Below are 57482 nucleotides of genomic sequence, written 5' to 3' on the forward strand. Positions count from 1 at the left end.
CGAAGCCTGCAATAACCTTGGGCGCAGCATCCGTCGGCAGGGACGGCTTGACGAAGCGCGCGAATGCTTCGATGTGGCGATGACCATCGATCCGGACACCATCGAAACCTATTTCAACCTGGCCTCGCTGCGCACGTTCACCACGGAACATCCCGAACCGGAGCGGCTCGAAAAACTGGCGCACAAGCTACCGTCGCTCAATGAAAACTCGCGCATCCGTTATTGGTTCGCATTGGGCAAGATGCGCGAAGACCTGGGCCGTTACGAGGGCGCGTTTTTCGCCTATGCCGAGGGCAATCGCCTCAAGCACGCGCAAATCTCACCCGACGAGACCGGAAAAATTGCCTTGATCGACAACGTGCGCGCGGTCTTCGACGAACGATTCTTCGCCAGCCGGTCGGTGTCCGGGATATTGAATCGGACACCGGTGTTTATCGTGGGCATGCCACGCTCCGGAACCTCGCTGATCGAGCAGATTCTTTCCACCCATCCGGATGTGCACGGCGCGGGCGAACTGTCCGAGCTGGAAAACGTCGTGTTCGCGCTGGCCACCGGAAGCGGAAAGCCGGCGGAGTGCTATCCGGACGTGGCGGCAAGCCTTTCAACCGAAGCGCTGCTGCGACTGGGCGATACCTATATCGACCGCGTGTGGAAACTGGCGCCGCAAGCGACGCACATCACCGACAAGATGATGTCCAATTTCGCGCACGTCGGCATGATCCGGGTGATGTTTCCGAACGCGAAAATCATCCATGCGATGCGCGACCCGATGGATTCGTGCTTCTCTTGTTATGCCACGCTGTTCGCCAAGAACAATCTTGAATTCGCCTACGACCTGGCCGGCCTTGGCCGGTATTACCGGCGCTATATCGAGCTGATGCGGCATTGGCAGCGCGTATTGCCCGCGGACTCGATACTCGAACTGCGTTACGAAGACATGGTGGCGGACACCGAAGGACAGGCACGCCGATTGCTCGATTACCTCGGCCTGCCCTGGGATCCGCGCTGCCTGAACTTCCATGAGAACAAGCGCGTGGTCAGGACCGCCAGCGCGGCGCAGGTGCGCCGACCGGTATACAAGTCTTCGGTAGCGCGCTGGAGGCATTTCGAGCCGCAGTTGGCGACCTTGCTGGAAGCGGTGAAGGATTATCGCTAGCGCTCCATAAAAGTCATCCGCAACGTTTCAAGCCACCTCACCGTCGCCCCGGCGTACGCGGGGAGGGCACCATGGATGTGCCCGGCATTGAGGAGCGAGGAAGGCCGGGGCCCAGCGTCTTTGCTACATCCAAGTCACCAGGCCCCGGCCTTCGCCGGGGCGACGGACAAAAACATGGGGATACCTCGGGCTTCACGTCCTTTTGCTTTTACGCGCCTTCACTTGAGCGGCGGCTGCAGCTTTCTTCTTCAATTTGCTTTGGTTGTATTCAATCGCCGCACGAACGAGATTTTTCAGCGCACGCTTGTCGACCTTGTCGCCCTCGAAAAAATCGATAGCGCGTCGCGCATTACCTTCAAAACCGGCATTGAACAGCTTGTCAGGATCCGGAATGCTCGCCCCGTAAGCGAAGGTGAGCTTCACCTTGCCTTTGTGGGCATTGGCAACCGCGATCAATCCATCGCGCGACCACACCGGGCTACCCATCCATTTCCATTCCTCGATGATTTCCGGATCGGCACTGAGGATCGCCGCACGAACGCTGGCGAACGTTTTGCCACGCCAGTCGGTGATACCGGCAATCAGCTGGTCAATGCGTTCGGATGGATTCATGGGACCTTCGTGCCTCGCCTGTGGATCCGTTTTCATGCGCCAGGCATCGAATTCAATCCACCCGCGCCAAGACCTGCTCCAGCGCCGCAAAGAACCGCTGCCAGCCGCCCTGCGCGCCATGGTAAGCCTGCTGCTGATCCGGCCGGAATCCCGACTGCTCCATGCGCAAATGCGTGCCTGTGTGCGTCGGCGTGAGCGTCCAGACAATCACGCTCTCCAGGCCATAGGCCGCCCAGGTGTAAGACAGCGTTTTGTTCGGCTCGACAACCAGCACCTGACCATCGACTGCGCCCCAGTCGGCGCTGAATTTGAACCGATGATCCACCAACGGCTTGAAGTCATTCTTCATCAGCCACTCCTGGATCAGGTGCGGCTGGGTCAGCGCGCGCCAGATTTTTTCAGGCGGAAAAGGCAGGTCGCGTTCGACAATGACGGAAAGCGTTTCGGTCGCGGGATTGTTCATTGGTCCATCCTTTTGAGCAGATCTTCGAGATGATCGAACCGGCTTTGCCAGAAACTGGCCATCTGGCTGGTCCAGTCGACCAGTGGCGCCAGCGCGCCGAGCTGTGCGCTGTAGTGGGTCTGGCGACCGGCATGACGATCGCGCACCAGCCCGGCCTGTTTCAGAACCCCGAGATGCTTGGACACCGCCGGTTGCGATATGCCGGCCCGCGCGGTCAGCGCGCCGACCGTCTGCTCACCTTCGCGGCACAGCCGCTCGAAGATGACCCGCCGGGTCGGATCGGCGAGCGTCCTGAACAGCACATCGTGGGCGTTCGACATCGGGGATCGATAACCTGCTGGTGATGCGTCAACATATTACTCATTGGTTATGAGTCATGCAAGAAGACGCAAAAAAGGCACCAATCCACGACTGGCGCCTCGCATTCAACATATCCTGTGGGTTATGCATCACGCATGATCATGCGTATTTTTGCGACCGGCCTGAAGCTGCCGCAACTTGATGTTTCTAAACCAGATACGTATTGGCAATTGGCCTTTGTCTTCGGTGCCCTGCAAGGAAATATGGCCGGTGTGAAACGTGCCGAAATCCGGCCACTGGGTAAACTTGGTGTGCGCGATCAGCTTTCGCCACTCATCATTCCAGAAATAAGTGTCGACCACCTTGTGACCGTTCTGGAAAAACTGGATATGCCCGTGATCGGCGATGATCTCGAACTGGTTCCAGTTGCCGGCTTCGTGCACGCGCTCGACGTCCGATGAAATGAGATCGAACAGATCGCCGGAACGCTCGTAAAGCACCTGGCTGTCGGGCTGGGTGCAGACCAGATCGGCGATCTGCATTTCCGGTCCGATTTCGTAGGTCTCCGAATACTTGGGCGATTCGTGCACATAGAACATCACGCCGCTGTCCGCACACGGCGTCATCTTCCACTCCAGCTTCAGATCGAAATTGCTGTATTCGGCGTTGGTGACCAGGTCGGCGAAATCTTTTTCGTCGCCCGTGCGGGAGCGCTCGAGCATGATCGCGCCGTTATCGACCTTCCAATCCTTGGCCGGCGCGCTCTGCAGGTATGAGTGCCAGCCGTCGAGGTTCTTGCCGTTGAACAGCAGTTGCCAGCCTTGCGCTTTTTCCTGCGGCGTGAGCGTATTGGCTTGCTGGGCAGCAGCGATGGAAGGCGCAAGACAAGCCACGAAAACGGCGGTGATCGCAGCCAGGGATGGCGGTTTGAACATGGCTATGCTCTTTGGCAAAGGTCGGATACGTGTGCTCTAGCGTAAAAATTCGGACAAAGTGCTAAACGGCACCGCGCTGTCGGCAAAGCCATGACGGTGATGTTGACCGCCGGCCAAAGGATCCGGCGCAGCATCCTGCGGTGTCGTGACTGCACTCGCCAACATCGACATGAAGGCGCAAAAAAGCACGAGATACAGTTTGAACTTGAGCCCCTGGTACTGCCGCGAAAAATCCATGCACTTCAACGCTCTATGACTTAAAAGAAGAAAAAGCCTGTTTATATCGATCTAAATTGCGAGACAAAAAAATTTGCCGCACTGCCAAGCGAATAAATACACAAGCATCGTGCATGGCACAAGCATGCCTTTCAGCACGGCATGCTGATACTGGCGCAATTCACCGGAATGACGAGCTGAGGCGAGGCGTGTCTCGACGTCAGCGTGCTCTTTTAAGCGCAGCCGCATCCACGCAAGGCATCACCACACGCTTGAACACACTGTTGTCCACCGGCCAACGGAATTCCGCCGTCATCGGCGCGCCAGCTTTTGCCGCAGGTACCAGCACACGCAAGGATTGGCCCCGCACCGTGTCAGCTGTCCACGGAAGCACTTGCGCCGTCGTTGGCCGGAAAGCAAATACAAACGGTGTGCCGGTATCAAAAGAACCGCCGTCACCGTAGAAGCCGCTTACGCGCAGTTGAACGCCCCGCGCTTTGCCGCTGATCACTGTTACCGGTCCATTCGTGGTGGCATCCGGTCCTTCATAAGGATCGGTATCGAATCCCAATGCCTGCGCACCAACCGCAAGTTCGACACCGATGCCGGCACCATCGGGCCGGCAACTGAAGGCCAGCGTGGCGCCTGACTGGAAATGCTGGTAGCTGGCGACGCCGGCGATGCGTGCGGTCAACAGCGGTGCCGCGGGCACGGGTTTTTCCAGCAGCCAGATGTTGTAGTCGTTCTCCGGTATGGCGCGTTGCGCCATGGCACAAGCAGGCAACAGGCACAGCACCAGCGCGGTTTTTCGCCGATCCATTGTGACTCCCCTCCCCTAGCGAACCGCAACAAAGCACCAGACTCGTTGGCGCCCGAATCATCCATGAACAGGGACGGACGGCCAACGGTTCACGCCACTGACTTGCTGCTGCGCTTGAGCTCGGTCCTGGTCGGTGAAAGTACCGGCACCGTGCTGATCGCAAATTGCGCGGCCTCTTCAAACGAGTTCGCCACCCGATCGATGCAGGGGCCAGTCGTTATCGGCTCTGGCGTTTCCAGCAATTGCGGCAAAAGCACGGCAACAATGTTGGCATTCGGCAAGCGGCGGCGCATGTCCTTGGCCATGGCATTGATCTGCTCTTCTTCCTTGGCAGGCGTGCTGCCGACGATGTAGACCATGGAGACGGCATCCGGCGTCGCCTCGGGATGTTTCTCCGACTCGAACGCCTTGATGTCTTCAATGGTGAAGTGGCGTGCATCGATATTCAGATCACGCAGCACCCGCACCAGGATCTCGGTGACCAATTCATCATCCTGCGTGCACGCTTCCACGCACAGGGCAATCGACTTAGGCGCGACGGCCAAGGGCCCCTGCCAGCGGCCGCTCACATTCTCGCGCCGTTGCCGCAGGCTGAAGGCGAGACTGCCGTCGCTGAGCACGGAGGTGCTACGCCACCAGCCGAAGCGTGCGCGCGATTCGCCCGTCAGCGTCTCGATTGCGCGCACGATGGCTCGCCTCGCCTTGAGCCGCTGCTCCGGACCAATCGCGCCATGCGCAAGATCGACCAGCGCCAGTTGCAGGGCTGGCAGCAGCACCACATCACAGTATTTGGCAAAGGATTTGCGCTTCAAAAACTCGCGTCCCGAGGTGATGACTTCCTGTGCATCGCCCGAAAGCGCGCGTTGATAGAACCGCTCCGGCAAGGTGAGCGCCGGCCGGTCACCCAGCAGGACTTCCAGCAGGGCAAGCGCCTTCACATGGCGTCCCGCCACCACCAGGCACAAGGTCAGCGGTGTCGACAGGATCAATCCGGCCGCGCCCCACAACCAGCTCCAGAAGATCGCCGCCACCACCACGGCAAGCGGCGACAGACCGGTGGTGTGTCCATACAAGTTCGGCTCGACCAGCTGACTCACGATAACCTCGACCACCACGAACAGGCCCAACGTCAGCAGCAGCATCGACCAACCGGGATCAACCGCTGCCGCCAGCAGGCTCGCCAGAATCATCGCCAGCCACACGCCCACATAGGGCACGAAACGCAGTACCGCCGTACAAGCGCCCCAGAGCAACGCGTTCGGCAAGCCGATGATCATCAGGCCCAGCCAGATCACCACGCCCACGCCGAAGTTGACTGAAAACTGCGAAACGAAAAAGCGCGACAGGCGCTCGCCCGCATCGTTGATTGCCGCCGTGGTGGCACGCAGATCCTTGCCGCCGATGAGGCGGATAAAACGATCGCGTAATGATTCGTGCTCCAGCAGCACGAAAATCAGCACCACCAACACAATGCCGCCGGTTTCCAGCGGCCCCCAGATCGAGGACAGCACCTTGGAGACGGCCTTGAGGGAGTTGTTGGTGTTGTTGACCATCGGTGGTGCGGCGGCGGTGGATACGGCCATGACGCCTTCAGGAGTAGGCGCACCGGCATATTCGTCGTCCAGACCGATCACTTTGCCCGCCTCGCCCGATACCGCCTCGACCCGCCCCAGGGTGGCGTCATGCAGCACCTGCAGCTTGGTGTGAATGGTCGCCTCGTACTGCGGCAGGCTTCTGGCCAGATGCACTACCTGCGAACCGATCACCGTCATCAGCCCGCCGAGCAGAAGCGTCAGCAGCAGTACGGCGACCAATACGGCGGGTGTGTGGCTGAAGCCAACGCGCTGCAATCCGCGCACTACCGGCACCATCAGCAGGCCGAGTATCAATGCAAGTGTGACCGGGACCAGCACATCCTTGCCGAAATAGAGCAAGGCCAGAATCACCGCGGTGGCGATGATGGTCATCGCACGTTGACTCGCAACGGTCAGCGGTGGCTGTGCAGGTTCCAGGGCCATAGGCGTATCCGCATTGGTGACATTGACGACTACCGTCGTTGTATTGCCTAAATTACGCTTTCCTGCGGTCGAAAGACATGTTTAATGTCTTTGGAAGCGTCGCTTTAATGCAACTCACGGCAAGCCTTGCCCCCTCACCCCAACCGTCTCCTCGCTCCTCAAAGCCGGCGCCATCCCTGACGCCTTCCCGCGTACCCCGGAAGGGAGAGGGAGCCATAGGCTTGGGGTGGCCGGCATCGGCTTGACAAGCCACGCCCCGACCGGCACTTTGCGGCATTCACCCGGGGTGCCTCGACAAGAGGCTGAGATGCTGCTGGCGTGTTATTCAGCGCAGCGACCCGTTGAACCTGATCCAGTTCATGCTGGCGTAGGGATGGTGCGGACACCTGCCGTATCGTTGATCCCATCGCGCCTGCCTGAACCGGATTTTCTCGCAGCAAGTCCAGGATCGCGTCATGGCCACCGATACACCTACGAAAGCTTCCGTCACCCCCGCGCTTTGCGGCGATCTGCTTGAACGGATGCGCCACGCCTCGCCGCTGGTCCAATGCATCACCAACTACGTGGCGATGAACTATGCGGCGAATGTGATGCTGGCTGCCGGCGCCTCGCCGGCGATGGTGCACGCGCCGGAAGAAGCGGGCGAGTTTGCCCGGCTCGCGAGTGCGGTCACGATCAATATCGGCACGCTGTCCTCGCCCTGGCTGGACGGCATGCGCAACGCCGCCAGGACGGCGAATAACATCGGAAGGCCGTGGGTACTCGATCCGGTTGCGCATTTCGCGACCGCGTTTCGCCGCCAGGCCGTCGAAGAACTGGTTGCACTTCGCCCGGCGGTGATTCGCGGCAACGCCTCGGAGATCATGGCGCTGGCCGGTACCGTGAGCTCGGGGCGTGGCGTGGATGCCGGCGATAGCGTCGAGCAAGCCGAAGCCTCGGCGCTGGCGCTCTCACGCCGCGCGCAGTGCGTGGTTGCCGTGACCGGCGCGGTGGACTTTGTGACTGATGGGCAGCAGAGCGTGCGCATCAGTGGCGGCTCGCCGTTGATGCCGCACGTGACGGCCATGGGCTGCGCACTCACCTGCCTGGTCGGTGCGTTTGCAGCGATGGCCCCGCAGGATCCCTTCCTCGCCAGCGTAACCGCCCTCGCCTGCTTCAGTGCCGCCGGCACACAGGCCGCGCAGGAATCATCCGGGCCTGGCTCGTTCGCATGGCGCTTTATCGATGCACTGGCCGCACTCGATACACATCACCTTCAAACTCAAGCGCGCATAGTGGCTGCATGAAACATTTCGATTTATCGCTTTACCTGGTGCTGGATCCTGACCTTTGCCAGCAACACTCGATGATCGAAACCGCCTGCGAGGCCGTGGCAGGCGGCGTAACGATGGTGCAACTGCGCCACAAGCACGCCTCCACCGACGAACGCATTGTCTTGGGCCGCGCCCTGATGGAAGCGTTGCGCGACACCGGTGCCATCGTGGTGATGAATGACGACGTTGCAGCCGCCATCGAAGCTGGCGTTGACGCCTTGCATATCGGCCAGGGCGATATGACACCCGCGCTGGCGCGCGCCCGCATCGGGCCGGAGATGATCCTGGGCTTATCGGTGAACAGCGAGGGCGGCGCCCGGCTGGTCGATCCGGCAATTGTCGATTACGCGGGCGTCGGCCCGGTGTTTGCGACGCCAACCAAGCCGGATCACGAAAAGCCGCTGGGTTTTAAAGGCCTGGGCCAGGTGGTCGCTGCCTGCCCGGTGCCTACGGTGGCGATCGGCGGATTGAAGAAAGAACACGTCCAGCAAGTCTTTGCGGCCGGCGCACATGGCGTGGCGGTGGTGTCGGCCATTTGCGGCATGCCCGATCCTCGGCAGGCGGCGCGTGACTTGCGTGAGCGAATTCCCAGTCGGTGATGCGCGGAAAAAGATCGAAACGATAAAAAACCCCGCGCCAGGCGGGGTTTTGTGTAGGGGCGCTAAGCCGGCAGGGCTTCAGCGATACGCAGTCGGTCGCGGTAGGTGGATTCGGTTTCCTGATACAACCCGGACCACGGGTCGAGAACGTAACCATCAAGCGGATCCGGCGACGTACGCCGAACATCCTGACGGGATTCCACACTATCCAATAGCGCATCAAGGCTGGTGGGTTTCATAAGCAAGCCCTCGGTCTTCGTCGCGGAGATCCAGACTATCGGGGCGGATGTTCGTGGATAGTTAAGCAGACTGTCGGTTTGGGCGAACGCGAACTTTATGAAGTTGCAGTGATTTGACATGCACATCGTGCATTCATGACATGACGCCATAAAAATGTGGACGCAGTCCCGAAGATTGCTCCCTCTCCCCTTCGGGGCACGCGGAGAGAGCACATCGATGTGCTCGGCTTTGAGGAGCGAGGAGAGGGTTGGGGTGAGGGGTCACTCTTGCGAGGAAGCTGCTTGAAACATCTAGGCGAAGATGTTTCGTTACGACGGCGTGTATGGCAAGCGCGGCCCCTCACCCCGACCCTCTCCCCGAAGGGGAGAGGGAGAGAGCTGTAGCGGGTCACTTCCTAGATATGTAAGCGTTGTCACCCACATACCACCGCCACGGATACTCCGCGGCCTTGCTGATACCAATACGCGTCGTCTGCACCGGCCGATCCGGCGGCGGCATGCCATCATCAACCAGCGCATAGGTTTCACCCGCAACCAGGTCCACACCATCCTGCAACTTGGTGATGCTCATCGCCTGGGTAAGACAAGCGGGGCCGTTGCATAACTGCCGGTCGTTTTTCGCCAACGGACGCGCGGCATACATCAGATCGAGGCCGGTAATCGGTTGCAAAGCGCGAATAAGTACTGCGTCGCCCTCGCCTTCTGTACCGCAGACCACATTGCTGCACCAATGCATGCCATACGTGAAGTAGACATACATATGCCCGGCGGGCCCAAACATCACGGCATTGCGCGGTGTCTTGCCACGATAGGAATGCGCGGCAGGATCGTCTGCGCCTCGATAAGCCTCCACCTCCACAATGCGGCCGGCACGGCCGTCATGGCAACGCAGCACCTTGTTCAACAGTTCCGGCGCAAGCACCAGCGGGTCACGGCGGTAGAACGATCGGGGCAGCGGGCGCGTGCTTTTTCTGGAAGCCTTCATGGCCTCATTATGCGGGCTGGTGAAAGTTGGCGCGGTATCTAAGCACCGACATCGATGCCATGTATCAACCGCTTGGCAAGCCGTGGTAGCCGCAATTGATCCAGCCACCACTTCAGCGCGCGCCCTTGATGATCGCTGCGCCATGCCACGTAAAGCACGTTCGGCTCACGCGCATCGGCAACGCGTTTCTCCACCAGCTCACCACGTTTCAGTAGCGATGTGATGCGTTGCCTGGGCAGCCAGCCGATACCCAGGCCATCGCATTGCGCAAGGATCTTGGCGCGCATGCTCGGCACCGCCAGGGTCGGCTGCCCGCTGGATACGCCATAACCATGCGCCTGCATGGTGCGCGCGGTGTCGGCGACAACTACCGCCCGGTAGGGCGCGAGCTGTTCCTGCTGCAACGGTTCCTTGGCCTTGGCCAGTGCATGTCGAGGCGAGATGGCAAACGCCCACTCCATCGTACCCAGTTCAAACCATTGCAAGCGGGGCATGGCCGGCGGTGCATTGGTGGCGCCGATGATCAGATCGGCCCGGCCATCGTGCAGTGCTTCCCAGGTACCGCTCAACACCTCGTGGGTGATTCGCAAGGTCACGCCCGATTGCAAGGCATCGAAGGATCGAATCAAGGGCATCAAGGTTTCGAATTCCATCACTTCATCGGTGACGATCCACAAGCGATCCTCCCACCCCCCCGCCACCTGTTTGACTCGGCGAGTCAAGCGCGACACATCCTGCATAAGGCGTGCGGCCTCCTCCGCCAGCAACTGGCCGGCTGGCGTGAGTTGCAGTCGGTAACGGCGGCGGTCGAACAGCAAGGCGTCGAAACGCGCCTCCAACTGGCGAGCGGCGTGTGAAACGGTTGATGGCGCCTTGCCCAGCCGGCTGGCCGCTCTGGTCAGGCTTCCACTAGCGTTTATGGCCTGAAGCAGGGCCAATTCGTCCTCGGACAACATGTTCGACCTCTTCGAACGAGTACGTCGAAACGATGATACGGCAAGCGGGTCGCGGACGCTCAAGATCACACCCATCGCAAACACCCTCGACACTCGCGGAGCACACCATGAATCGTTTTACCAACAAAACCGTACTCGTCACCGGCGGCAACAGCGGTATTGGCCTGGGCGCCGCCAAAGCCTTTGCTGCAGAAGGCGCGCGCGTGGTCATCACCGGACGCGATGCCGTCACGCTGGAGCAAGCCCGGCAGATGCTGGGGCCGCAGGCCCTGGTGTTGCGCAACGACGCCGGCTCGGTTGCGGCCGCCAGGCAGCTGGCCGGCGAATTGGCCCAACGCCAGATCAAGCTTGATGCGTTGTTCATCAACGCAGGCATCGCCAAGTTCGCGCCGCTGGCCGACGTGGACGAAGCACTTTGGGACCAGACCTTCGACATCAACGTCAAAGGCGCGTATTTCCAGATCCAGGCGCTGTTGCCACAGCTCAATACCGGCGCATCGATTGTCTTGAACGGCTCCATCAATGCGCGTATCGGCATGGCCAGTTCGTCGGTTTATGCCGCAAGCAAGGCGGCGCTTATTTCACTTGCCAAGACGCTTTCCGCCGAATTACTGCCGCTCGGCATTCGCGTGAATGTGGTCAGCCCCGGACCGATCAGCACGCCGATCTACGGCAAGCTGGGCATGGATGCGGCCACGCTTGAAACGACTGCGGCGCAGATCCAATCCCAGATTCCACTGGGTCGATTCGGTACCGCCGAGGAGCTTGCCGCTACCGTGCTGCATCTTTCCGCTCCGGAATCGGCCTTTATCGTCGGCACGGAAATCATCGTCGACGGCGGCATGAGCCAGCTCTGATTTTGTTCTACGCCTTCGCCCCGCCAAACCGGCGGGGCGACTTCCGAGGACATCACCATGAATAGCTTCAGCACGCTGCTGCGCCAGGCGGTTTTCGCGCTTGGCATCGTGGCCGCACTACCTGCCGGCGCGCACAGCGCCGCGCCTGTGACAAGCCATGACCTGTCCGTCAACGGCGTGACACTGCATTACCTGCAATCCGGTGACGGCCACGGCACCCCGATCATTCTGTTGCATGGCTACACCCAGACCAGTCACATGTGGCTGCCGTTGATGGCCAAACTGGATGGCCGCACGGTGATCGCCGTGGATCTCCCCGGCGCCGGCGATTCGTCCATCCCGGCCTCTGGCTATGACAAGAAAACCATGGCGCAGGACGTCCACGCGCTCGCCCAGTCGCTGGGTTATCGGAAGGTACAACTGGTCGGCCACGATATCGGCTTGATGGTGGCGTATGCCTACGCAGCGCAATACCCGCAGGAAGTCCAAAGCCTGACCTTGATGGATGCTTTCCTGCCTGGCGTCGGCGATTGGCAGAAAGTGTGGCTGCTGCGCGACAAGTGGCACTTCAACTTCTACGGTGATACACCGCTGAAGCTGGTGCAAGGGCGCGAGCGGATTTACTTCGAGCATTTCTGGAACGACTTCGCGGCCGATCCGAATCATTCGCTTTCCGAAGCGGACCGGGAATACTACACGGCGCAATACGCACGCCCCGGTCGCATGCGTGCTGGCTTCGAATATTTCCACGCGTTTTCGCAAGACGCACAGGACTTCGCCGGATTTGCCAAGACACCGCTGACCATGCCGGTGCAAGTGCTAACCGGCGAGAAGGCTTCGGGCACATTCCTGATTGACCAGGCCAAGCTGATCGGCACCAACGTGCACGGCACCATCATCAAGGGTTCCGGCCATTGGCTGATGAGCGAGGCGCCTGGGCAAACCATCCCTGCGCTGGTGAACTTCCTCAATCAGCACGCAACATAAATTGCACGGCGGATCAGGCAGAATTTCTGCAGTATCTGACAAGCATGTCCGGTTGAACCACTGCTGCCGGTCACCACTTTCATTCACTTCGCTCATCTCTAGTTGTTGGAGCTCATCATGCACATCCATCTCAGAAACCGCCGCGCCATCGTCACCGGTTCGACGGCCGGCATTGGTCTGGCCATTGCCACCGGGCTTGCCGCCACCGGCGCACATGTCGTGGTTACCGGACGCAGCCAGGCTCGCGTCGACGAAGCCATGGCGTCCATCATCAAACAAGTACCGGGAGCCAGCCTGAGCGGCGTAGCCGGCGACCTTGGTTCCCGTGAAGGTGCCGAGCATCTGATCAGGCAAGTACCGGATGCCGACATCCTGATCAACAACCTCGGCATCTTCGAGCCGAAGGCGTTCTTCGATATTCCGGACGAAGACTGGCTGCGCTTTTTTGATGTCAACGTGATGAGCGGCGTGCGTCTTTCACGCCACTACGCGCAAGGCATGATCAAGCGTGGCTGGGGCCGCATCCAGTTCATTTCGAGCGAATCCGGCCTGCAGATTCCTGCGGAAATGGTTCAGTACGGCATGACCAAGACGGCGCAACTGGCCGTGTCGCGCGGCCTGGCTGAATCGCTGGCCGGTACGGGCGTCACGGTGAATGCCGTGCTGCCGGGGCCGACACGCTCCGAAGGCGTGGGCGATTTCTTCGGCAAGATTGCCGCCGAAAAAGGCGTGCCGCAGGAAGACGTGGAGCGCGATTTCATTGCCACGCATCGCCCGTCGTCGTTGATCAAGCGTCTGGCGACGGTGGAAGAAGTGGCCAACCTGTGCGTTTACCTGGCCTCGGAACAGGCCTCGGCCACCACCGGCGCGGCCATGCGCGTGGATGGCGGCGTGGTGCGCTCGATCGCCTGAGCTTGCGCGGTTTCCACCGCGCTTAGTGCGAGGTATCGTGTTGGCGAAGTATCGCCAACACGTGCGCAATGGTTTTTGGATCACGCGGCACTTCGTGATGCCGCGCGTTCACGACCAGCGTCGACGCCGAACCCGGCAACAAGGCGCTGCTCAAGGGCACCCAGCCGTCGCTCGGCGGCTGCCTGCCCGGCAATGAACCGGCAATGGAGTCGTAACGCACACCAGCGGCCGGCATCAATGTTTCATCGACTTCCGATACTGGCTCATCCGGCATCAGGCTCGCCACGCTGCTCAAGTGGCCGAGGCGGTACTCCCCGGACAAAAGGCTGGCCTGCACCGCACCGGGATTTTCGCTGCTGATGCGTTCCACATCGGACATCTCCGGTATGTTGCGCAGGGCCAGATCCTGCGCCAATCGTCCGAGCAAGTCGCCGGCGACGGGGCTACCGTGCTGGGGCGAGGCGATGAAGATGAGTTCGTCAACACCCGGATAAGGGCTGAATTGAAAAATCCCCTTGAGCACCGCAAGGTCGCTCTTATCTCCATGCAGGCTGTCGTAGGGCACGGTGAAGGCGGCGCTCCACAGCGCCGGCGTGCTTTGCGCGCACAGCAAGCGCGAAATCACGCCGCCCATGCTGTGGCCGATCAGGACCACGCCCTGCCTTGCCGGTGCATGCCCGCCGGGATCGACAATCTTCCATGTCGCATCGAGATAGGCTTGTGCGCGACGGCGTTCAATCAGCAACGGCGCGTTGGTCTGATACACCATGTGCCAGATCTGATAGCGACGGTGCAATTCGGGATCGCCGAGGATCGCGTTGGTCATCGGCGCCCAGATGATCGGGCTGCTGCCGAGACCGTGAATCATGATCACCGGGATTTTGCCGGGATCGTAATCGTCGATCAGGAACAAGCCCGAACGGCGGCCAACCGCCTGGCCACCGATCAGGCCCCACCAGCCAAGGCGCCGCAGCTTGCTGCGCTCCAGTAATTGCTCGTAAGGCGCGGAGAGATCCTCGGCCAGGCGATAGTTCGCCGCGCCCACCGCGTGCAGCGGTTGTGAGTCAGGACTTTGCACCACCAGCACCGGCGCCTTGCCGGTGCCTTGCTTACCGGGCTTTTCCTCAAGCCAGACAGTGGCCGGACGGAACACGCCTTCGGGCGGGTAAAGCGCGCAGATCGGACGATCCATGCACGGCGGCGCCCCAGCCACCACGGGAACCCCGAACCCCGGCTGCTGAAACCGCACGCCATTGAGCGCTTCCATCGACAGCTGATTGGCAAGCTCAAGGTGCAGGCGATTGCCGAGGCTGTCCGGCAGGCCGCGGAACTGCACATCGACCCGACGGCCGTTCAAGTCCATGCGGCCGGGATGCACATTCAGGGTGGTGCCCTGCACCAAAGTTTCGAGGTACGCACGGCTGCAGCGCGTGGCGAGCGCGGCGGCGGCGAGGTCCACCTCGGCTTGCGGACTGACCATCGCATCGTGGGCCAACATGGCGCACGTCATCCACGCATCGGCACGCGCGTCGTCGTTTTGCTGATGCGGCGCGTGCTCTTGCCACCACTGGGCCCTGGTCAAGGCCTCCTGGGCGGAAAGTTTGGTTGCCTGTTCCGATGGCGTGACGGCGCAGCCGTGCAAGAGCAGCAACCCCGCCATCGCCAGTAAACCCGGCACGGCGCGCAGGTGACGCATATGACTGGACATGCAGGTGGCCCTCATGCACCGGTAGCCGTCATTCGCCTTGGAGGTATTCATCATGGCACTTTTTGTGTGACTTGCATCCTCCGTTTGTGCCGTGGCCGAACGCCCCCGATGCGATCATCGAGGGCGTTCATAGTCGATTGTTCTGGCGGAACATTTATGCGAATGTCCGGCCTGCCGCAGTAACGACAGGACGCAGCACCGTGACTGATGCCGTACAGCCCCTGGACGCAAGCAGCCTGGTGCACCGGCGCACCGCCATGCCCATGCTGATGGCCGTGACGGTATGTGTCGGCGTCGGCGCCGGGCTCAGCGGCATGTGCCTGGGCCTGTTGCTGCACTTCATCCAGCACTGGGCCTACGGCTACAGCATGCACCGGCTGCTCAGCATGCAGAGCTTCCTGCAAGGCGTCGCCGAATCAACGCCCGAGCGGCGCGTGATCGTGCTGTTGATCTGCGGCTGCATCGCCGGCCTTGGCTGGTGGGCCATGTACCGTTTCGCCCGGCCGCTGGTCAACGTGCCCACGGCGCTCAAGTCGGATGATCCGCGCACACCGATCTTCTCCACCATCGCCAATGCCTTGCTGCAGATCATCACCGTAGGCCTGGGTTCGCCGCTTGGACGCGAAGGCGCACCGCGGGAAGTGGGCGCCACGTTTGCCGGCTGGCTTTCGCATCGCATCGGACTCACGCCACAGGAAAGCCGCGTGATGGTGGCCTGCGGTGCCGGCGCGGGACTCGCGGCCGTTTACAACGTGCCGTTGAGCGGCACGCTGTTTACGCTGGAAGTGCTGCTCGGCACCTTTGCCAGCCCGGCCGCCATCCCTGCCCTGCTCACCTCGGTGATTGCCGCCACCGTGGCATGGGTCGGCCTGGGCAACGACGCGCAATACAGCGTGCCGGTCTTCGAGCTCAGCGACTCGCTGATGGCCTGGTCGATCATGATTGGCCCGATCTTTGGGTTTGCCGCCTATGGGTTTTCGCGACTGGAGCAGTCCGCGCGCCGCCACGCGCCGCACGATTGGCGACTGCTTCCTGGCTGTCTGGCGGCGTTTCTGATCATCGGACTGGTGGCGATTTTCTATCCCGAACTGCTTGGCAACGGCAAAGGCCCAATCCAGCTCGGCTTCAATGACGATGTCAGCCTGCAACTGGCCGCCACGCTGCTGGTGTTGAAGGTGTTGGTGCTGCTGCTCAGCTTGCGCGCAGGTGCGAACGGCGGGCTGCTGACGCCCGGCATGTCGATCGGCGCCATGCTGGCGATCGTAGCTGGTGGACTATGGAATCATGCCTTTCCCGGCGTGCCGCTGAGCGCGTATGCCGTCGTCGGCGCAGCGGCGTTTCTTGCCGCCTCCATGCGCATGCCGATCACGGCCATCGTGATGGCGTTGGAACTGACGCGCGTGAATCACGATTACCTGTTCCCGGTGGTTTTCGCGGTAGCTGGATCCAGTGCGGCGTTGCGCATCTGCATTCGGCGCTTTGACAGGGTGCACTTGCCGTCCATTACGCTGCATAAGGAATAGCGCAAAGCCGTCATTCCCGCATGCACGGGAATGACGGAGGCATCATGTACGGAAAAACGGCCCTAGGCTTTCGCCAGCTCATAAGGCCGGTATTTCGGCTCCCACACCAGCGACTTCAACCATCGATCGAGCGTCGCTTCATCGCAGGCTTCCGCAACGCCATCCGCCTGTGCCTGGATGGCGACAGCCTTCGCGACCGCCAGCGATACCGCGCGCAACTGATCGACCGGCGGCAGCAAACGTGCCTTGCGGTCGGTGACCGTGGGCGACATCGAGGCAACGACTTTGCCTGCCACCATGAACATGGCATCGGTAACGCGCTTTGCATTGGCCGCCAGCACGCCAAGACCCACACCGGGAAAGATGTAGGAATTGTTGGTCTGATCGACCGGAATCTGCTTGCCTTGCCATTGCACCGGCGGAAACGGACTGCCCGTGCCGATCAAGGCGCGCCCGCCGGTCCACTCCATGATCTGCTGTGGCACCGCTTCGCTGCGCGAGGTCGGATTGGAAAGCGGGAAAATCACCGGGTGCGCCACGCCCTCGGCCATGGCGCGCACCACTTGTTCACTGAAGGCACCCGTCTGGCCCGACACGCCGATCAATACGGTCGGCTTGGCATTGCGAACCACTTCCAGCAAGCCGATATGACCGGACTCGTCGACCAGCCAATCGGCCACCGCATCGTGCTTCTGCACAAACGGCATCTGCGCCGGTGTAATACCTTCCATGCCTTCCACCAGCAAGCCATTGCGATCGACCAGATAGAACGCCCTGCGAGCTTCTTCCTCGGTAAGCCCCGCATCCACCATCGCCCGCAACAACAACGACGAGATACCGCAACCGGCCGAGCCCGCACCCAGCACCGCGATGCGCTGTTCGGTCAGCTTGACGCCGGTGACATTGACCGCTGCCAGCAAAGTGCCCGCGGCAATCGCCGCCGTACCCTGGATGTCGTCATTGAAGGTGCACAGGCGATCGCGGTATTTGGCCAGCAGGCGGCCCGCGTTCGAGCCGGCAAAATCCTCCCACTGCAGCAACACATCGGGCCAACGCTCGATCACGGCACTGATAAATTCTTCGACAAACGCATCGTATTCGGAACCGACGACGCGCTCGTGCCGCCAGCCGATGTACAGCGGATTGGTCAAACGTTCGCGATTATTGGTGCCGACATCCAGCAGCACCGGCAGCGTCAGATCCGGATGAATACCGGCACAGCCCGTATACAGCGACAACTTGCCGATCGGAATGCCCATGCCGCCTGCACCCAGGTCACCCAGGCCGAGAATGCGTTCGCCGTCGCTGACCACAATCACGCGCACCGAATCGAAGCGCGGGTCGGCAAGAATTTCGCGAATGCGATCTTTGTTCGGATAACTGATGAACACACCGCGCGGCTTGCGGTAGATCTCGCTGAAGTGCTGGCAGCCCTCACCCACGGTAGGGGTGTAAACCAGCGGCAACAGTTCCTCGATATGCCGCACCAGCACTGCATAGAACAAGGTTTCGTTGGTGTCCTGCAGATCGCGCAGGAAGGCGTAGCGCTCAAAATCCGTGCTATAGGAACGCAGCACCCGCAGGCGGCGTTCGGCCTGCTCGTCAATGGTGGCGACATGCGGAGGTAGCATGCCATTCAAGCGGAAAATGTCACGCTCTTGCTGGCTGAAAGCCAGGCCTTTGTTCAACATCGGCTTGGTGACGAGATCGTAGCCGGTCAGGCGGACTTTGAGGGGTGTTTCCCAGTCGGATGCAACCACTTCAGACATGACGCAGATTCTCCTTAGAAGCCTCCCCATCCGCCCATTAGACACCTTTTTGCGTTACGGGTCTGTATCACATGCAGGAGAACACGCCGCAGACAAAACGACGATGGCTCGTCACACCGGTAACCACCAGCGTGACGAGCAAGCACACATTACCCAACCACCACTACTGCTGCGCAGCAGCCGCCGCAGCCGCCGCTTTCTTCGCCGCGGCCTTGGCATCGTCGGCCGCCTCATCCGCTTCCTGTTTCAATTGCTTCGCATAGGCCTTCGCCTCATCCGCCTGGCAAGTAATCTGGATGCTTACCTCGTCGCTCACTTGCGGCACATACATGCCCAGGCCAAAGTCGGAACGCTTCAGCGTGGTGGTCGCCTCGAAACCTACGGAAGGCAAGTTGCTACGAATATTTGTACCGACCTTGTTGATCGTGACGTCCAGCGTGACCGGCCGGGTGACGCCGCGCAGGGTAAGGTTGCCGGTGACCTTGAGCATGTTCGGCGCACTGCCTTTCTCCACCCTGGTGCTCTTGAAGGTCGCAGTCGGGTACTTGGCGATGTCGAAGAAATCGACCGAGTGAAGGTTATCGTCCAGATCCGGCACGCCACTGCTGAGGTTGGCCAGCTTGATCGTCGCCATCACGCTGGAGCGGGTCGGATCGGCCTGATCGAAATCCAGCGTGCCCTCGACCAGGGTGAACTGCGCGGTGGGATGGGAGAAACCAAGATGGTCCCAGCGAATCACCCCTTCGGTATGTTGCGACTCCAGGATATAGGTGGTGGCACAGAGCGGGGTGCAGGCGACAGCCAGGGCGGCGGCCAGAACGATACGGCGAATCATGCGGACAACTCCTGTGGGGTGAACACCAGTCACCTTGCGCAGGCGCCGCGAGAAAGTCCTGAAAAAGCCCCTGAAACACTCTGAAGATCTCTGAATGACTTCTTGTGGTTGCCGCTCAGCGGGCTTGATGCGAAGATCCATCAGCTGATCGTTTGCCGTATAAACAAAGGCTTATATGTCATCAGGTGTGGAGCAATCGGCCAAGGGAACGTTGCGCATCGGTGACTGGATCGTCAGCCCGATGGCAGGCCATATGACCCGCGGCGATGAAACCGTGCGGCTGGAAGCGCGCACCATGCGGCTTTTACTATGCCTGGCCGAGAACGCCGGCCAGGTCGTCAGCATCGATGATCTGCTCAACCAGGTATGGCAAGGCGTCGTGGTGACGCCAGACTCCGTCTACCAGGCGGTGACTTCCCTGCGACGGCTGCTGGGCGATGACCCGAAGCAACCGGTTTATATCGCCACCGTGCCGCGACGCGGCTATCGAATGGTGGCCAAGGTCAGTCACGGCGACGAACACGCCCTGCCCGTGATCGCACAGACCGCGGCGAACGAAGCCTTCCATCCGCCAGGCCAGGCCATTAAGCCGCGCTCCGGCTCACGCCGCCTGTATACAAAACTGCTGGCCATCGTCTGCCTGCTGATCGCTGCCTGCACGGCGTTCTATTTCTTGACCAAGCAGCGCCCGCTACAGCAAACCGCAGCGGCCGCTGTCACGCCAGATCCCAAATCCATCGCCGTCATACCCTTCCTCGATCTCACCGATACGATGAACGAAGAGCCGTTCGCGGACGGCATGACCGAAGAACTGATCGACAGACTGAGCCAATCGAAGGAACTGCACGTCGCATCACCCACGTCGTCGTTTTATTTCAAGGGCAAGCAAGTCACCGTGGCCGACATCAGCAAAGCCCTCAACGTGGCTTATGTACTGGACGGCAGCGTGCGCAAATCGGGCAACACCTTGCGTGTGGCAGCGAGGCTGGTGCGTGCCGACGATGGCTTTGTGGTGTGGTCGCAGACTTATGATCGATCCTGGGACGACAAGTTGATGATTCAGGACGATATCGCCAGCGAAGTTGCCAAGGCGTTGAAGGGGTCGATTCGTTGAAGTGGAGTTCGGGCGCTACTGTGTGAGTGTCGTATGCAGATCGAAGCTTCATTTCGCGACCTGAAATCACACTGTTATGGACAGGGCTTCGAAGACAGTCTCACGCGCATAGGGTCACGCCTGGAAGTCCTTCTATTGGTCAACGCGCTGGCTGCTTTCTCGTGCTCGATAGCGGGAATGAGTTGCGAAGCAAAGGGCATCACACATTGGTTGTCGCCCATATTGACCGCGCGCAGGCTTTACTCAATCCTGCGCGTAGGTCGTGAAGCGTTGGTCAGAAGCTGGCCGTTTGAGCCTCTTCCGCTTTCGCTTCAGCGATTACGATTTCCATCATCACGTGTGCTCGATCACATGACGGTGATGACATGAAAACGTGGGGAACCTCAGACTCTGACCCGGGTTTGGCCCCGATTTGCCGATTTCCCACTAAAAAAACTTTGAGAGAACGTAACCCCAGGCAGCCGCGGCGAAAAGCCCAGCCGCCGCAAACGCGTAGGCAGGCCAAACTTCATGACCGCCGGCTTCTTGCGCCCGCCACATGCAAATATAGAAAACTCCCAGTGCCACTACAGAGGCCACGCTTACAGCCCAGGCCAATGGTCCTGGTGATTTGCAAACTTCTGAAGTTAAGTACGAGCCGTTAATGGCGCTCACTCCCTTCAGGCTGCGAACATTGGAAGCCTTTACTAAGAACGCCCCAACGACCAATAGCAAAAGGCCTACGGAACGAACCGGAAAATCATTGAAATAAATGACGTTGGCGCCTGAGAAGCCAAGAGCGTCGGATTCGGCGACTGGCCAGGATCCCAATTTGGCGCTTTAGCCACCATGTCCGGCGTAATCAAATATTCGTAGCTATTACCATCGTAATACGCGTAAAACGGCACGGCTTTAACTGACTCGTATGCAAAGCAAGTGCTTGAAACAGCGATCATCATGATCAGAATGTACTTACACCACATAGAGATCACTCCTATGAAGACAGGTGCAGCCTGAGCGAGTCCCGCTCACTCCTGGCGCCCCCAATTTCATTCATGTGTGGCCCGATTTCCCCGTAATTTCCCTTATTCGGGCGACCGTTTTCATAAAGAATTGATCAAGACGAAAAGAGATGCCGCGACAGCAACGCCGGACATAGCAATTGCGGTCCAATAAAGTACAGGCTGCTCAGATCGCTTAAATCCACCGGGGACAAAATTACTGGCACGGCCCGTCCTCAAACCATTTACCACATTAAATAGGCCAACCACAGCCACAGCTGAAAACAACAAATCTTGCTCTAGCACATTAATTGACACCGCATGCCGCCTCCATCTCTAAAATCCCATCTGTAGATTGATCAAGTAAGCCCCCAACGGCCTTAATGCTGGACTCACCCACGCCGCTAGAAGCCCCCAAACCCGCGGCAACTTTATTGATTTGACCAAGAATGTAGCTAGTACCAAGCGCTTTTGCCGCACCCAGAGCGCCCCCGCCAGCGTACCCCGTTAGCGTACTGCCTATCGTTGACACAGTTCCGCCAACCTCGATCAATCCGGCGCCCCCTCTGCGCCTGCTACTTCAACAGGTCCCGCCTCCGGAGCGAAGAACGCGCCGATCCCGGATGCAGTGACCAATCCAATTCCGGTCCACGTCGCTGTGCTCCCGGCCGCAGAAAGTTGCTGCCCCAGCGATGCCACCAAGGCGCGAGCGGCAGTGCATTTTTGCTGGTCATTGCCACATTCGCCACCCCATCGCTCCGCCGTAGAAACGGCACACTGTTCCTCACGCAGTGTGCCGGGAAGCGATCCTACGGCACGTGCGTGTTATCCATCCGTCTCCGTTCTAAGCGTGCCGACGTACTGACGCAGGTAGTACAGCGCGGCATGTAGCCCACTGGCTTGTGCGGGGGTTAGTGGCCAGGGGCTGACGTTGTTGCGCCGGGCTCGGGGAAAAGCACGCTGGTAGGCGTCGCTGTACGCGAGCAGGTCCTGAATCACTTGACCGGCCAGCGCGGTGCCGGCGAGTCGCATGGTGTCGGTCAGCTTTTTTTCCTGCGCAAGGCTCAGGGGATAAAGCTGATAGTCGGCGAAGGGGACGGATTGGGATTGGGGTTCGGTACGAACCGGTGGGCAAGCAGGTGCCGTATGATCTGTGGAGACCATTTCAACTCCTCGTAAGTTGGATTGGTTTAGCGGGTCGTGGGAGCTGGTAACTCTCACGATCCGCGCCTTCCATACATTGCTGCATGGGTCATCGGCGCTGGGCTGGTTCGCGTTGACGCTGATGACGGGGTCTAATGTATCGAAACGAAGCATTGAAAAATGTAGGGGTTTTCCGTTGATTGGTGTGCGTGGATGGGGACTCGCTTTTTTCCGTAAAGCCGATTCACCGCGTAAGACACTGACGCATCCATAACACGCTTCGTTGTTGAATGTGCGCACCGGAACTAAGGAGGGTGCTCATGAAGACACGAATCGGTGGAGTCGCAACGGCCTGCGCAGCAGCCCTGACCCTCAGCCTCGCTTGCGGGGTCATCCATGCACAGAATCTGGGCAATATCGGCAGCTCATTGGGCGGCAATGGCGTTGGCAACATGCTGCCTGGTGGCGGTGCTTCCGGCAGCATGGGTAACGTGGCAGGTATTCTGCAGTATTGCGTGAAGAACAATTATCTGGGCGGTGATTCGGGTGCGTCGGGTATTGCGGGCAAGTTGCTTGGCAAGACCCAGGGTGGTTCGAGTAACTCTGACTACTTGAGTGGCGCGAAGGGGGTTCTGCATGGCAAGAATGGGCAGAGCACGGATCTGAATAGTGTGGGCGGTGGGAATAGTGATTTGAAGTCGAAGCTCACGACGAAGGCGTGTGGGGTGGTGCTTAATCAGGGTAAGTCGATGGTGGGTGGTGGGTCGTCTACTGGCAAGCTGGGATCGTTGATGGGGCATTGAGGCTGCGGCGAAATTTGTGGCGCGTCAATGTCGTTGACGATGCGCAACTCGACGCATATTGCTGTTTGCGTTGATGGGTTGATGTTCTAGAGCGTTAAGAGCTTTCGGTCCTGAAAGGACTGAGTCACTTTCTCTTGCTTGCCCAAGAGAACGTAACCAAAGAGAAAGGCACCCCCCGAGGGCGCGCTTGCCGGACATCCATGCCCGGCAAGTCCGTGAAGGGGTTACGGGGTTTTTCGACAGGGCTTCCTGCCCTGACGAAAAACAAGCCGGCATCCATGCCGGCTTCCCTGCGGGCTTTTCCTCCACCCCTTCACCGCGCCCCAGGGGCCCCATGAAAAGCGGCGCGCAGCGCCGGTAGAAGAGGACGGCATCGCGTACCGTGACCCTTTCGCTGCGAGGGCATGCTCTGCTCCCTCTACCCTCCGGGGCACGCGGGGAGAGCACATGGATGTGCTCGGCTTTGAGGAGCGAGGAGAGGGTTGGGGTGAGTGGCTGGGCTTGCCATAAACGTCGTCGTTACGACACGTCTTCGCTTTGATGTGTTGAGGCTACGTAAGCTACTGCTTCGCAAGAGTGGCCCCTCACCTCAATCCTCTCCCTGGAGGGGAGAGGAAGAATTGCAGCGGAGTGAGGGGCAATCTTGCAGCGATGTTGATGCGTAGCGTGAGTATTTAGAGAAACATCGCGTTGTAGCCATGATGTTTGGGGCAAGCGCGGCCCCTCACCCCGGCCCTCTCCTCGCTCCTCAAAGCCGAGCACATCCATGTGCTCTCCCCGCGTGCCCCGAAGGGGAGAGGGGGAAAAGCAATGCTTTGGCGTGATGCGCCATGTGTTCGCCGATAAAGCTCGCCACGAAGTAGTAGCTGTGGTCGTACCCGGGCTGCATGCGTAGCGTGATGGGATAAGCGGCTGCATCGGCGGCCGCTTTGAACAACTCGGGTCGCAGTTGGGTGTGCAGGAATTCGTCGGCGTCGCCCTGGTCGATCAAAAGCGGCAATTTCTGGGTTGCGGTCTTCACCAGTTCGGTGGCGTCGTAGGCTTTCCATGTTTCGCGGTCGTTGCCCAGATAGGCCGAGAAGGCTTTTTCACCCCACGGCACCTGACTGGGCGCGACGATCGGCGAAAACGCCGACACGCTGCGATAACGTCCCGGATTTTTCAAGGCGATGGTCAAGGCGCCGTGGCCACCCATGGAGTGGCCGCTGATGGCGCGTGCATCGGTGACCGGAAAATGTTCTTCAATCCACGCCGGCAGTTCGCTGACGATGTAGTCGTACATGCGGTAATGACGCGACCACGGCGCCATGGTGGCGTTGAGGTAGAAGCCGGCGCCTTTGCCCATGTCGTAGCTGTCGGCGTCGGCGACGTCTTCGCCGCGCGGGCTGGTATCAGGCACGACCAGCGCCACGCCGTGTTCGGCGGCGTAACGCTGCGCACCGGATTTGGTGATGAAGTTCTGCTCGGTGCAGGTGAGGCCGGAGAGCCAGTACAGCACGGGCACGGCTTTGCTCGCGGCCTGCGGTGGCAGGTAAACCGCGAACTGCACGTTGCTATCCAGCACCGATGAGCGATGCCGATAGACGTCCTGCCAGCCGCCGAAGCAGGCGCGATGTTCAATGCGTTCCAGTGACATGATCGCTGTGCGCTTAGAAATGAATGACCGTGCGAATGGACTTGCCTTCGTGCATCAGGTCGAAGGCTTCGTTGATGCGATCCAGCGGCATGGTGTGGGTGATGAACGGATCGAGGCGGATTTCGCCACGCATGGCCTGCTGCACCATGCCCGGCAATTGGCTGCGACCCTTGACGCCACCGAACGCGCTGCCACGCCACACGCGACCGGTGACGAGCTGGAATGGACGCGTGCGGATTTCCTTGCCGGCGCCTGCCACGCCGATGATGATGCTTTCGCCCCAACCCTTGTGGCAGCACTCCAGCGCGGCGCGCATCACATCGACATTGCCGATGCATTCGAAGCTGTAATCGACGCCACCGTCGGTCATGGCCACGATCACGTCCTGGATCGGCTTGTTGTAATCCTTGGGATTGACGACATCGGTTGCGCCCAGTTCGCGCGCGAGTTCGAACTTGGCCGGATTGGTGTCGATGGCGAGAATGCGCCCGGCCTTGGCCTGCACCGCGCCCTGGATCACCGCCAGGCCAATGCCGCCCAGGCCGAACACCGCCACCGTTGCGCCCGGTTCGACCTTGGCGGTGTTGTGCACCGCGCCGATGCCGGTGGTGACGCCGCAGCCAAGCAGGCACACCTTTTCCAGCGGTGCGTGTTTATCGATCTTGGCCAGGGAAATCTCCGGCACCACGGTGTACTCGCTGAAGGTGCTGGTGCCCATGTAGTGATAGATCGGCTTGCCCTGATAGGAGAAGCGCGTGGTGCCATCCGGCATCAGCCCCTTGCCTTGGGTGGCGCGTACCGCCTGGCACAGGTTGGTCTTGCCGGACAGGCAGAATTTGCACTTGCCGCATTCAGCGGTGTAAAGCGGAATGACGTGATCGCCAGGCTTGAGCGTGGTGACGCCCTCGCCCACTTCCACCACGATGCCGCCGCCTTCATGGCCCAGCACGGCCGGGAAAATGCCTTCCGGGTCGTCGCCCGACAGTGTGAAGGCGTCGGTATGGCACACGCCGGTATGCGTGATCTTCACCAGAACCTCGCCCGCCTGGGGCGGCGCCACGTCGATTTCGACGATTTCCAGGGGCTTGCCCGGGGCGAAGGCAACGGCGGCACGTGATTTCATGGCGGAACTCCTAAAGCGGTCGAGCTGAAAAGCAAAGATTAACAAGAATGAACAAATATGGCCCGGAAATGGCTATATGGCGCGGCGCGAAAGTGGCTATTTCGCTGCGCAAGCAAGCGGCGTAGCGTGTCATCAGCGGCTATCACGGGGGTGAGCCATGACAATGCGCGCAACGATCGGCCTGCTGGGTGTACTTGCGATGGCGTGGTTTGTGACAAGCCCGGCCACCGCGCATGCGTACGCCGACGGCACATTGACGCCGTCCAGCCATCGCGACGGCCAGCAGGATTTCGATTTTGAAATCGGCAGCTGGAAAACCCAGGTCAAGCGGCTGGTGCATCCACTCAGCGGTTCGCATGCCTGGGCGACTTACGAGGGCACTTCGGTCGTACGCAAAATCTGGGATGGCCGCGCGAATCTGGTGGAACTGGAAGCGGATGGTCCCAGCGGTCACCTGGAATTGCTCTCGCTACGCTTGTACAACCCGGATGCGCATCAATGGAGCCTCAATGTCGCCAGCAGCAAGGGTGGTGCGCTGGGTGTACCGACCGTCGGCGGATTCAGCAACGGCCGTGGCGAATTTGTGGATCAGGAAATCTTCAACGGACGCGCGATTCTGGTGCGTTTCGTGATTTCGGATATCAAACCCGATTCCTGTCACTTCGAACAGGCGTTTTCCGCGGATGGCGGCAAAACCTGGGAAGTGAACTGGATTGCGACGGATACACGCATGACATCAAGTTGAAAACGACCCTGGGGCTGCACTGACGAGTCAAGCCGATGCCCGCACGCTACGCTGCCATGATTGCTGGATGCGCGTTATGGTTGATGTCAGCCGCGGCAAGCCATGCCCAAAGCGCGGCCGATTGGCAGGCGCAGCAGGATGCTGCCGGTACCAAGGCTGACAAGATCCTGCTTGAAGCCAGTGCGCAAAAAGGCGTGCTGGCGCAATTCATGGTGCTGCGCCAGGCCTATGACAGCGATCACTCGGACGCGTTTCGGTTGATCTTCGGCCAGTACATCAGTTGGTACCTGAGTTTTCTTGGTGATTATCCCGATGCGGTGAGATCCTTCTGCATCACGCAGCCACTGCAGCCGGGCGACAATCCGTCGCCGCTTACGCCAGGCAGCGGCTACTCGGCACGCCCTGCCCTGGATGCGATACCGGAGCTGGCGAAAAACGATCGCATCGTGCTGTTCAACGAGGCGCACAACGTGGCGCTTACCCGCAGCCTGACCGTGCAACTGCTCAGCCGATTGCGTCAGCAGGGCTTTGATTACTTCGCCGCGGAGACGCTCTCGCAAACCGATACCGGCTTGCAGACGCGTGGCTATCCCACCGACAACAGCGGCTTCTATACCGAAGAACCGATCTATGCGGACATGGTGCGCACCGCGCTGAAACTCGGCTTCAAGGTGGTTGCCTACGAAGCCACCAGCGCAACGGTGAACAGCGATCAGCGTGAAACCGAACAGGCAAAGAATCTTTACCACCAGGTGTTCGAAAAAGATCCCAATGCACGGCTGGTGGTCGATGCCGGTTATGACCACATCATCGAATCCGGCTCCTACCTCGGCGGCTCATCCATGGCCGAGCATCTGTACAAGCTCACGCACCTGCCGATGCTGGCGGTGGAACAGACCATGCTGTATCCGCGTCCGTCGGATGATGGCAATCACCCCTATTACACGGCGGTGATGAACAGCTTGCACCCCGATGCACCGGTGGTGTTTGTCAATGCGCAAGGCAAGCCCTGGACGTTACGCGCAGGCTATGACGTGAGCGTGTTCTTTCCGCCGGAAAAAATCGAAGGTGGACGCCCTACCTGGCTGAACCTGGGTGGCCTGCGCGTGCCGCGTCGCGTCAGCGCCAAGTATTGCGATGACAATTATCCCTGCCTGATCGAAGCACGTTACAACGGCGAAGGGCCGGACGCCATTCCGGCCGATCGCCTGATGCTGGAGCTGGTCATGATGACGGATAACTCGTCCCACATACCGGTGTACAACAGCAATCAAGGGGTACCGACCGGAAATCTGTATCTTCGTCCCGGTAAATATCAGCTGAGTTTCAGTGATCGCTACGGAAGGACTTTGCATAGGGAAGAGATAAGCGTAACGGCTCCGTCGCCGTAATGCGCCAACGCCATACGCGTGTATCTAGCCCTGAAAGATCAGGAACAGATAGGCCAGGAACAGCACCAGGTGCACGCCACCTTGCAGAACGTTGGTGCGCCCGCTGGAAAAGGTCACCGTGCACAGCACCAGGGTCAGCACGAACAGCAACAGATCGGTGTGGTCCAGGCCAAGCCTGATCGGGTGCCGGGTCAGCTCGCTGACCACGATGATCGCCGGTATGGTCAGGCCAATGGTCGACAGCACCGAGCCAAGAAAGATATTCATCGAGCGCTGCAGGTTGTTGTTGCCTGCGGCACGCACCGCGCCGATGATTTCCGGCGTTGCCACCAGCACCGCCATCGCCAACCCGGCCAACGCGGCTGGCTCGCCCATGGTTTCCACCACATAATCGACCGGCGGCGCCAGTTTTTGGGCCAGATAAACCACCAGCGCCATATACACGGCAAGCAGTGCCGCATGGACCGTCAGCGATGATCCGGATGCCGGCACGCACGCGCCGTCTACTTCGGCCACACTGCTCTGAACTGTGAAATAGGCGCGATGCCGGCTGGTCTGCAAACCCAGAAAGGCCAGATACAAAATCAGTGAAACAATGGCCACGAACGCCTTCTGCGGTATCGACATCATCGGCGGACCGGATGTCGTGCGAATGACGAAGTTGGGCAGCACCAGGCACAACACGCCCAAAGGAATGATCACGCCGAGATAGGTGTTGGCGCCCTGCAGGTTGTAATACTGCTCGCGGTAACGCCAGCCGCCGAGCAGCAGTGAGAGCCCGACCATGCCGTTGAGCACGATCATGGTGACGGCAAACAAGGTATCGCGCGCCAGGGTTGGATTGTTGGCCCCGTGCAGCATGATCGCGGTGATGCTCACCACTTCGATGGAGGTGATGCACAAGGTGAGAATCAGCGTGCCATAGGGTTCGCCCAATCTTTCGGCCAAGTGCTCGGCGTGACGCACCACGGCCAGGGCGGATCCAAGCACCACGGCGAACAACCAGAAGAAAACCAGCCCGAGGCGGTACACGCTGGACAAACCACTGAACAGCGAATCGCCAAACAGATAGAACGCCAAGGTGGTCAATACGCTGAGCGCAAGAAAGCGTTCGCGGCGTATCAAGGCAGGCACGCCCATCGTCGGCATGGCAGTCCCCCATAAGGAAAGCCGTCGCTACAGGAAATACAGACCCCAGCGTGTTGCGGGAGAGAGGTTAACAGGGGATCGGCCGGCGTCAAAACAGCAGCAGCCGTCTTTATCGCGGTCAATTTGAAAATGGTGCTAGTGTCGGCCGCTGATCCGCCCCATCCCCGATCCATGCGAAAAATCCTTGCTCTGAGTTCGTTTGTATTGGCCATGTTTGCCGGTAGCGCCGCCTTGCACGCCGCGGACGCAGCCCCTGCTTCCAATGACGGTACGGCCGCGAAACAGGGATCGATCGTTGTACTGATTACGATTGACGGCTTTCCCGCCCGCGCGCTGAAAGACCCGCGCCTGCCGATGCCCACCTTGCGCAAGCTCCAGGCGGAAGGCGCTTATGCGGAGGCCATGCAGCCGATCAATCCCTCAGTCACCTGGCCCAACCACACCACCTTGATTACCGGCGTGAATGCGGCCGAACACCACGTGCTGGCCAACGGCCTGATTACCTTTTCCGCCGATGGCAGCGCGATCCAGGTCAAGCCGTGGGTGCCCAGGGACCAACTGGTACACGCGCGCACGCTGTATGACGCGCTTGCCGAGCACGGCATGAGCACCGGCCAGGTGGATTGGGTTGCGATTTACGGTGCAGAGCATGTGCGCTGGTCGTTTGCGGAACTTCCCCGCATGGATAGCCCGATCACGCAGGATCTGATCGCACAGGGTCTGGTCACGCAGGAACAGATTGCCGACTTCAACGACAGCAGCCCGGCCTGGCGCGACCAGATCTGGACGGATGCGGCGATCGACATTCTTACCCGACACACACCCAATCTGCTGTTGTTCCACTTGTTGCAGACCGACACGCTGCAACACGAGTACGGCGCGCTATCGCCCCCTGCTTACGCGGCCTTCGCCGAGGCGGATGGCTGCATCGCACGCCTGATCGACGCCGCGCGCGCCGCCGGTGTGCTGGACCGTATTACCTTCGTGATCGCTTCGGATCATGGCTTCACCGATTACACGCATTCCATTCGGCCGAATGTGGCACTCGCGCAACTTGGCCTGTTGACGAAGCAGAGCGGAAGTTATCGTGGTGATGTGTGGATTCTGCCGGAGGGCGGTGAGGCATCGTTGTTTATTCACGATCCCGCCAAACGCGCCACGCTGGTGCCCAAGCTCAAAAACTATTTCGAGACCCAGCCGGGCATTGCTGCGGTCTATACGGCAGAGCAAGCCGGCAAGCTAGGTATTCCCGCGCCAGCCAGCACGGATCAGGCGCCGGATCTGTATCTGCTCGCCAAACCCGGTTACGCGTTTCAAGGCGGTACCGAGCCGCCGCTGGTGGTGGACGTCATGCCAGCCAAGGGCGCACACGGTTATCTGAACACCGATCCGGACATGCAGGCGCTGTTTATTGCCTCGGGCGCGCATATCCGCAAGGGCGTCGATCTGGGTTCGATCACCAATCTGCGCGTTGCCCCCACGATCGCCAAACTGCTCGGCGTTGCGTTGCCCGCAGCGCAGCAACCGCCGCTCAGCGCGGCATTGCAGCCATGAGACCTGTGCTACAGATTTGCTTCTGGAAGCCGAACACATTAAACATGCGCACAGGGCTCCCCCCGATTCCCGCATTTGGCCATTTTCGCGGCCCATGACAGTTTGAAGTTTATGCAGATAAAAACATTCGTCACCCGCCCCGCTGCCATCGCAGCACTGTCCATTTCGGTGGGGTTGATGGGGTTCACCAACCCCGCTTGGGCCACCGACATTCCGGCGCCAAAGGGCTGGGTGCTGCAATGGGGCGACAACTTCGCCGGCGCGGCGGGCTCGCCGCCTTCTTCGGCCAACTGGCGCATCGACACCGGCCATTCGTATCCGAATGGCCCTGCCAACTGGGGAACCTCCGAGATCGAGCGCTACACCACCGATCCGGCCAATATTCATCTGGATGGCAAGGGGCATTTGCTGATCACGCCGCAACGCGATGCGAGCGGCGAGTGGACCTCCGGGCGCGCCGAGACCGTTCGCGATGATTTCACCGTTGCCGAAGGCGGCATGCTGCGCCTGGAAGCACGCATCCAGATGCCCGATATCACGGGGGAAAAAGCACTGGGCTATTGGCCCGCGTTCTGGGCCCTGGGTGCCAACTACCGCACGACCAGGGCGTGGCCGGCGTCCGGCGAGCTCGACATCATGGAGAGCGTCAACGGACTGGATTCGGTGTGGGGCATCTTGCACTGCGGTATCAACCCAGGCGGCCCGTGCGGCGAACCGATGGGCATCGGCAGCCGCCTGCCCTGCCCGCATGAAGCATGCACGGCCGGGCCGCATACGTTCACCTTCGAGTGGAATCGCAGCGTGACGCCGGAACAGTTGCGCTGGTACGTCGATGGGCAGCTGATCAACCAGGTGGCGGAAAACCAGATGGCCGCGGAGACCTGGAACCAACTGACCCAGCAGCGCGGTTACTTCCTGTTGCTGGATGTCGCGATGGGCGGTGGCTTCTCATTCGTGATGGCTGGCTGGAAACCCACGCCCACGCCGGAGACCGAACCAGGCCATTCGATGGTGGTGGACTACGTGGCGGTGTGGACGCGTCCGGGCAACGGACAAAAAGTGCCGGCAAAGCCGGAAATGGCGGCGGATGCGGCGAAATCGCAGAAGGTGTCGGCGGTGGCAGCTCCCCGCTGAGTTGCATCCATTTGCGCAGCGATCTGCATGCTGCTGGCGGCGGCGCTTTCAGCTGTTCCGTAGACTGGATGGCTTGGCGGACGCATCGTACGGATGCGCCCGCTGCAGGAAACCGCTAACTATTTTTCAGGCCAAGGCCGGCAACGCTGCGCGCTTACGCCAGAACACCATGCCCACCACGATCCCGGCCAACGCCAGCATGAAACCGAATTCGTCGATGGCGTAAGGCGTGATGTGGCCACGGGCGCCGGTGATCGGCGTCAGCCATACCTGGATGAGCACGTTGTGGCTGCCATGCAGAATCGCCGCCGGCCACACGCTGCCTGAGCGCAGTCGCAGCCAGGCGAAGACGAAACTTATGCCGAGCACCATCAGCGCGAAGCACGGCATGCCAAACCACCACGGCGTGCCGGCGTTGTAGTCGGCAAACAGCAACACCGGCAGATGCCAGCTGGTCCAGATCACTCCGGTAAACAATGTGCCGCGCGTGAAACCCCAGGCACGTGTCACTTCCGGCGTGAGGAAGCCGCGCCAGCCGATTTCCTCACCCAGGCCCGTGCTCACGCCGCCGGCCAGGCCAAACACGCCGAACAACAGCAATGAACCGGCTTCGATCAGCCACGCCGGCGCATTCGGCCAGCCGAGGCTCTTGCCCATCTCCGCCAGGAAGGCGGGATTGCCGAAACTACCCAGGCCGCTGACCCACACGATGATGTATGCGCAGCCCGCATACGCAAACGGCAAAAGCCAGGCCATCAGGATCCAGCGCGAGTGTGGCCAGTTGAAGCCCAGCTCGGTGTATGACTTGCCGCTCAGCCGGCAGGTCAACAAGGCGGCCATGGCGGGCGACCACATCAGTCCAGTGACGTACATGCCCCTGGCGCCGGCCACATGGCCACAACCGATGATCAATGCGTAGAACACCGAACTGAACAACAACACCAGCAGCAAATAAAGGCCAATCCTCGATTGCGGCTTGTCGATCGCCATGATGATGATTCCCTCTGATTTGTTATTAACTTTAACTGTGCCTGCCAGTGTTTATTGATGATGGTGAATGCGTGTGTGCGTGGCACGGCACTAATGAGAGATCCGCAGCGTTGGTGCTTTTCTCTCCCCCTCCGGGCGACGCAAAGCTAGTCCCTGTGGGAGAGAGGATCGAGGGAGGGGTCAACCTCGCGACGAAGTTGGTTCTCAGCGTGAACACCGTGGAACAACATCACGCCCGTGGCCATGACTTTCGAGGCAAGCGCGGCCCCTCACCCCAGCCCTCTCCTCGCTCCTCAAAGCCGAGCACATCCATGTGCTCTCCCCGCGTGCCCCATAGGGGAGAGGGAGCCTAACGCAAAGCCTCCCCAGCGCTTACTTGCGCGGCGCGATGATCTCGTCCAGATAATCGGGCGTGCCATCGACACGCACCAGATGCGGGTATTGCAGACCATCGTGGTAATCCACCGACACGGTGCGGTAACCGCCCTGGTACTTCAGCAGCAGGTGGATCGGCGCGGTGCTGTTCTTGGCTTCGGCAATGGCGTTCTTCAGCACATCGGTCGAATAGTCCTGACCGTTCACTGCCACCACGGTGGCGCCGGTGCTGACACCGGCCTTGAACGCCGGTCCATCCCAGCGCACGTCGTTGATCTGTCCCTTGTCGCCCATCGTCATGCCGATCGACCAGGCGAAGTTATACAAATGGCGGGGCGACTGCGGACGGCTGTTGTATTCCTTCTCGTATTCGCTTTCCTTGTCGGTATAGACCAGCTTCCAGCCGGTTCCTGCAATGCCGTCTTCCAGCGGCGGATTGAGTGCGTCGACATGCGCATGCAGGAAGCCGGCCCAATCGTAGGGAGCTACGCTAGTGAGCGCGGCCACCACGTCGTCAAAGGTGTAGGTCTTGGTGACATAGCTGCCGTTGTCGACGCCGAAGAACGTACGTGCGAAATCATCCAGCGATTTGTGATCGTGAGTGAGTGCGCGCAGCTTGGCGTCCACTTCCAGCCACATCATCTGGCCGGCGCTGTAGTACTCCTCGCTCATCTGCCAGCTGCGGTACGGCAGGCTGGAACGGCGGGCGGCGGTGGCGTCGTTGGTGGTGTCTTCGATCGTCCGCCACTGGAAACCTTCGCGGTTACGATCGTAGTTGGCGGCTTCCATCGCCAGGGCATCGCGGAATTGCTGTGGCGTCCACATGCCGGCGCGTGCGGTCAGCACGTAACCCCAGTACTGCGTCTGCCCTTCATAGACCCACAGCAGCGAATCGCCCATCGGTACATTGAAGTTGGGCGTCCACAAATCGGCCGGGCGACGGAATTTGCCGTTCCACGAATGGGTGTATTCATGCGGCAGCAGGTCGCGGTCCGGCGCGGCTTCGTTCCAGGCGGTGAAATAATCGGCGCCCAGTCCGTTCTCGCTGGACTGATGGTGCTCGGTGCCATTGCCGCCCAGCTGATCGGAGAGCGAGAACAGGAAGTCGTAGTGGTCGTAGTGATGCGAGCCGAACAGCTTCACCGCCTGGGTGACCAGGTTGCGGTGCACCTGCAATTGCTCAGGTGTCATCTCCAGGTACTTCGGCGCGTCGGCGACGATGTCCAGATGCACCGGCACGTCACCACCCGGATTGAGATCGACACGCTTGAAGAACTCGCCTGCGTAAACCGGCGAATCGACCAGGTTGTTGAGCGTGACCGGCTTGAAGGTGGTGGTGTCGCCCGACTGCGAAGCCGTCTCCAGCGCGGTACCAAACTGCCAGCCCTGCGGCAACGTCATGCTGGGCGCGAAGGTGATGCCGCGCGAAAAATAACCGGCCGGATAGAGCGTCACCTTGCTCCACTCCATGTCCATCATGCGATCGGTCATCTCGAACCCTTCGCTGTCCGTGCGGCCGGACATGTACTGGAAGGACACGTCGATGCTGGAAACGCCGGCGGGCACGTCGAGATGGAACGCGTAGACGTTGTACTCGTCGCGCTTCCACATCAGCGGCTTGCCATCGGCGCTGACCTTAAGGCCGGCAAGCATGGAAATCGGGCCGGTCGGCGAGTGATCGCCGGGAATCCATTGCGGATACAGCAAGGTCAGCGGGCCGGCTTTCACCGGAATCGTTTCATGCACGCGAAAAATACCTTGTGCGGTGTCGTTGGCATCGACATGCAGCGACACGGTGCCAAGGTAGGGCGTGTCCTGCGGCGGCGGCACATCGTCCGTGTGCGACTGCTGCGCGGCGCCGGCAGTGCCGGCCGCGAGCGCCAGCGCGACGGCCAGGGCAAGGCGCGAAAACGTGCGATGCGCGGGAACCGCCAAAGCAGCGGAAAGGACACGGGACATGAGCAACTCCAACAAGCGGGTGAATGACAGTGCAACTTAGCACTACGGTTGTTTGACGGGGACGGTGAGTTTTATGGGGCCTGGGGGTGCTGCATCACCAGATCTTTACGCGATCATCCGGCGCCAGGTATAGCTTCTCGCCCGGCTTCACGTTGAACGCGTCGTACCAGCCATCGATATTGCGCACGGCTTGCGCGCGGATCATGTCGGGCGCATGGACGTCGGTAGCGAGCCGCTCACGCAATTCGGCATCGCGGATCTTGGCGCGCCAGCTCTGGGCGTAAGCGATAAAGAAGCGTTGATCGCCGGTCAGGCCATCGATCACCGGTGCGGGCTTGCCGTGCAGTGATTTGTGATAGGCGGCGTAGGCCACCGCGAGGCCCGCCACGTCGGCGATGTTTTCGCCCAGCGTCTGCTGGCCGTTGACGTAGAGACCCGGCAAGGCCTGGTAGCGGTTGTATTGCTCGACCAGTTTCTGCGTATCGGCCTTGAAGTGCGCGGCGTCCTGCGGCGTCCACCAGTTTTCGAGCTTGCCTTGCGCATTGAAGTCAGCGCCGGTGTTATCGAAGCTGTGGCTGATTTCGTGGCCGATGGTGGCGCCGGTGGCACCGTAGTTGGCGGCATCGTCGGCCTTGGGGTCGTAGAAAGGCGGTTGCAGCACCGCCGCCGGGAAGTTCAAGGCGTTCTGCAATGGCAGGTTGACGGCATCGACGGTTTGCGGCGTCATCCACCACTCGCCGTGATCGACCGGCTTGTTGAGCTTGGCCAGCGCGTATTGATACTGCACATTCACCGCACGCTGGTGATTGCCCAAAGCATCATCGGGACGGATCACCAGTGCGCTGTAGCTGCGCCAGGTATCCGGATAACCCACGCCAACGCGCAAGGTGGCGATCTTCTCCTTGGCCTTCGCGCGCGTCGCGGGCGTCATCCAGGCCAAGGTGTCGATGCGTTCGTTGAAGGTGGCGAGCAGGTTCTTCACCATCGCCTGTACCTTGACCTTGGATGACGGCGGGAAGTAATGCTTCACGTAGACCTGCCCGACGGCATCGCCCAGGTCGGTGCTGGTGGCATCCACGCCGCGCTTCCAGCGATCCGGCTGCTGTGGCGTGCCTTCCAGCGTGGTCCCATAGAAATCGAAATGCAGATTCGCGTAGGCCTTGGGTAACAGCCAGGCAGCATTGTCCAGCGCGTGATAACGCAGCAATTGCTTCCAGCTATCGATCGGCTCGCTGCCGACCAGCGCGGCCAAACCGGTAATGCCTTGCGGCTGCCACACGTCGAACTGTTTCTGATTGCCCAGATGCGCGGCCTGGAAATAGATGGTCCAGTTGAGGCCCGGCGCCTTTTGCGTGAACTCGCTTGCGCGCCAGACGGTAGCGGCTTTATGCACATCTTCGCTGTCGACCAGGTTTTCCTGCGCCTGCGCGATCTTGGTTTCCAGCGCGATGATCGCCTTGGCCTGCGCTTCCGCATCGGCCGTACCAGCCAGCTTCAACAACGCGGTGACATAGGTTTGGTATTTGGCGCGAAAAGCCGCCATCTGCGCATCCTGCGAGAGGTAGTAATCGCGGCTGGGCATGCCCAGGCCGCCCTGCAGCAGGTAAGCCATATTGTGGGTGGGATCTTCCAGCGCCTGGGTCACGAACAGGCCGAACAGGTTTTCGGTCTGGAAGTTAGTGGCATTGATGGGGTCGACGTCGGCGCGCATTTCACTGCCGAGTACACGTGCCAGGTCATCACGGGTCTGGATCGCATCGATCTGCGCCAGTTCCGGCTTCACCGGCGTGAGGCCGCGCTTTTCGATGGTGGCTTCGTCCATGAAGGCCGCGTAGTAATCGGCAATCTTGCGGTCGTTGGAGCCCGCCGCGGGATGGGTCTGGGCCATGTTGCGGATCAGGTCGGCGGTACGCTGCTCGGTCAGCTCCTCCAGATCCTGGGTCGGGCCGGTGCTGGAGCGATCCGCAGGAATCTGCGTGTTCTTGACCCAGGTGCCGTTGACGTAGCTGAAGAAGTCATTGCCGGGTTTTACCGCATGGTCCATGCCGGTGAGGTCGATGCCGCTGTCGTCTTGCACGGTGGCTTTCGCGGCGGGATCGGTACCTTGTGCGGCGGGCACAGCGGCCATGGCGGTGAGGCCGCCGAGCATTGCAACCGTGAGCAGCCGCCGGAAAACATGCATGGTCAAAACCCCTGATCGAAACGTAATTTCCAAAGATAGTCCGACGGGGACAGCTTGTAGTCATGACTTCTGGGCTACGACATTTTGTCTTGCCAGCGGCGTGCGCCTGATCGCGCGACCCGCGGTTCGTGCCATGCCGCGTAACAACAAGTTATCAACCCGGTCGCACAGCGAGCCTGTCGCAAGCCTTGCGATCGGCATGACGTCCGCCCTCCCGGCGGCGCATCATGAACATCCCCGCCGGGCGCAGTCATCCCGGCTACCACGGCAGACCGTTGAGGAGAAATCCCATGCTGGATTGGCTGGAGTATCGCAAGGAGTTAATGGGTCGCATTGGCGACCTCGGCAAGCTGAGTCCGGATACGCTCGCCGGCTATCAAACGCTGTCCAAGGCCGGTCAGAAAACCGGGCACCTGGACGCCAAGACGCGCGAACTGATCGCACTGGCGGTGGCAGTGACCACGCGCTGCGACGGCTGCATCACCGTGCATACCGGCGAAGCGGTGAAGCATGGTGCAAGTCACGGGGAAATTGCCGAGGCGCTGGGTGTGGCGATAGCGCTCAACGCAGGTGCCGCACTGGTTTATTCCGCGCGCGTGATGGACGCGGTGAGCGCGCACGAAGCGGGAAAATCGGGTTAAGCGGCTTGCTCCCTGGTTCCCGGCGCGCTGGCGGCGATGAGCGGGACTTTGTGGCGGCGACTTCATCCCATTGCAGCCCTCCCCTGCTCGCAGGGGAGGAAGCGGCCCTTCGCATGCGCTAGAACTGCTTGCGCCGTGCGGCCACATCGTCCGGCGTGACGGTGCCTTGCTTGTTGCCGAAGTGGGCAATGACGTAGTTGGCGAGCGCGGCGATTTCGGTATTGGAATACGCATCGCCGAATTCCGGCATGAAAATGCTCGGCCCTTCGGCGTGAAGATTCGATCCATGCAAGAGAATTTGCGTGACATTGGTACCGCGCACATCGTTGACGCCACGCGTGCCGAGCAATGAGGCATACGGCGTCTGCTGGCCTTTGCCGTTCCATTGATGACAGCTTGCGCAAGCGCCTTCGAAAAGCTTCAAACCGGCATGATTGGTGTCGACGCTGTCGCCGCCCGGGGCGGCGTTGTTGGAAGCCAGCGCCGGCGCGGCCTGCGCATCGATGGTGATGGGATCTTTGCCTGCGCGCGCGGGCACGCTGCGTAAATACGTCACCAGCGCCGCCGTGTCGGAAGGATTGAGAAAACGCAGACTGTTTTCGACGGCCTCCGCCATCGGGCCGGCAGCCGTGCCACGCCCATCGGCATGACCGGTGGCCAGGTAACTGATGAGGTCGCTATCGCTCCACGCGCCGATGCCGTGCACCTTGTCCGAGGTGATGTTGTAGGCGCGCCAGCCCTGCAGCTCCTCGCCGGCAAGCGCATTGCCGTGTTCAAGTCCAAAACCGAGGTTGCGCGGCGTGTGGCACTCGCCGCAGTGCTCCAGTGCAATGGCCACGTATTTGCCGCTGTTCCATTGCGGCGATTGCGCCGGATCGGGCTGGAAGCGCTCGCTCTTGAAGAAGGCCGCGTTCCAGAAACCCATCGCCCAACGCTGGTTGTAGGGAAAGCTCAGATCATTTGTTTTATTTGGCTGCGAAATCTTTGGCAGGCTGAAAAGATACGCCTTGATCGCCAGCGCATCGCTGCGGCTCAGCTGCGTGTACGAGGTATAGGGAAAGGCCGGATAAAGATGCTGGCCATCCTTGCGTACGCCCTGGCGCAGCGCGCGGACAAAATCATCATCGCTCCAGCTGCCGATGCCGTTGGCCTCGTCTGCCGTGATATTGGACGAATAGATCGTGCCGAACGGCAGCTTGAACGCGACGCCGCCGGCAAAAGGTTTATGGGAACCGGGCACGGTGTGGCAAGCCGTGCAGTCGGCCGCCTTGGTGAGGTATTCACCACGAGCCAGCACTTCGGCCGAAGCAGGCGCGCCAGCAAGGGCAGGAGCGGTGCCGTCGGACGTGTCGGCGCGGTTCAAATAGACATACGCACCGACGCCGAGCAGCACTACGATGATCACGATGACAAGCAAGCGTTTCATGCCATCGCCCTCCCCTCGTTCGCCCTCTCCACGGTGACCGACTTGAGCGCATCCGGGCTCTGCACCAGCAGGCCGCGATCCACCGGCAGCTTGTACAGGCGCACGCCGGTTGCGGCGAAGATGGCGTTGGCCAGCGCGGGCGCGGCGATCGCCGTGCCGACTTCACCCAGGCCACCCGGTGGCTCGGCGTTGATCACGCGGTGCACTTCGACCATCGGCGCTTCGTTGATGCGCAGATTGCGATAGTCGTTGAAGTTGCCCTGCTCGATAGCGCCCTCCTTGACGGTAAGGCCGCTGTACATCGCCGCGCTGAGTCCGAAGATGATGCCGCCCTGGATTTGCGCTTCGATGGAACTGGTGTTGACCGCCACGCCGCAATCGATCGCCACGACGGCACGGCGCAGGCGCACTTCACCTTGTGGCGTGACCTCAGCTTCCACGATGGCGCAGACGTGGCTGCCAAACGGTTCGCCCAGCGCAATGCCGCGCCCGACCCGCGCCGGCAACGGCTGTCCGCCCCAGCCGATCTTTTCCGCAGCCAGATTCAGCACGCCCAGGGCGCGCGGGCTCTTTTGCAGCAAGGCGCGACGATAGTCGAGCGGATCCTTGCCGGCATGATGGGCCAGTTCGTCCATGAAGCTTTCGAACACGAACAAGTTGTGCGTGGGTCCGACGCCACGCCACCAGCCAGTCACCAGGCCGGTAGGCATGTCATGACGAATCCACTCCACTTTGCCTTTGGGAATGTCGTACGGAATCTCGGCGACGCATTCGACGGCATCGCTATCCATGCCGTCCTTGCCCATCGCACCGGGTGCGAAGCGCGCCAGCACGGAACTGCCGCTGGTGCGATAGCCGTACCAGATGGGCTTGCCATCCGCATCGAGCACCGCGGAAACCAGGTCGTGGTACATCGGCCGCATGCGGTCGTGACGAATATCTTCTTCGCGGGTCCACACCACTTTCAGCGGATAAGGCACCTGCTTGGCGAAGGCTACGGCCTGCTCCACCCAGTCCGTTTCCAGGCGCCGTCCAAAGCCGCCGCCCAGGTATTGGTTGTGCACCACGACTTTGTCGACGGGCAGGCCGGTGATCCGGGCCGCTTCATTCGCCGCGCGCGCGGGCACCTGCGTGCCGGTCCAGACATCGCACTGATCGGCCGTGACATGGACGGTGGCGTTAAGCGGCTCCATCGTCGCGTGCGCCAGCATCGGCGATTGGTATTCCGATTGGACGAGCGTGCCTTGCGGTTGGTCGCCGTCATCGCGCGCCGCGATGCCTTTGCCATGGCGTGCGCTCTCGGCCAGCCCTGCACGTAGCTGTGGCGTGGTGAGAGTGGCGTTTTCGCCCCGGTCCCAGCTGATGTTCAGCGCCTGCAAGCCTTGCTTCGCGGCCCAGAAATGTTCGCCGACGACCGCTACCGCGTTATCCAGGCGCAACACGTCGACCACACCAGGCAAGGCGCGCGCGGCCTTGTCGTCCACTGCAGCAAGCTTGCCGCCGAAGGTGGGACACGCCATCACGGTAGCGATTTTCATGCCGGGCATGCGCACGTCGATGCCGAACTGGGTTGTGCCGTTGATCTTGTCGGGCGCGTCGACCCGGCGCATGGGTTTGCCGATCAGCTTGAAGTCCTTGGGATCGGTCAGCTGCACCTTGTCCGGCATCGGCAGCTTGCCCGCCGCCACCGCCAGTTCGCCAAAACCGAGGCTGCGTCCCGACGCTGCGTGATGCACGACACCCCGCTCCACCGTGCAGCTGGCCGGATCCACCTGCCATCGCGTCGCTGCCGCACTCACCAGCATCGTGCGCGCTACCGCGCCGGCTTCGCGCAACACCTGCCAGGTGCCGCGGGTGCTGGTGGAGCCGCCGGTGATCTGTCCGCCCAGCAAGGGAATGCCGTACAGCTCGTCGCTGGCCGGGGAGTGCTCGACGGTGATCTGATCCAGTCCCACGCCCAGCTCTTCGGAAAGCAGCATGCTGCAACCGGTGTAGATGGACTGCCCCATTTCCGCGCTCGGCATGACCAGGCGCACCTTGCCGGTGGTATCGATGCGGATAAACGCATTGGGTGCAAACGGCGGATTGCCGTCCGCCAGCGCCGCGGCCGCATCGCCCGGCTGCCGGCGCGCATTGATCATCGCCGAGACCGGGCCCACGCCGCCCAGCCATAGAAAGGCGATCGCCAGGCCACCGGCTTGCAAGGCATGCCGCCGACCGAGATCAACACCCTCTTGCGTGTTCTGCGGGCCTTCGGTAACCGGTTTCATGGCGCGGTTCCCTCCGGCGCGCTGACCAGGGTCTGCAGGATCTCCTGCTTGCCGGTGGCGGCCTGCTTGATGGCAGCGCGGATACGCACATACGTACCGCAACGGCAGATATTGCCGGACATGGCCGCATCGATATCCGCATCGCTGGGATTGGGCGTGCGCTGCAACAAGGCCGCCGCCGACATGATCTGGCCGGATTGGCAGTAACCGCACTGCACCACGTCGACATCAAGCCAGGCTTGTTGGATCTTCTGGCCACTGGGCGTATTGCCGATGGCCTCGATGGTGGTGACCGCGCGATTGCCGATGGCCCCGACCGGGAGCACGCACGAGCGTACCGGCTGGCCATCCAGATGGACGGTGCACGCGCCGCATTGGGCAATGCCGCAACCGAACTTGGTGCCGGTAAGGCCGATGACATCGCGCAGCACCCACAGCAGCGGCATGTCGTCCGGGACATCAACCGAATGCGACTGACCGTTGACGGACAAGGACAGCATGGCTATCTCCGCACCGTGCCAAGATGGCTATCTCAGCAGAACATCCGTTAAAAAATGTGTACGTCGGCCCCAACTGCAAGCGCCTGTTGCCGGTGTTTGCGCTGCAATGGATCATTCTGGCATTCAGCGATATATAGCCAACACCATGGCGATACGTGCAGGCCGGTCAGGTTTTGATATTTTCCCGTCATGCCGGCGCGAACCGGGCGAAGACTGGAAGGAGCGCGACAGCCGTACATGAATTCGGCCCACGAGCTAAATACCCTGATCGCCGCTTTGCGCAACTTGCATCGCGATGGATCGCCCAAGGCGGCCCTGGCCACCCTGACGCGCACGCGCGGCTCGACGTTTCGCCGTCCCGGCACGCGCATGCTGGTACTCGGTGATGGGCAGGTCGTATGCGAGCTGTCCGGTGGCTGCCCGCAGCGCGATATCGTGGCCCGTGCGCTGGAAGTCATCGCCAGCGGGAGCCCAAAGCTGGCTCGCTATAACGCGGAATCCGCACTGGACGTGCTGATCGAGATGGGCTGCGGCGGCGAACTGGAAGTATTGATTGAGCCTTTGCTCACCACGCACGACACCGACTTCATCGATACTCTGTCACGCTGCCTCGACGACCGGCGGAGCATTCGACTGGCCACCTTGTTCGCCATCGATGACACGGCCGTCATGCCTGGCAGGCTGTTATGGGATGAGCATGACATCCTGCATGACTCCATCCATGACAACGCCCTCAGCCAGACCATCGCCGCGCAGGCGCCTTCCGCCAATGCACGGCACGCCACGACGCTAAGCCTGCCTTCCGTGCGCGGCAACGCCGACGTACTGATCGAAGCCATCTCACCGCCGCATGCACTGTTCGTGATCGGCAGTAGCGCCGCTGCGCGTGCGCTACTGCCGTTAGCCAACGCCCTGGGCTGGCAGACGACGCTGGTCGACAGCGACCCTGCCCGCTTGCGCGCCACCGACCTGCCCGCGGGACTGCATACGGTGTGCGCGGAACCTGCGAATCTGCCGGCAGCCTTGTCATTGGATATGCATAGTTCCGTGGTGGTGATGACGCACAACCTGGAACAGGACGTGGCTTATCTGCAGGCGCTGAAAGATATCCCGATGGCCTATATCGGCGCCTTGGGCTCACGCGATCGGGTCGCGCGCATGCGTGACACGCCTTCGCTGGCCGGCTTGCATCTGCACGCGCCGGCGGGACTGGACATCGGTTCTGAAACACCGGAGGAAATTGCCCTGGCCATTGCCGCGGAAATCATGGCGGTGATCAACCATCGCAATGGCGGCTCTCTGCGCAATAACGGTGGCGCGATCCACTGATGATGACGCCGCGCCCCCCATCATTGCCCGTGATCCTGCTGCTGGCCGCTGGCGAAGGCAGCCGTTTTGGTGGTGCGAAACAATTGGCCGATATCGCCGGCGAGCCGATGGTGCGGCGTGTCGCCCGCAACCTGTTGGAAACGGAGCTGCCCGTTATCGTCGTGACCGGCGCTTACGCCGAGCAGGTGGAAGCGGTACTGCACGATCTGCCGTTGCGCATGGTCCGCTGCGACGATTGGGCATCGGGCATGGGAAGCTCGCTCGCCGCCGGCACACGCGAAGTGGTTCGTTCCTTTCCACAGGCTTCATCGATGCTGATCTGCCTGGCCGATCAGCCCATGCTAGGCAACGCGTCCATCGCACGCATGCTCCAGCGGCACCGGGCTGCTCCCGATCGCATTCTTGTTACGCAACACGGTGACATCCAGGGACCGCCTACCCTGTTTCCGCGTGACTGCCTCGACGCGTTGAGCGCACTGTCCGGGGCACGCGGCGCGCGTTCGGTGCTTGAGCGGGAATCCTCGCGCATCGACACGCTCGCCATGGACGACGGCATGGACGTCGACACCCCGCGAGACCTTCAACGATTACAGGCACTGCTCGCCAAACGATCAACATAAAGTACGGCCGTCGTGAGCTACCGTTTCCCGACAGATCGTCTCATCGTGCCGAAATGTCCTGTGCCTTTCGAGGGGTTCTTTTGACGCCCTTCGGCGAGTATAAGTGCGAGGTCTTTCCGCAACCGGCAAGAGATCCGCATGAAAGTATTCCGCAGCATCTTGCTGTTCGCGCTCGTCGGATTCGTTTCGGCCCCACTTGCCTCGTATGCACAAACGCAGAGCACCAGCATCGTCATCGCCGGCGATGCGCGCTTCGAGTTTCTGACGCCATCGCTGGTGCGAATGGAATATGCGTCAAGCGGGCGTTTCGCCGACGTACCCTCGGCTGTGGTGCTGAAGCGCGACTGGCCGGCGGTGAATGCCCCATCCTCCAGGGCAAACGGCTGGCTGGTGGTGCACACCGCCGACATGACCTTGCGCTACCGATTGAATTCCGGCCCCTTCACCGCGGATAACCTGCAGGTGACGTGGACTCGCCAAGGCAACGCGCCACATACCTGGCATCCGGGTCAGGTCGACACGCAGAACCTGGGCGGACTCACCTACTCGCTCGATCACGTCAGCGGGACGAATCTGCCCAAGGGCAAGCAGGATCTGGAAAGCCCGGTGAACGACATCATTCCCGGCATCGAGATTCCCTTGCAGCCGGCCCAGCCCGGACTGCTCAGCCGCAGCGGCTACGCCTTCATCGACGACAGCCAGACGCCGCTGTGGGACGCGAAGATGCAATGGATCACGCCGCGCGACAAACCTTATGGGCAGGACTGGTATCTGTTCACTTACGATCACGATTACCAGCACGTGTTGCAGGAATACGCGCAACTGTGCGGTGGCATCCCGATGATTCCGCGCTACGTGCTCGGCAACTGGGTCACCGATTTCAACTTCGAATACTTCCCGAACACCGCCGATGCGCACGATCCGCAATTCGAGCACTACAACCAGCAATACCTCGAAGACGAACTGTCGCGTCTGCGCGAGAACCATATTCCCTTCGACACGCTGGTGCTGGACTTCGCCTGGCATAACTATGGCTGGCAAGGCGGCTATGACTGGAGCCCGTTGATTCCGCAGCCCACGCAGTTCCTGGCGTGGTTGCACGAACGTGGCATCAAGCTCAGCCTCAATGATCACCCTGGTTATGCCGGCACGCAGGAGGAAATCCTTTCCTACGACGACAGCCATGCACCGGAGGTGTTGAAAGCGCTCGGCCGGCCACTGCCGCCGAAGCCGTCGTTCGATCTGGATCTTTCGGCGCAGTGGAGATTTGCCACCGATCCACGGGACCAGGGTGTGCGTGAGCAATGGTTCGCTGCCGGCTATGACGACCATGCCTGGAAGCCGATCCATACCGATCAGTCGTGGCAGAAGCAGGGTTACCCGGATTATTCGGGTGTAGGCTGGTATCGCACTGCGGTGTCCTTGCCGGCAACGCTGCCCGATACGCTGTATCTGTACTTCGGTGAGGTCGGTCAGACGTATCGGCTGTTCGTCAATGGCAAGGAGGTTGACCACACCCATGTGCCGTGGCCGCAACGCCTCACCTATGCCGACATCAAGCCCTATGTGCACGCCGGTCAGCGCAACGAGATTGCCCTGCGCGTGGTGCCTGGCGAACAAGGCGGCGGCATCTTGCGCGGGCCGGTGGCAATCCGCAACGTGAAGCCGCCGGAACGGATCTATTTCGACCTGGCCGACAAGCAGCAGGCCGACATCTTTATGCATGACCTGCACGGTCCGCTGATGCAGGCCGGTGTGAGTACCTGGTGGGTGGATGGCGGTGGCGGCGCGACGAACATGCCGGGGCTCAATCCGCAGTTCTGGACCAACAAGGTCTTCTACGATTTCAGCCAGCAGCTCACCGGCCAGCGCGCCTTTATCCTTGGCCGCTACGGCGATTGGGGCAGCGAACGCTATCCGGGTTTCTTTACCGGCGATACGTATTCGGAATGGCCGGTGCTCGCCTACGAAGTGGCATTCACCGCGCGCGGTGGCAATGTGCTGGTGCCGTACATCAGCCACGACATCGCAGGCTTCCATGGCGCAAAGATCGATTTCGATCTGTACGCGCGCTGGATCGAGTTCGGCGCGTTCAGTCCGATCCTGCGCATGCATAGCGCGCACGCCAATCCGCGCGAAGGCAACGTGCGCATGCCATGGGTTTACGGCAACCAGGGCATCGCCCTGATGCGCAAGTACTTCATCTTGCGCACGCAGCTGATTCCCTACATCTACACCTACACCTGGCTGGCGCACACGCAGTCAGTGCCGCTGCTGCAGCCGCTATACCTGCAATATCCTGAGCTGGCAGAGGCCTACCAGCATTCCCACGAATATTTCTTTGGCGATGAGATGCTGGTTGCGCCGGTGCTCGAGGCCAGCGGCAATCGCATGGTGTACCTGCCACCCGGAGCGTGGGTGGATTTCTTCAGCGGCAAGCACTACGACGGCGGGCGTTCCTTTACCGCGCACTACGACGTCGACCAGACTCCGGTATTCGTACGGGAAGGCTCGATCATCCCCGAGCAGGAGCCGAGCGATTACTCCGACGCGAAACCGCTCGATACGCTGATCCTCAATGTCTACGGCGGCGGCAAGGGACATTTCGACCTGTACGAGGACGACGGCCTTTCGCTCGACTATGAAAAAGGCAGCTATGCGGTGACGCCGATGAACTACGAAACCAGGCCGGATGGCTCGCATGTGCTGACGGTCGCGGCCACCAAGGGCACGTACAAGCATCAGCCGGCTGCGCGCAGCTACGTGATTGAGATCCACGCACTCGGCAAGCCGCAATCGGTCAGCGCGAACGGCCAGCCGGTGACGCAATGGAGCTGGGACGACAAGGATGCCGTGGCCACGGTGACGCTGCCGAAGCAAAGCATTCGTGATGGTGTAAGCGTGACCTGGCGATAACCTGGTCAGAGCATGCTATTGGCATTGCGCAGCAGCTCGAAGAAAGCGCGAGGAGCATGATCCACCGGCTTCGGCTCCTCGCCATGATCACCCACATAAGCCACGACCAGTTCCCAGCACAGCTCCGGCCCCGCCAGTTCCGCGATGCCGATCGCCGGCAGCCGTGTCCGCGCTCCCGCTTCCGGCAGCAATGCGACGCCCAATCCGCGGCGCACGAGTTCGAGCAACGTGTCCATGTCACTGACTTCGAATGCGATGTGCCGGTCAATGCCGGCCTCCAGAAAGCCGCGGTCGATGAGTTTGCGCGTGCCCCAATCCTGTTCGTAATCGACAAAAGGCTGATCGCGCAGTGCGCTCAATGGCACATCGGTACGGCCTGCCAGGGGATGATCCGGCGCACAAACCAGGACCAGCGCTTCGCACGCAATCATGGTGGTCTGTACGTCCGCAGGGGGTTCGGAGGTCAAGGGAAGAAATGCCAGATCCAGCTTTCCGCTGCGCACTTTCTCCAGCAAGGGCGAGGCACTGCCCTGGCATAAGCGCACTTCGATATCCGGATGCTGCGCATGAAACTGCTCGATCAGTGACGGCAGATCGAGGAACGCAGGAAGGCTTTGCACCGTGCCGATGCTCAGCGTGCCGCGCTTCAAGCCCTGGATGGCCGCCACCGCTTCGCGCGCATCGTTGACCGCCTCCAGCGCCGCCCTGGCTTTGTGGAGAAAAATTTTGCCGACCGTGGTCAGGCGCACCTGGCGTGTGTTGCGCACGACCAGTTGCGCATCCAGCTCGGTTTCGAGCTGGCGGATCGAGGTGGACAGCGCCGATTGCACGATGTTGACCCGGCGCGCTGCGCGCGTGAAATGCTGCTCTTCAGCGAGCGCGACAAAATGTTGCAGCTGTCGAAGCTCCATGGTGCACTCTCACATTTCATTCATTTAATAGATTAATTGTATCAAAATATTCCATTTGAACGATCAGCTGGTGGGGACTACCTTCGCCGTACCCCTCCCCCCGAGACAAATGCCATGGCTGCTCATCCCTCCACCATTACTGCGCCAAGCACCCCGCTCCCCACGCGCCGGTTTGGCCTCACTGACATGCACATCACCCGCGTCGGCTTCGGCGCCTGGGCCATCGGCGGTGGGGACTGGGCCGTCGGCTGGGGCGCGCAGGACGACAACGAATCCATCGCCGCGATTCGCCACGCGATCGCGCGCGGCATCAACTGGGTCGATACGGCCGCGATCTACGGCCTTGGTCATTCCGAGGAAATCGTGCGCCGCGCCTTGGCCGGCATTCCGCACAGCCAACGACCCTACGTGTTCACCAAATGCGGCCTGGTGTGGGATGAAACCGATCGCCACGCCGCACCGCGCCAGGTTGGCGCCCCCGCGAGTATCCGGCACGAAGTGGAAGCATCGCTTCGGCGGTTGAATGTGGAGCGCATCGATCTGTATCAAATGCACTGGCCGGCCGAGGATGGCACGCTGCTGGAAGCCTATTGGCAGACGCTGCTGGATCTGAAGCAAGAAGGCAAAGTGCGCGCGGTCGGCCTTTCCAACCACGACGCCGCCCAGCTCGAGCTCGCCGAAAGCCTGGGCCATGTCGATACCTTGCAACCGCCGTTCTCGCTGATCCGTCGCGGCGTGGGCGCGGCAGAACTGCCGTGGTGCCACCAGCATCAGACTGGCGTGATCGTCTATAGCCCGATGCAGGCGGGTTTGTTGAGCGGCCGCTTCAACGTCGAGCGCGCCCAGGCACTGCCCAAGGATGACTGGCGTTCGCGCAATGCAGAATTCACCGGCAACAAGCTGGTTGCCAATCTCAAGCTGGCGGATGCGCTGCGGCCCGTTGCCGAACGCCATGACGTATCCGTCGCCGCGGTGGCAGTGGCCTGGACGCTGGCGTGGCCAGGTATCACCGGCGCGATTGTCGGCGCACGCAGCCCCGAACAAGTCGATGGTTGGTTGGCGGCGGCAGATCTCGAACTGTCGCAAGACGATATGCACGAGATTGCCGAAGCCATCACCGCCACGCGCGCGGGCAGCGGCCCCGCTTTGCCGCAAGCCTGATGCGCATGCTCCCTGCCCCACTCCGCGTGGGGCAGGAGCCATCGTCTACTTGGTCTTGCTTCAAGGAGTCACGCTTATGCCCACGGCACGCAAACGCAGCTTTTCTGCACTGCTCGTTCTTCTCGTTCCGCTTGCGATGCCGGTGCATGCGCAAACGGTTTCCTCCGCCCACGCCGACATACTGGTCAAAAGCGATAGTTCCTGGAATGGCAAGGCCTACACCGCGTATCCCAACGGCAGGCCGCAGCTGACGGTGCTGAAAATGACCCTTCCCGCGCGCACCGCCTTGCCGTGGCACATCCATCCCATGCCCAACGCAGGGTACGTGTTGTCCGGCCAGCTGACGATCGAAGACCGGGCCACCGGCAAGAAGCAAACCTTCCACACCGGCCAGGCGTTTACCGAATCGGTGAACGATGTGCATCGCGGCATCAGCGGCGATCAGCCGACGGTATTGATCATTACCTATGCGGGAACACCGGGTGAGCCAACATCCGTGCCGGTGAAGGGCGAAAAGCCGGAGTACTAGGGATGCTCTGATCGGCCCCCAATACCTCCGGTTTTTTACATAAAAGGCACGCAACGCACAATTCTGTCGCGATAAGACCTATATTTTCTGCCGCAATTCGGTAAAGTCAGCGCATCGCCGGGCAATATGCTTGCTGCTTTGCAACAGGATTGCCCGCGCACACGGATCAAAAAAGCTTTGCTTTTTTTGGACATCCGAAGGGAGGAGCCCATGTTGAGATTGGTGCGAGCCCTTATGACGACAGCACAACTGCCGGCGCGTTGCGTCGGCCTTTGTTTGTGCGCGCTCATCCTATCTCCACCAACCTGACACCCGCTCATCAGAGGTGTCCATGCGATTGAACACCTCACTTGACTGACGGCCTGACGAGTCAGGTCGGCTTTTGTTGTTGGCATAGACAACGTTCCGGCACGCGCGTGGGGAGAGAACGGCGTACCGGCATTTGAAAAACAGGGAGCCATAGCTGCAGACCACGCGGAGCAAGCATTTCATCTATCTCTGGGGAGGTTCCTGCAATGAGCAACGAACAATCATCCACGCGCTTCTCGAATCCGGCGCCGCTCGGCCTGGCTGGCTTCGCGTTGACGACGTGGCTGTTGAGCATGATCAACGCCGGCTGGTTTACCGCTGACAGCATGAACCTCGTGCTCGCCGTCGCCCTCGCTTATGGCGGCACGGCGCAGATGATCGCCGGCATCATGGAGTTACCGCGCAACAATACTTTCGGAGCGACCGCCTTTTTGAGTTATGGCGCGTTCTGGTGGTCGTTCGCGCTATTCGTGTTGTTTTTGCACGACAAGGTGCCAGGCGCCTTCGTGGGCTGGTACCTGTTTATGTGGGGTGTCTTCACGTTCTACATGTGGATCGGCAGCCTCGCCGCCGCGCGCGTGTTGCAAATGGTTTTTCTCGCCTTGTCGATCACTTTCTTCCTGCTTGCCGCCGGTGAGTGGACCGGCATGAGCGTACTGCACGTGGCAGGCGGCTACGTGGGCCTGCTCACCGCCGCCTTCGCGTTCTATCTGTCCGCGGCCGAGATCATCAATGAAGCGCACCAACGGGTGGTTCTACCGATTGGTGCGCCAACTGCTGCCCGTTAATGCATAACAAGGGAGAACATCATGAAGCGACATGCCTTGTTTATGGCCCTGATGGCCTTGGGCCTGACCGTATCCGCACCGACGTTTGCACAAACCGATAGCCGGGATGCCCAAATCCAGGCACTGAAAGCGCTGGTCGAAAAGCAACAGGCTCAACTCAACCAGCAACAGCAGGATTTGCAACAGCTGCACACTGCGCTGAACCAGCTGCAAAGTCAGCAGACGCAACAGCAGACGCAGATTCAGCAGACGCAACAGGCCCAGGCGCATATCGCTGCCGCGGCTCCCGCCGCCACCACGCCGACCTTTACGACGGCACCGGGCCTGCAGGTAGCCTTCCACGGCTTTATCGATGCCACCGCGTTCAGCCAGACCAGGAGCTTTACGTATGGCAACGGCCAGAACGCCGAATTTCCGATACCAGGAACGCCCGGCGACCTCAGCGGCGTCGATGTCCGCAACACACGTTTCATGTTCGATCTGACCGGCGCGAAGATCGCCGGTAACTGGACCGGTGGCGCCCATCTGGAAATGGACTTCTTCGGCGGCAACAACGGCACCGGCGGTTATTCGGTGGAGCAGCCGCTGCCGCGGCTGCGCCAAGCCTATATGGTGATGGAGAACCCGGTAACGGGCAGCACGATCAAGATCGGCCAGATGTGGGATCTGATCTTCCCGCTGGACAACCTGCCCGATTCGATTAGCCATCTAGCCTTCCCGCTCGGCTACGGCACCGGCATTATCGGCTGGCGCTTCCCGGGCATCATCTACTCGCAACTGCTCAACAAGCCCACGGGCGGTCCGCAATGGGAATTTGATCTTGGCGCGTTCGAAGGAACATGGGACGGGCCTGGCAGTCCGATCAACTACGTGAGCGCGGGTAACGCCGGTTTCCGTCCGCAGATCGAAGCCAAACTGCATGTGCTACAGGAAAATGAATGGATGGCGTTCCTCGCCGGGCATTGGAGCCAGATCAATCTGGCCGGTGTAGGCGATACCGAACCGACGCCGATCAGGCGTCAGTTCTCCAGCACGGCCATCGAGCTTGGCGGTCGCTGGACGCCGGGCCCATGGGTGTTCAAGAGCGCGATCTACGACGGCCAGGGTATTGGCCAGATCTTTGGCGACTTGTCGCAATTCGGCGATATCAGGGACAAGGGTGGTTACCTGGAAGGCGGATACAAGTTCACGCCGCATTGGAGCGCATACACGACCTATACCGTGGCCGAGCCCGATAGCCACCAAGTGATCGAATGGCTGAACAACGGCTCTACCGGCTTGTTGAAGGACCGTCAGGTATCCGCCAGCGTGCGGTATACGGTCGGTAGCTATGCCTTTGCGCTGGAAGCCATCCACGCCCTGCTCGATACCACGACCAATGGCCACACGCGCCTGTCGACCAGCGGCAACCAGGTGAACCTGAGCGCGATGTACACCTTCTGAGCGTGAGCTCCAACTTCACTGACACCGGTTTCCTCTCCTCACTGGGGAGAGGAAACCTGGGGCCTGTTTACCCAGGCGCACCGTGAATCAGCGTTTGGCCACGTCCTGAGTATCGTAGCCACCACCTAGCGCGTCGATCAAACGTACGGACAGATCCGCCTGCTGGCTTTCCAGTGCGGCCAGCCGTTGCTCGGTCAGCAGCAGTTGCTGACGTGTGACCACCGGCGTGAGTTGTCCGCTGATACCGCCCTTGTACTCGGACAGAGCATCGTCGTAGCTCTTGGCGGCGTCTTGCTGGGCACGTTTCTCCAGCGCGATCTGTGCACGTACCGAATTGAGCGCGGACACGATATCGGATACTTCATTCACGGCGTGGATCAGCAAGCCGTTGTAGCGGGCGACGGCTTCGTCATAGGTGGCATTGGCGCCGGCCAGGTTGGCGCGCAAACGGCCGCCATCGAAAATCGGCAGGCTCAACGCGGGTTCGATGGCATACGTGCGCGCCGGCAGCTGCAGTACGTTGACGCTGCCGCCCACGGCTACAAAACCGGCCATCGCCGACAGGTTGACGTCGGGCAGAAACTCGGTCCGCGCTGCCTTGATGTCTTTGGACGCCGCCTCGACCAGCCAACGCGCAGCCACCAGATCGGTGCGGCGTCCGATCAGGTCGACCTGCATGTTCTCGGGCAACGCAAGCCGGTCGGCGTTCAACAAATGCGGGCGGGTGATGCTCAAGCCGCGATCGGGGCCTTCGCCCAGTAACACGGACAAGGCACTGCGTGCGGCATCGATGGCGCGATCCGCCTGCACTTTCTGCTGCTCGGCGCTCGCTGCCTGCGAATCGGCCAGAAACTCCTGCTGCGGCGTGCCGAGGCCGCCTTCCAACAGGCGGCGCGTCAATTCCAGAGCCTTGTTGGCGCGTTGCAGTTCGCGCTCGGCCACCTCTTGCTCGGCAAAGGCGTAGCCGAGGCTCACATAGGCACGCGCCACGTTCACCGATAACTGGATACGTGCGGCACGGGCTTCAATCTCCACGGCGCGGCTGCGGCCCAGCGCGGCTTCCCAGGCGTCACGCTTGCCGCCCCATATATCCAGATCCCAGGAGAAACCGGCCGTTACCGACTTGGCCCAGGCAAAGAAGCCCAGGTCATAAGCGGGATACAGCGGATCCTTTTCGGATATGCGTGAACCGAGGGCGTTTGCGTTCAGTTCGCCCTGCGGCATGCGGGCCGCATCGATACCGGCTGCCACTGCCTGCGCCTGACGCGCGCGCGCTTCGGCCTCGTCCAGCGTGGGGTTGTTCTTGAGCGCTTCGTCGATCAGCGTAGTGAGCTGTGGATCGCCAAAGCCGACCCACCAATCCTGCGCCGGCCAGGCCGTCGGGCTGAGCGTCACGCCAGCAAGGCTTTGCCTGCTCGTGAGGCTGTTCACATCGATCGTCTTGCCGGTCGTGTGCAAGCCGCGCGACGTGACGCAACCAGCCAGCGCCAGGCTCAGCGCCAGCACGGTCGCCGCGATCGGAAAACGTTTGGAGTTGATCAGCTGAGAACGCATGGCAGGCTCACTGTGCCGTCCCGCCGTTATCGGCGTGGTCGTCCGGATGCAGGATCAAGGTTGCGGTCTGTCCTGCGACCAGCACGGTGCCTTTCGGCAGGTGATCTGCATCGATGCGCACACGTACCGGCACGCGCTGGGCAAGCCGCACCCAGTTGAAGGTGGGATTGATGTTGGCAAGCAGATCGGAGGTGGAGGGATCCACCGCATCAGCGATGCCACGCGCAATGCCTTCCACCGTGCCGTGCAGGACGACACCGCCGGCCATCAGGCGGATGTCCGCCTTATCGCCGATGTGGACATGCGGCAGCTTGGTTTCCTCGAAATAGCCGTCTACCCAGAACGAATGACGGTCGATCAGCGCCAGCCGCGTCGAGCCCGCGGTGGCGTAATCGCCCACGCGCACCAGCAGGTTGGTGACATAGCCGTCGACTGTTGCGCGCACTTCGGTGCGTTGCAGATTGAGTGTGGCCGTGGACAGCGCCGCTTGCGCCTGCTTCACGGCTGCCAAGGCCTGCTCTTTGGCAGCGGTGGCCTGTTCCAGGCTGGCCTGCGCCTTGCTCACTGCGGCGCGTGCCGCATCAGCCGTCGCGACGGCGTTGGTGCGGTCTTCGCTGGATACCACGTCCTTGAGATCCTGGCGGCGTTTGGCCTGTGCGGCGTACATGTCAAAGTTCGCCTTGCTCTGCGCCAGGCTGGCCTTGGCGGCATCGATATTGGCGGTGGCCGCCTGCACGGCGGCCTGCGCGGCGGCAAAATTGGCTTTCGCCTGCTCCTCCGCATCCGTGTAGCGCTCGCGGTCGATCACAAACAGGACATCGCCTTTCTTGACGGTCTGGTTGTCGAGCACGTTGACCGCAGTGACCAGGCCGGACACGTCCGGCGCGATGCGCACGACATTGGCGCGCACGTGGCCGTCGCGGGTCCATGGCGAATACATGTAGTGCCGCCAGAGTGCCGCACCGATCAGCACAGCAAGCAACACGACGAAGGCGGTGATGGCGAAACGGATGTATTGGGCAATTTTCATAAGGGTCTAAGTCGAAATAGCCGTCGCCGGATCAATAAAGCAGCAGCGCAAGGCTGCCGAAGATGCAGACGAAGAACGCAAGCCGGAACAGTGCCGGATGCCAGACAAAGCGGTACAGCCCGAAGCGCCCGACCAGCCAGTCGAACACCAGCAGCAGTGCCAGCGAAAGCACGAACCACACCAGCAGTCCCGGAAACAGAATGCCCCCGACGGCTATTTCACGCGGCATGGTTCTCTCCTTGGCTGAGTTGCTTGGATCGCATGAATTCTGCAAGCACGGATTGGTCGTCCACCAGCGCCAGGCGCAGCAGGTGCAGGTCATCCAGCAACGTGCGCAAGGATTCATCCCGGCTGGTCAAGACGGTTGCCGCAGCCAGTGCATGCACGGCATGTTCGTAGGTGATCGTGCCCGGCTGCTCATATAGCCGGGCCACCGCATCGATCGCGCGGTTGATGGCGCCATGCACGTCGCCGGGCGGTGGACGGCTTGCCATGTCATTGCGCAGTTCGATCAGCGTGCGCCCCATTTCGTGCACCGACAGCGTCCACGCCACCAGCGTACGTGAAGCCTGGCTGCCACGTTGGGTCTGCGCCACGATCTGCCCGAACAGATCGTGATTCACGCTCTCGAAGCGACTGCGCAAGCCGGCCAACGGTGCGGTAGCCGCAAAACTTACCTGCCGGCGCAGCCGATCGAGCTGACGCCGAATGAACCAGATCGTACCGAAGCCGGTGGGAACGAAGACAAAGGCAACACCTGCGGCAGCCACGCCGACCAGTTGGGCAACCGTGTCATTGGCGAAACTCAGGATATTGAAGTCGGTCTGATTCTTGATCGCCTGGAGGAAGATAAAGGCTATGCAATAACCGACACCGACTTGGGTATGCGTCGGACTTGCCATGATCACCAAGCCGACAATCAAGAACGGCGCGGTACCGGCTATAAATAACAGAAAGCCATCCATCTGGTTGAGCACGAAGAACAGGCTGACAAAAGCCGCCACGGTGCCTATCAGAAAACCGACAAAGACCTGGCTCACCGCCCGGGATGGATTGGGTGCCGAAGCCAACAGGCCCGCGAAGACGGTCGCAAGGATCAGGGCCAATGGCCCGTCAGGCCACGCCGATCCGATCCAGAACAAGCTCAGTGCGCCGATCGCCAGCGTGGTGCGCACCAGCGCGAGGCCTGCGCCGGCAAAATCGTTACTTCGTTCGAAATGCACCCGCTCGGCAGGACCGGCAAGCCTGGGCGCCTGCAACGCGGACGCCGTGTCGACATAGTCGTACAACTCGCCGACGAATTGCTCCGCCAGGGTAACGCCGGTATCGAAATCGAGCTGATCGTCATCCGAGCGCAGAACAGCGCGCAGCGCGGGCCTATGCAGATCCATCGCTTTGCGCGCATTTTGCAACCTCGGCAACAGCACGCGCGCCGCGGCGCCGGCTTCGATCGGCGCATCCAACGCCTTGCTGATCGGCGCGTAAAGCTCGATCAGGGCATCGGCCGGCTCATGGTGGGCTCTGCGCTTCAAGCGATTGATCAAGTGGTGCAGCGATTGCAGGGTGGTTGAGGCCGCCATGAACTGCTGATTGAGCAGCATCAGGTGGCCGCTGCGCGCCCGCGCTTCAGGATCTTCGAAAATCACCGAACTGCGCAGGTCTTCCAGGGTCACCGCATCGCGTACGAAACGCAGGTGCGCGTTTTCCATGTCCGCGCGAGCCACCTTGCCGGACATGGCCCGTTGCACGAATTCGATAAAATTGGCGAACTGCGCCCGGGACAACTGGCGCATGCTGTCGCGGATGCGGCTGGGGAAAACCAGATCGTGCACCGCACCGGAGACGCCCACCCCAAGCAACACCTCGCTCATGCGCGCCACCGCCGAATCAAATGCGCCCAGCGGATGATCAACCACCGGAATGGCCACGAGCGCCGCCGTATAGCCGGCCAGCACGAACGCGTACGCCTTGAAGTTGCGATACAGCGTAGCGCCGCCGGCGCACAGACCGATCCACACCGACAACGCCGCCAGAAACAGCACGCGCTCCAGCGGGAACAGCGCGACAATCAGCAACGCGCCAAGCGCTCCGACCACGGTGCCGATGGCGCGATAGAAGCTCTTGGCCAGCACCAGGCCGGTCTGCCGGTTGGCGACGATGACCGTGGTCAGCATGGCGGTGGACGGTTGCGACAAGGCCAGGCGCATTGCCAGCCAGCAAGTGATGTAAAGGGCTAGCAGCGTCTTCAGCACGAACAGCAAGGTCGCGCTTTCCTGGCGCAAGGCCGTCTTGAAGACCTCGCGCAGGCTGGGTGTGGCGGCATTGGCCTCGGTTACGGACATGACGCTGCGTTCCTCAATCAGCCAATCCGCTCAGGAGCTTCTTCAACAACTTTTCGAACTGAGCTTGCTCGGAAACCGTCAGGTGACGCGTCTGCCTTAACAGCATGACGCAAATGTCCGGAAGAAAGCTATCGATCAAGGCCAGTCCCTGCGCCGTCAGACTAAGTTCGACTTTGCGTCGGTCGTCAGCGCTGGCCGAACGGGCGATCAACCCTTTGTCACACAACTCATT

The 57482-nt window shown here is 60.9% G+C and carries 49 protein-coding genes, 1 pseudogene and 1 riboswitch (2 of these 51 cut by a window edge); of the genes and pseudogenes, 22 read left to right on the plus strand and 28 right to left on the minus strand.

Features of this window, described 5'->3' with window-relative positions; translation table 11 throughout:
* On the plus strand, positions 1-1156 hold the 3' portion of the coding sequence (locus ISP19_RS06845; RefSeq protein WP_204680619.1) for a tetratricopeptide repeat-containing sulfotransferase family protein. The gene continues 857 nt to the left of window position 1, outside the view; 1156 of the gene's 2013 nt are visible here — the last part of the coding sequence; its start codon lies off the left edge, out of view; its stop codon occupies positions 1154-1156.
* 192 nt (positions 1157-1348) lie between these two features.
* Here the strand turns inward: ISP19_RS06845 and ISP19_RS06850 are convergent, their stop codons facing one another.
* From ISP19_RS06850 to ISP19_RS06875, 6 genes are all read right to left on the minus strand, one after another.
* Positions 1349-1768 carry a DUF1801 domain-containing protein gene (locus ISP19_RS06850; protein WP_204680620.1) on the minus strand — a complete coding sequence of 140 codons (420 nt, stop codon included), beginning with the start codon at positions 1766-1768 and terminating at the stop codon, positions 1349-1351.
* A gap of 52 nt (positions 1769-1820) precedes the next feature.
* Entirely contained in the window at positions 1821-2231 is a 411-nt protein-coding gene (locus tag ISP19_RS06855) for an SRPBCC family protein (RefSeq protein ID WP_204680621.1), read from the minus strand.
* The gene (locus ISP19_RS06860) at positions 2228-2551 is read right to left on the minus strand and encodes an ArsR/SmtB family transcription factor (protein ID WP_204680622.1); all 324 of its coding nucleotides are present in this window, start codon (positions 2549-2551) and stop codon (positions 2228-2230) included. Before ISP19_RS06860 ends, ISP19_RS06855 begins: the two co-directional genes overlap by 4 nt.
* Before the next feature lie 129 nt (positions 2552-2680).
* Positions 2681-3466: a 3-keto-disaccharide hydrolase gene (locus ISP19_RS06865; RefSeq protein WP_204680623.1), complete on the minus strand. Its 786-nt coding sequence runs from the start codon at positions 3464-3466 to the stop codon at positions 2681-2683.
* Between the two features lie 436 nt (positions 3467-3902).
* The gene (locus ISP19_RS06870) at positions 3903-4502 is read right to left on the minus strand and encodes a hypothetical protein (RefSeq protein WP_204680624.1); all 600 of its coding nucleotides are present in this window, start codon (positions 4500-4502) and stop codon (positions 3903-3905) included.
* 89 nt (positions 4503-4591) lie between these two features.
* A complete protein-coding gene (locus ISP19_RS06875; protein WP_204680625.1) occupies positions 4592-6520 on the minus strand; it encodes an AI-2E family transporter in 1929 nt (642 codons plus the stop codon).
* 272 nt (positions 6521-6792) lie between these two features.
* A riboswitch (TPP riboswitch) is annotated at positions 6793-6912 on the plus strand.
* A gap of 63 nt (positions 6913-6975) precedes the next feature.
* Here ISP19_RS06875 and thiM point away from each other — a divergent pair.
* Together thiM and thiE are read left to right on the plus strand one after the other, a co-directional pair.
* Entirely contained in the window at positions 6976-7806 is an 831-nt protein-coding gene (thiM, locus tag ISP19_RS06880) for a hydroxyethylthiazole kinase (RefSeq protein ID WP_204680626.1), read from the plus strand.
* Positions 7803-8432: a thiamine phosphate synthase gene (thiE, locus tag ISP19_RS06885; protein WP_204680627.1), complete on the plus strand. Its 630-nt coding sequence runs from the start codon at positions 7803-7805 to the stop codon at positions 8430-8432. The genes thiM and thiE overlap by 4 nt, the downstream gene beginning before the upstream one ends.
* A 62-nt stretch (positions 8433-8494) precedes the next feature.
* On the opposite strand, the gene ISP19_RS06890 is transcribed toward thiE, so the two are convergent.
* The 3 genes from ISP19_RS06890 to ISP19_RS06900 all read right to left on the minus strand — a co-directional run bounded on the left by ISP19_RS06890 (position 8495) and on the right by ISP19_RS06900 (position 10612).
* Positions 8495-8671, minus strand: a complete 177-nt coding sequence (locus ISP19_RS06890) for a hypothetical protein (RefSeq protein ID WP_204680628.1) — start codon at positions 8669-8671, stop codon at positions 8495-8497.
* A 388-nt stretch (positions 8672-9059) separates the two neighbouring features.
* Complete coding sequence (locus ISP19_RS06895; protein ID WP_204680629.1) at positions 9060-9656, minus strand: DNA-3-methyladenine glycosylase; 597 nt, start codon at positions 9654-9656, stop codon at positions 9060-9062.
* Between the two features lie 38 nt (positions 9657-9694).
* Entirely contained in the window at positions 9695-10612 is a 918-nt protein-coding gene (locus ISP19_RS06900) for a LysR family transcriptional regulator (protein WP_204680630.1), read from the minus strand.
* A gap of 107 nt (positions 10613-10719) precedes the next feature.
* Here ISP19_RS06900 and ISP19_RS06905 point away from each other — a divergent pair, with 107 nt between their 5' ends.
* The 3 genes from ISP19_RS06905 (at position 10720) to ISP19_RS06915 (ending at position 13368) form a co-directional block, all read left to right on the plus strand.
* The gene (locus tag ISP19_RS06905) at positions 10720-11469 is read left to right on the plus strand and encodes an SDR family oxidoreductase (protein ID WP_204680631.1); all 750 of its coding nucleotides are present in this window, start codon (positions 10720-10722) and stop codon (positions 11467-11469) included.
* 57 nt (positions 11470-11526) lie between these two features.
* The gene (locus ISP19_RS06910; RefSeq protein WP_204680632.1) at positions 11527-12456 is read left to right on the plus strand and encodes an alpha/beta fold hydrolase; all 930 of its coding nucleotides are present in this window, start codon (positions 11527-11529) and stop codon (positions 12454-12456) included.
* 117 nt (positions 12457-12573) lie between these two features.
* Entirely contained in the window at positions 12574-13368 is a 795-nt protein-coding gene (locus ISP19_RS06915) for an SDR family NAD(P)-dependent oxidoreductase (RefSeq protein ID WP_204680633.1), read from the plus strand.
* 22 nt (positions 13369-13390) lie between these two features.
* On the opposite strand, the gene ISP19_RS06920 is transcribed toward ISP19_RS06915, so the two are convergent.
* Positions 13391-15076: an esterase/lipase family protein gene (locus ISP19_RS06920; protein WP_204680634.1), complete on the minus strand. Its 1686-nt coding sequence runs from the start codon at positions 15074-15076 to the stop codon at positions 13391-13393.
* Positions 15077-15276: 200 nt separating this feature from the next.
* On the opposite strand from ISP19_RS06920, the gene ISP19_RS06925 reads away from it, so the two are divergent.
* A complete protein-coding gene (locus ISP19_RS06925; RefSeq protein ID WP_204680635.1) occupies positions 15277-16599 on the plus strand; it encodes a chloride channel protein in 1323 nt (440 codons plus the stop codon).
* A gap of 62 nt (positions 16600-16661) precedes the next feature.
* Here ISP19_RS06925 and ISP19_RS06930 read toward each other — a convergent pair whose 3' ends face one another.
* Both ISP19_RS06930 and ISP19_RS06935 read right to left on the minus strand, forming a co-directional pair.
* Positions 16662-18368 carry an NAD-dependent malic enzyme gene (locus ISP19_RS06930; RefSeq protein WP_204680636.1) on the minus strand — a complete coding sequence of 569 codons (1707 nt, stop codon included), beginning with the start codon at positions 18366-18368 and terminating at the stop codon, positions 16662-16664.
* A 163-nt stretch (positions 18369-18531) separates the two neighbouring features.
* Positions 18532-19203 carry a YceI family protein gene (locus ISP19_RS06935; protein WP_204680637.1) on the minus strand — a complete coding sequence of 224 codons (672 nt, stop codon included), beginning with the start codon at positions 19201-19203 and terminating at the stop codon, positions 18532-18534.
* 175 nt (positions 19204-19378) lie between these two features.
* Between ISP19_RS06935 and ISP19_RS06940 the strand changes: the two genes are divergently transcribed.
* Both ISP19_RS06940 and ISP19_RS06945 read left to right on the plus strand, forming a co-directional pair.
* Entirely contained in the window at positions 19379-20317 is a 939-nt protein-coding gene (locus ISP19_RS06940) for a winged helix-turn-helix domain-containing protein (RefSeq protein ID WP_239556608.1), read from the plus strand.
* Positions 20318-20347: 30 nt separating this feature from the next.
* Positions 20348-20686: pseudogene (locus tag ISP19_RS06945) on the plus strand (IS4 family transposase); the annotation flags it as partial.
* Between the two features lie 1436 nt (positions 20687-22122).
* Here the strand turns inward: ISP19_RS06945 and ISP19_RS06950 are convergent.
* Positions 22123-22461 carry a hypothetical protein gene (locus ISP19_RS06950; protein WP_204680639.1) on the minus strand — a complete coding sequence of 113 codons (339 nt, stop codon included), beginning with the start codon at positions 22459-22461 and terminating at the stop codon, positions 22123-22125.
* Between the two features lie 299 nt (positions 22462-22760).
* Here ISP19_RS06950 and ISP19_RS06955 point away from each other — a divergent pair, with 299 nt between their 5' ends.
* On the plus strand, positions 22761-23243 hold the full coding sequence (locus tag ISP19_RS06955; RefSeq protein ID WP_204680640.1) for a DUF2501 domain-containing protein: 483 nt from the start codon (positions 22761-22763) through the stop codon (positions 23241-23243).
* Positions 23244-23991: 748 nt separating this feature from the next.
* Here ISP19_RS06955 and fghA read toward each other — a convergent pair.
* Both fghA and ISP19_RS06965 read right to left on the minus strand, forming a co-directional pair.
* Positions 23992-24873, minus strand: coding sequence for an S-formylglutathione hydrolase (gene fghA, locus ISP19_RS06960; protein WP_204680726.1), 882 nt, complete (start codon positions 24871-24873; stop codon positions 23992-23994).
* Positions 24874-24892: 19 nt separating this feature from the next.
* Entirely contained in the window at positions 24893-26002 is a 1110-nt protein-coding gene (locus tag ISP19_RS06965; protein WP_204680641.1) for an S-(hydroxymethyl)glutathione dehydrogenase/class III alcohol dehydrogenase, read from the minus strand.
* A gap of 157 nt (positions 26003-26159) precedes the next feature.
* Here ISP19_RS06965 and ISP19_RS06970 point away from each other — a divergent pair, with 157 nt between their 5' ends.
* Together ISP19_RS06970 and ISP19_RS06975 are read left to right on the plus strand one after the other, a co-directional pair.
* Positions 26160-26747, plus strand: coding sequence for a hypothetical protein (locus ISP19_RS06970; RefSeq protein ID WP_239556610.1), 588 nt, complete (start codon positions 26160-26162; stop codon positions 26745-26747).
* A gap of 35 nt (positions 26748-26782) precedes the next feature.
* A complete protein-coding gene (locus tag ISP19_RS06975; protein WP_204680642.1) occupies positions 26783-28138 on the plus strand; it encodes a hypothetical protein in 1356 nt (451 codons plus the stop codon).
* Positions 28139-28162: 24 nt separating this feature from the next.
* Here ISP19_RS06975 and ISP19_RS06980 read toward each other — a convergent pair whose 3' ends face one another.
* Entirely contained in the window at positions 28163-29287 is a 1125-nt protein-coding gene (locus ISP19_RS06980; RefSeq protein ID WP_204680643.1) for a calcium:cation antiporter, read from the minus strand.
* Positions 29288-29497: 210 nt separating this feature from the next.
* On the opposite strand from ISP19_RS06980, the gene ISP19_RS06985 reads away from it, so the two are divergent.
* The gene (locus tag ISP19_RS06985) at positions 29498-30841 is read left to right on the plus strand and encodes an alkaline phosphatase family protein (protein ID WP_204680644.1); all 1344 of its coding nucleotides are present in this window, start codon (positions 29498-29500) and stop codon (positions 30839-30841) included.
* A gap of 111 nt (positions 30842-30952) precedes the next feature.
* A complete protein-coding gene (locus ISP19_RS06990) occupies positions 30953-31975 on the plus strand; it encodes a glycoside hydrolase family 16 protein (protein ID WP_239556612.1) in 1023 nt (340 codons plus the stop codon).
* A gap of 126 nt (positions 31976-32101) precedes the next feature.
* Here the strand turns inward: ISP19_RS06990 and ISP19_RS06995 are convergent, their stop codons facing one another.
* The 3 genes from ISP19_RS06995 to ISP19_RS07005 all read right to left on the minus strand — a co-directional run bounded on the left by ISP19_RS06995 (position 32102) and on the right by ISP19_RS07005 (position 37481).
* Positions 32102-32965 carry a CPBP family intramembrane glutamic endopeptidase gene (locus tag ISP19_RS06995; RefSeq protein WP_204680645.1) on the minus strand — a complete coding sequence of 288 codons (864 nt, stop codon included), beginning with the start codon at positions 32963-32965 and terminating at the stop codon, positions 32102-32104.
* A gap of 372 nt (positions 32966-33337) precedes the next feature.
* Positions 33338-35299 (minus strand): M61 family metallopeptidase, encoded by a 1962-nt coding sequence (locus tag ISP19_RS07000; protein ID WP_204680646.1) that lies wholly within the window; start codon positions 35297-35299, stop codon positions 33338-33340.
* Between the two features lie 94 nt (positions 35300-35393).
* A complete protein-coding gene (locus ISP19_RS07005; RefSeq protein ID WP_204680647.1) occupies positions 35394-37481 on the minus strand; it encodes a M13 family metallopeptidase in 2088 nt (695 codons plus the stop codon).
* 290 nt (positions 37482-37771) lie between these two features.
* On the opposite strand from ISP19_RS07005, the gene ISP19_RS07010 reads away from it, so the two are divergent.
* Complete coding sequence (locus tag ISP19_RS07010) at positions 37772-38122, plus strand: carboxymuconolactone decarboxylase family protein (RefSeq protein ID WP_204680648.1); 351 nt, start codon at positions 37772-37774, stop codon at positions 38120-38122.
* 118 nt (positions 38123-38240) lie between these two features.
* Here the strand turns inward: ISP19_RS07010 and ISP19_RS07015 are convergent, their stop codons facing one another.
* From ISP19_RS07015 to ISP19_RS07025, 3 genes are read right to left on the minus strand one after another with little or no spacing between them, the layout of a single operon-like run.
* Positions 38241-39548: a c-type cytochrome gene (locus ISP19_RS07015; protein ID WP_204680649.1), complete on the minus strand. Its 1308-nt coding sequence runs from the start codon at positions 39546-39548 to the stop codon at positions 38241-38243.
* Positions 39545-41818 carry a xanthine dehydrogenase family protein molybdopterin-binding subunit gene (locus ISP19_RS07020; RefSeq protein ID WP_204680650.1) on the minus strand — a complete coding sequence of 758 codons (2274 nt, stop codon included), beginning with the start codon at positions 41816-41818 and terminating at the stop codon, positions 39545-39547. The genes ISP19_RS07015 and ISP19_RS07020 overlap by 4 nt, the downstream gene beginning before the upstream one ends.
* On the minus strand, positions 41815-42318 hold the full coding sequence (locus ISP19_RS07025; RefSeq protein ID WP_204680651.1) for a (2Fe-2S)-binding protein: 504 nt from the start codon (positions 42316-42318) through the stop codon (positions 41815-41817). Before ISP19_RS07025 ends, ISP19_RS07020 begins: the two co-directional genes overlap by 4 nt.
* 237 nt (positions 42319-42555) lie before the next feature.
* Between ISP19_RS07025 and ISP19_RS07030 the strand changes: the two genes are divergently transcribed.
* The 3 genes from ISP19_RS07030 to ISP19_RS07040 all read left to right on the plus strand — a co-directional run bounded on the left by ISP19_RS07030 (position 42556) and on the right by ISP19_RS07040 (position 47183).
* Entirely contained in the window at positions 42556-43647 is a 1092-nt protein-coding gene (locus ISP19_RS07030; RefSeq protein WP_204680652.1) for an XdhC family protein, read from the plus strand.
* Positions 43647-44267: a nucleotidyltransferase family protein gene (locus ISP19_RS07035; RefSeq protein WP_204680653.1), complete on the plus strand. Its 621-nt coding sequence runs from the start codon at positions 43647-43649 to the stop codon at positions 44265-44267. The genes ISP19_RS07030 and ISP19_RS07035 overlap by 1 nt, the downstream gene beginning before the upstream one ends.
* A gap of 138 nt (positions 44268-44405) precedes the next feature.
* Positions 44406-47183: a glycoside hydrolase family 31 protein gene (locus tag ISP19_RS07040; RefSeq protein WP_204680654.1), complete on the plus strand. Its 2778-nt coding sequence runs from the start codon at positions 44406-44408 to the stop codon at positions 47181-47183.
* 5 nt (positions 47184-47188) lie between these two features.
* Here ISP19_RS07040 and ISP19_RS07045 read toward each other — a convergent pair whose 3' ends face one another.
* Positions 47189-48094 (minus strand): LysR substrate-binding domain-containing protein, encoded by a 906-nt coding sequence (locus ISP19_RS07045; RefSeq protein WP_204680655.1) that lies wholly within the window; start codon positions 48092-48094, stop codon positions 47189-47191.
* A 114-nt stretch (positions 48095-48208) separates the two neighbouring features.
* Between ISP19_RS07045 and ISP19_RS07050 the strand changes: the two genes are divergently transcribed.
* From ISP19_RS07050 to ISP19_RS07065, 4 genes are all read left to right on the plus strand, one after another.
* Positions 48209-49255, plus strand: a complete 1047-nt coding sequence (locus ISP19_RS07050; RefSeq protein ID WP_204680656.1) for an aldo/keto reductase — start codon at positions 48209-48211, stop codon at positions 49253-49255.
* Positions 49256-49331: 76 nt separating this feature from the next.
* Positions 49332-49784, plus strand: a complete 453-nt coding sequence (locus ISP19_RS07055; protein WP_204680657.1) for a cupin domain-containing protein — start codon at positions 49332-49334, stop codon at positions 49782-49784.
* Between the two features lie 515 nt (positions 49785-50299).
* On the plus strand, positions 50300-50881 hold the full coding sequence (locus ISP19_RS07060; protein ID WP_204680658.1) for an acetate uptake transporter: 582 nt from the start codon (positions 50300-50302) through the stop codon (positions 50879-50881).
* A gap of 21 nt (positions 50882-50902) precedes the next feature.
* Positions 50903-52324 carry a hypothetical protein gene (locus tag ISP19_RS07065; RefSeq protein ID WP_239556614.1) on the plus strand — a complete coding sequence of 474 codons (1422 nt, stop codon included), beginning with the start codon at positions 50903-50905 and terminating at the stop codon, positions 52322-52324.
* Positions 52325-52411: 87 nt separating this feature from the next.
* Here the strand turns inward: ISP19_RS07065 and ISP19_RS07070 are convergent, their stop codons facing one another.
* The 5 genes in view from ISP19_RS07070 to ISP19_RS07090 are tightly spaced (at most 31 nt apart) and all read right to left on the minus strand, a layout consistent with a single transcriptional unit that may run on beyond the window.
* Positions 52412-53878 (minus strand): efflux transporter outer membrane subunit, encoded by a 1467-nt coding sequence (locus tag ISP19_RS07070; RefSeq protein ID WP_204680659.1) that lies wholly within the window; start codon positions 53876-53878, stop codon positions 52412-52414.
* A 7-nt stretch (positions 53879-53885) separates the two neighbouring features.
* Positions 53886-54908: an HlyD family secretion protein gene (locus ISP19_RS07075; protein ID WP_204680660.1), complete on the minus strand. Its 1023-nt coding sequence runs from the start codon at positions 54906-54908 to the stop codon at positions 53886-53888.
* Between the two features lie 31 nt (positions 54909-54939).
* Positions 54940-55137 carry a DUF1656 domain-containing protein gene (locus ISP19_RS07080; RefSeq protein ID WP_204680661.1) on the minus strand — a complete coding sequence of 66 codons (198 nt, stop codon included), beginning with the start codon at positions 55135-55137 and terminating at the stop codon, positions 54940-54942.
* Positions 55127-57250, minus strand: a complete 2124-nt coding sequence (locus ISP19_RS07085; protein ID WP_204680662.1) for an FUSC family protein — start codon at positions 57248-57250, stop codon at positions 55127-55129. The genes ISP19_RS07080 and ISP19_RS07085 overlap by 11 nt, the downstream gene beginning before the upstream one ends.
* Before the next feature lie 13 nt (positions 57251-57263).
* Positions 57264-57482: the end of a MarR family winged helix-turn-helix transcriptional regulator gene (locus ISP19_RS07090; protein ID WP_204680663.1), read on the minus strand. The gene runs 273 nt beyond the window's last position; 219 of the gene's 492 nt are visible here — the last part of the coding sequence; the start codon falls outside the window, past its right edge; its stop codon occupies positions 57264-57266.

This window comes from Dyella flava, assembly GCF_016904955.1.
GTDB classification, from domain to species: domain Bacteria; phylum Pseudomonadota; class Gammaproteobacteria; order Xanthomonadales; family Rhodanobacteraceae; genus Dyella_B; species Dyella_B flava.

What these genes read in the sequence shown, in the direction of transcription:
- ISP19_RS06850 (WP_204680620.1), bottom strand. Translation starts at nt 1,768, where the DNA reads ATGAATCCATCCGAACGCATTGACCAGCTGATTGCCGGTATCACCGAC.
- ISP19_RS06855 (WP_204680621.1), bottom strand. Translation starts at nt 2,231, where the DNA reads ATGAACAATCCCGCGACCGAAACGCTTTCCGTCATTGTCGAACGCGAC.
- ISP19_RS06860 (WP_204680622.1), bottom strand. Translation starts at nt 2,551, where the DNA reads ATGTCGAACGCCCACGATGTGCTGTTCAGGACGCTCGCCGATCCGACC.
- ISP19_RS06865 (WP_204680623.1), bottom strand. Translation starts at nt 3,466, where the DNA reads ATGTTCAAACCGCCATCCCTGGCTGCGATCACCGCCGTTTTCGTGGCT.
- ISP19_RS06870 (WP_204680624.1), bottom strand. Translation starts at nt 4,502, where the DNA reads ATGGATCGGCGAAAAACCGCGCTGGTGCTGTGCCTGTTGCCTGCTTGT.
- ISP19_RS06875 (WP_204680625.1), bottom strand. Translation starts at nt 6,520, where the DNA reads ATGGCCCTGGAACCTGCACAGCCACCGCTGACCGTTGCGAGTCAACGT.
- thiM (WP_204680626.1), top strand. Translation starts at nt 6,976, where the DNA reads ATGGCCACCGATACACCTACGAAAGCTTCCGTCACCCCCGCGCTTTGC.
- thiE (WP_204680627.1), top strand. Translation starts at nt 7,803, where the DNA reads ATGAAACATTTCGATTTATCGCTTTACCTGGTGCTGGATCCTGACCTT.
- ISP19_RS06890 (WP_204680628.1), bottom strand. Translation starts at nt 8,671, where the DNA reads ATGAAACCCACCAGCCTTGATGCGCTATTGGATAGTGTGGAATCCCGT.
- ISP19_RS06895 (WP_204680629.1), bottom strand. Translation starts at nt 9,656, where the DNA reads ATGAAGGCTTCCAGAAAAAGCACGCGCCCGCTGCCCCGATCGTTCTAC.
- ISP19_RS06900 (WP_204680630.1), bottom strand. Translation starts at nt 10,612, where the DNA reads ATGTTGTCCGAGGACGAATTGGCCCTGCTTCAGGCCATAAACGCTAGT.
- ISP19_RS06905 (WP_204680631.1), top strand. Translation starts at nt 10,720, where the DNA reads ATGAATCGTTTTACCAACAAAACCGTACTCGTCACCGGCGGCAACAGC.
- ISP19_RS06910 (WP_204680632.1), top strand. Translation starts at nt 11,527, where the DNA reads ATGAATAGCTTCAGCACGCTGCTGCGCCAGGCGGTTTTCGCGCTTGGC.
- ISP19_RS06915 (WP_204680633.1), top strand. Translation starts at nt 12,574, where the DNA reads ATGCACATCCATCTCAGAAACCGCCGCGCCATCGTCACCGGTTCGACG.
- ISP19_RS06920 (WP_204680634.1), bottom strand. Translation starts at nt 15,076, where the DNA reads ATGTCCAGTCATATGCGTCACCTGCGCGCCGTGCCGGGTTTACTGGCG.
- ISP19_RS06930 (WP_204680636.1), bottom strand. Translation starts at nt 18,368, where the DNA reads ATGTCTGAAGTGGTTGCATCCGACTGGGAAACACCCCTCAAAGTCCGC.
- ISP19_RS06935 (WP_204680637.1), bottom strand. Translation starts at nt 19,203, where the DNA reads ATGATTCGCCGTATCGTTCTGGCCGCCGCCCTGGCTGTCGCCTGCACC.
- ISP19_RS06940 (WP_239556608.1), top strand. Translation starts at nt 19,379, where the DNA reads ATGTCATCAGGTGTGGAGCAATCGGCCAAGGGAACGTTGCGCATCGGT.
- ISP19_RS06950 (WP_204680639.1), bottom strand. Translation starts at nt 22,461, where the DNA reads ATGGTCTCCACAGATCATACGGCACCTGCTTGCCCACCGGTTCGTACC.
- ISP19_RS06955 (WP_204680640.1), top strand. Translation starts at nt 22,761, where the DNA reads ATGAAGACACGAATCGGTGGAGTCGCAACGGCCTGCGCAGCAGCCCTG.
- ISP19_RS06965 (WP_204680641.1), bottom strand. Translation starts at nt 26,002, where the DNA reads ATGAAATCACGTGCCGCCGTTGCCTTCGCCCCGGGCAAGCCCCTGGAA.
- ISP19_RS06970 (WP_239556610.1), top strand. Translation starts at nt 26,160, where the DNA reads ATGACAATGCGCGCAACGATCGGCCTGCTGGGTGTACTTGCGATGGCG.
- ISP19_RS06975 (WP_204680642.1), top strand. Translation starts at nt 26,783, where the DNA reads ATGCCCGCACGCTACGCTGCCATGATTGCTGGATGCGCGTTATGGTTG.
- ISP19_RS06980 (WP_204680643.1), bottom strand. Translation starts at nt 29,287, where the DNA reads ATGCCGACGATGGGCGTGCCTGCCTTGATACGCCGCGAACGCTTTCTT.
- ISP19_RS06985 (WP_204680644.1), top strand. Translation starts at nt 29,498, where the DNA reads ATGTTTGCCGGTAGCGCCGCCTTGCACGCCGCGGACGCAGCCCCTGCT.
- ISP19_RS06990 (WP_239556612.1), top strand. Translation starts at nt 30,953, where the DNA reads ATGCAGATAAAAACATTCGTCACCCGCCCCGCTGCCATCGCAGCACTG.
- ISP19_RS06995 (WP_204680645.1), bottom strand. Translation starts at nt 32,965, where the DNA reads ATGGCGATCGACAAGCCGCAATCGAGGATTGGCCTTTATTTGCTGCTG.
- ISP19_RS07000 (WP_204680646.1), bottom strand. Translation starts at nt 35,299, where the DNA reads ATGTCCCGTGTCCTTTCCGCTGCTTTGGCGGTTCCCGCGCATCGCACG.
- ISP19_RS07005 (WP_204680647.1), bottom strand. Translation starts at nt 37,481, where the DNA reads ATGCATGTTTTCCGGCGGCTGCTCACGGTTGCAATGCTCGGCGGCCTC.
- ISP19_RS07010 (WP_204680648.1), top strand. Translation starts at nt 37,772, where the DNA reads ATGCTGGATTGGCTGGAGTATCGCAAGGAGTTAATGGGTCGCATTGGC.
- ISP19_RS07015 (WP_204680649.1), bottom strand. Translation starts at nt 39,548, where the DNA reads ATGAAACGCTTGCTTGTCATCGTGATCATCGTAGTGCTGCTCGGCGTC.
- ISP19_RS07020 (WP_204680650.1), bottom strand. Translation starts at nt 41,818, where the DNA reads ATGAAACCGGTTACCGAAGGCCCGCAGAACACGCAAGAGGGTGTTGAT.
- ISP19_RS07025 (WP_204680651.1), bottom strand. Translation starts at nt 42,318, where the DNA reads ATGCTGTCCTTGTCCGTCAACGGTCAGTCGCATTCGGTTGATGTCCCG.
- ISP19_RS07030 (WP_204680652.1), top strand. Translation starts at nt 42,556, where the DNA reads ATGAATTCGGCCCACGAGCTAAATACCCTGATCGCCGCTTTGCGCAAC.
- ISP19_RS07035 (WP_204680653.1), top strand. Translation starts at nt 43,647, where the DNA reads ATGATGACGCCGCGCCCCCCATCATTGCCCGTGATCCTGCTGCTGGCC.
- ISP19_RS07040 (WP_204680654.1), top strand. Translation starts at nt 44,406, where the DNA reads ATGAAAGTATTCCGCAGCATCTTGCTGTTCGCGCTCGTCGGATTCGTT.
- ISP19_RS07045 (WP_204680655.1), bottom strand. Translation starts at nt 48,094, where the DNA reads ATGGAGCTTCGACAGCTGCAACATTTTGTCGCGCTCGCTGAAGAGCAG.
- ISP19_RS07050 (WP_204680656.1), top strand. Translation starts at nt 48,209, where the DNA reads ATGGCTGCTCATCCCTCCACCATTACTGCGCCAAGCACCCCGCTCCCC.
- ISP19_RS07055 (WP_204680657.1), top strand. Translation starts at nt 49,332, where the DNA reads ATGCCCACGGCACGCAAACGCAGCTTTTCTGCACTGCTCGTTCTTCTC.
- ISP19_RS07060 (WP_204680658.1), top strand. Translation starts at nt 50,300, where the DNA reads ATGAGCAACGAACAATCATCCACGCGCTTCTCGAATCCGGCGCCGCTC.
- ISP19_RS07065 (WP_239556614.1), top strand. Translation starts at nt 50,903, where the DNA reads ATGAAGCGACATGCCTTGTTTATGGCCCTGATGGCCTTGGGCCTGACC.
- ISP19_RS07070 (WP_204680659.1), bottom strand. Translation starts at nt 53,878, where the DNA reads ATGCGTTCTCAGCTGATCAACTCCAAACGTTTTCCGATCGCGGCGACC.
- ISP19_RS07075 (WP_204680660.1), bottom strand. Translation starts at nt 54,908, where the DNA reads ATGAAAATTGCCCAATACATCCGTTTCGCCATCACCGCCTTCGTCGTG.
- ISP19_RS07080 (WP_204680661.1), bottom strand. Translation starts at nt 55,137, where the DNA reads ATGCCGCGTGAAATAGCCGTCGGGGGCATTCTGTTTCCGGGACTGCTG.
- ISP19_RS07085 (WP_204680662.1), bottom strand. Translation starts at nt 57,250, where the DNA reads ATGTCCGTAACCGAGGCCAATGCCGCCACACCCAGCCTGCGCGAGGTC.